The 56,883-nt window shown below is 67.8% G+C and carries 54 protein-coding genes (2 of these 54 running past the window's edge); 19 read left to right on the top strand and 35 right to left on the bottom strand.

All coding sequences use genetic code 11. The features are described 5' to 3' along the window. Positions 1 to 303 carry the 5' portion of a TIGR03086 family metal-binding protein gene (locus tag ACQ260_RS08835; protein WP_432559062.1) on the bottom strand. Its footprint begins 267 nt before the window's first position, so 303 of the gene's 570 nt are visible here — the first part of the coding sequence; it begins with the start codon at positions 301 to 303; the stop codon falls past the left edge of the window. 62 nt (positions 304 to 365) lie between these two features. Here ACQ260_RS08835 and ACQ260_RS08830 point away from each other — a divergent pair, with 62 nt between their 5' ends. Genes ACQ260_RS08830 through ACQ260_RS08820 form a run of 3 tightly spaced genes read left to right on the top strand, consistent with a single transcriptional unit; the run spans position 366 to position 3,390 of the window. Next, positions 366 to 1,613 carry a magnesium transporter MgtE N-terminal domain-containing protein gene (locus ACQ260_RS08830; RefSeq protein ID WP_432559061.1) on the top strand — a complete coding sequence of 416 codons (1,248 nt, stop codon included), beginning with the start codon at positions 366 to 368 and terminating at the stop codon, positions 1,611 to 1,613. Between the two features lie 3 nt (positions 1,614 to 1,616). Further along, positions 1,617 to 2,150 carry a DUF1003 domain-containing protein gene (locus ACQ260_RS08825; RefSeq protein WP_432559060.1) on the top strand — a complete coding sequence of 178 codons (534 nt, stop codon included), beginning with the start codon at positions 1,617 to 1,619 and terminating at the stop codon, positions 2,148 to 2,150. Positions 2,151 to 2,199: 49 nt separating this feature from the next. Beyond that, positions 2,200 to 3,390 carry an Mrp/NBP35 family ATP-binding protein gene (locus ACQ260_RS08820; RefSeq protein ID WP_432559059.1) on the top strand — a complete coding sequence of 397 codons (1,191 nt, stop codon included), beginning with the start codon at positions 2,200 to 2,202 and terminating at the stop codon, positions 3,388 to 3,390. A gap of 6 nt (positions 3,391 to 3,396) precedes the next feature. Here ACQ260_RS08820 and ACQ260_RS08815 read toward each other — a convergent pair whose 3' ends face one another. The 6 genes from ACQ260_RS08815 to ACQ260_RS08790 form a co-directional block, all read right to left on the bottom strand. Continuing rightward, a complete protein-coding gene (locus tag ACQ260_RS08815) occupies positions 3,397 to 3,789 on the bottom strand; it encodes a Sec-independent protein translocase subunit TatB (RefSeq protein ID WP_432559058.1) in 393 nt (130 codons plus the stop codon). Between the two features lie 17 nt (positions 3,790 to 3,806). After that, positions 3,807 to 5,147: a S1C family serine protease gene (locus ACQ260_RS08810; protein ID WP_432559057.1), complete on the bottom strand. Its 1,341-nt coding sequence runs from the start codon at positions 5,145 to 5,147 to the stop codon at positions 3,807 to 3,809. After that, a complete protein-coding gene (locus ACQ260_RS08805) occupies positions 5,144 to 6,595 on the bottom strand; it encodes a zf-HC2 domain-containing protein (RefSeq protein WP_432559056.1) in 1,452 nt (483 codons plus the stop codon). The genes ACQ260_RS08810 and ACQ260_RS08805 overlap by 4 nt, the downstream gene beginning before the upstream one ends. Further along, positions 6,592 to 7,242, bottom strand: a complete 651-nt coding sequence (gene sigE, locus ACQ260_RS08800) for an RNA polymerase sigma factor SigE (RefSeq protein WP_432559055.1) — start codon at positions 7,240 to 7,242, stop codon at positions 6,592 to 6,594. The genes ACQ260_RS08805 and sigE overlap by 4 nt, the downstream gene beginning before the upstream one ends. Positions 7,243 to 7,373: 131 nt before the next feature. Continuing rightward, positions 7,374 to 8,264, bottom strand: coding sequence for a 4-hydroxy-tetrahydrodipicolinate synthase (gene dapA, locus ACQ260_RS08795; RefSeq protein WP_432559054.1), 891 nt, complete (start codon positions 8,262 to 8,264; stop codon positions 7,374 to 7,376). A 65-nt stretch (positions 8,265 to 8,329) separates the two neighbouring features. Continuing rightward, on the bottom strand, positions 8,330 to 8,572 hold the full coding sequence (locus ACQ260_RS08790; RefSeq protein ID WP_432559053.1) for a biotin/lipoyl-binding carrier protein: 243 nt from the start codon (positions 8,570 to 8,572) through the stop codon (positions 8,330 to 8,332). 47 nt (positions 8,573 to 8,619) lie between these two features. Here ACQ260_RS08790 and ACQ260_RS08785 point away from each other — a divergent pair, with 47 nt between their 5' ends. Further along, entirely contained in the window at positions 8,620 to 9,273 is a 654-nt protein-coding gene (locus tag ACQ260_RS08785; protein WP_432559052.1) for an O-methyltransferase, read from the top strand. Between the two features lie 5 nt (positions 9,274 to 9,278). Here ACQ260_RS08785 and glgC read toward each other — a convergent pair whose 3' ends face one another. Beyond that, positions 9,279 to 10,508, bottom strand: coding sequence for a glucose-1-phosphate adenylyltransferase (glgC, locus tag ACQ260_RS08780; protein ID WP_432559051.1), 1,230 nt, complete (start codon positions 10,506 to 10,508; stop codon positions 9,279 to 9,281). Between the two features lie 107 nt (positions 10,509 to 10,615). Between glgC and glgA the strand changes: the two genes are divergently transcribed. Next, the gene (gene glgA / locus ACQ260_RS08775; RefSeq protein ID WP_432559283.1) at positions 10,616 to 11,797 is read left to right on the top strand and encodes a glycogen synthase; all 1,182 of its coding nucleotides are present in this window, start codon (positions 10,616 to 10,618) and stop codon (positions 11,795 to 11,797) included. Positions 11,798 to 11,884: 87 nt separating this feature from the next. On the opposite strand, the gene ACQ260_RS08770 is transcribed toward glgA, so the two are convergent. The 9 genes from ACQ260_RS08770 to ACQ260_RS08730 form a co-directional block, all read right to left on the bottom strand. Continuing rightward, the gene (locus tag ACQ260_RS08770; RefSeq protein WP_425309909.1) at positions 11,885 to 12,052 is read right to left on the bottom strand and encodes a DUF3117 domain-containing protein; all 168 of its coding nucleotides are present in this window, start codon (positions 12,050 to 12,052) and stop codon (positions 11,885 to 11,887) included. Between the two features lie 101 nt (positions 12,053 to 12,153). Then, positions 12,154 to 12,495, bottom strand: coding sequence for a DivIVA domain-containing protein (locus tag ACQ260_RS08765; RefSeq protein ID WP_432559050.1), 342 nt, complete (start codon positions 12,493 to 12,495; stop codon positions 12,154 to 12,156). Between the two features lie 13 nt (positions 12,496 to 12,508). Beyond that, positions 12,509 to 13,279 carry an LOG family protein gene (locus tag ACQ260_RS08760; RefSeq protein WP_432559049.1) on the bottom strand — a complete coding sequence of 257 codons (771 nt, stop codon included), beginning with the start codon at positions 13,277 to 13,279 and terminating at the stop codon, positions 12,509 to 12,511. Next, positions 13,276 to 14,379, bottom strand: a complete 1,104-nt coding sequence (gene dapE, locus ACQ260_RS08755) for a succinyl-diaminopimelate desuccinylase (RefSeq protein WP_432559048.1) — start codon at positions 14,377 to 14,379, stop codon at positions 13,276 to 13,278. Before dapE ends, ACQ260_RS08760 begins: the two co-directional genes overlap by 4 nt. Before the next feature lie 10 nt (positions 14,380 to 14,389). Beyond that, positions 14,390 to 15,565, bottom strand: a complete 1,176-nt coding sequence (locus tag ACQ260_RS08750; RefSeq protein WP_432559047.1) for a flavin reductase family protein — start codon at positions 15,563 to 15,565, stop codon at positions 14,390 to 14,392. 3 nt (positions 15,566 to 15,568) lie between these two features. Next, a complete protein-coding gene (locus tag ACQ260_RS08745; protein ID WP_432559046.1) occupies positions 15,569 to 16,873 on the bottom strand; it encodes a carboxylesterase family protein in 1,305 nt (434 codons plus the stop codon). Position 16,874: 1 nt separating this feature from the next. After that, on the bottom strand, positions 16,875 to 18,107 hold the full coding sequence (locus ACQ260_RS08740; RefSeq protein ID WP_432559045.1) for an acyl-CoA dehydrogenase family protein: 1,233 nt from the start codon (positions 18,105 to 18,107) through the stop codon (positions 16,875 to 16,877). A 36-nt stretch (positions 18,108 to 18,143) separates the two neighbouring features. Continuing rightward, the gene (locus ACQ260_RS08735; RefSeq protein ID WP_432559044.1) at positions 18,144 to 18,554 is read right to left on the bottom strand and encodes a nuclear transport factor 2 family protein; all 411 of its coding nucleotides are present in this window, start codon (positions 18,552 to 18,554) and stop codon (positions 18,144 to 18,146) included. Further along, complete coding sequence (locus ACQ260_RS08730) at positions 18,551 to 19,093, bottom strand: cupin domain-containing protein (RefSeq protein WP_432559043.1); 543 nt, start codon at positions 19,091 to 19,093, stop codon at positions 18,551 to 18,553. Before ACQ260_RS08730 ends, ACQ260_RS08735 begins: the two co-directional genes overlap by 4 nt. A gap of 218 nt (positions 19,094 to 19,311) precedes the next feature. Between ACQ260_RS08730 and ACQ260_RS08725 the strand changes: the two genes are divergently transcribed. The 3 genes from ACQ260_RS08725 to ACQ260_RS08715 all read left to right on the top strand — a co-directional run bounded on the left by ACQ260_RS08725 (position 19,312) and on the right by ACQ260_RS08715 (position 22,246). Then, a complete protein-coding gene (locus tag ACQ260_RS08725) occupies positions 19,312 to 20,361 on the top strand; it encodes a helix-turn-helix transcriptional regulator (protein ID WP_432559042.1) in 1,050 nt (349 codons plus the stop codon). Between the two features lie 80 nt (positions 20,362 to 20,441). Beyond that, positions 20,442 to 21,386 carry a 2,3,4,5-tetrahydropyridine-2,6-dicarboxylate N-succinyltransferase gene (gene dapD / locus ACQ260_RS08720; RefSeq protein ID WP_432559041.1) on the top strand — a complete coding sequence of 315 codons (945 nt, stop codon included), beginning with the start codon at positions 20,442 to 20,444 and terminating at the stop codon, positions 21,384 to 21,386. Between the two features lie 41 nt (positions 21,387 to 21,427). Then, a complete protein-coding gene (locus tag ACQ260_RS08715; protein ID WP_432559040.1) occupies positions 21,428 to 22,246 on the top strand; it encodes a hypothetical protein in 819 nt (272 codons plus the stop codon). A 14-nt stretch (positions 22,247 to 22,260) separates the two neighbouring features. Here ACQ260_RS08715 and dapC read toward each other — a convergent pair whose 3' ends face one another. Next, positions 22,261 to 23,382: a succinyldiaminopimelate transaminase gene (dapC, locus tag ACQ260_RS08710; protein WP_432559039.1), complete on the bottom strand. Its 1,122-nt coding sequence runs from the start codon at positions 23,380 to 23,382 to the stop codon at positions 22,261 to 22,263. Further along, the gene (gene fdxA, locus ACQ260_RS08705) at positions 23,379 to 23,720 is read right to left on the bottom strand and encodes a ferredoxin (RefSeq protein ID WP_432559038.1); all 342 of its coding nucleotides are present in this window, start codon (positions 23,718 to 23,720) and stop codon (positions 23,379 to 23,381) included. Before fdxA ends, dapC begins: the two co-directional genes overlap by 4 nt. 107 nt (positions 23,721 to 23,827) lie before the next feature. Between fdxA and ACQ260_RS08700 the strand changes: the two genes are divergently transcribed. Continuing rightward, the gene (locus ACQ260_RS08700) at positions 23,828 to 24,400 is read left to right on the top strand and encodes a hypothetical protein (RefSeq protein WP_432559037.1); all 573 of its coding nucleotides are present in this window, start codon (positions 23,828 to 23,830) and stop codon (positions 24,398 to 24,400) included. Positions 24,401 to 24,406: 6 nt separating this feature from the next. Here the strand turns inward: ACQ260_RS08700 and ACQ260_RS08695 are convergent, their stop codons facing one another. From ACQ260_RS08695 to pepN, 9 genes are all read right to left on the bottom strand, one after another. Further along, a complete protein-coding gene (locus ACQ260_RS08695) occupies positions 24,407 to 26,242 on the bottom strand; it encodes a VanW family protein (protein ID WP_432559036.1) in 1,836 nt (611 codons plus the stop codon). Between the two features lie 101 nt (positions 26,243 to 26,343). Next, complete coding sequence (locus ACQ260_RS08690; RefSeq protein WP_432559035.1) at positions 26,344 to 26,880, bottom strand: flavin reductase family protein; 537 nt, start codon at positions 26,878 to 26,880, stop codon at positions 26,344 to 26,346. A gap of 19 nt (positions 26,881 to 26,899) precedes the next feature. After that, on the bottom strand, positions 26,900 to 28,546 hold the full coding sequence (locus ACQ260_RS08685) for a peptide ABC transporter substrate-binding protein (protein WP_432559034.1): 1,647 nt from the start codon (positions 28,544 to 28,546) through the stop codon (positions 26,900 to 26,902). 63 nt (positions 28,547 to 28,609) lie between these two features. Continuing rightward, positions 28,610 to 29,683: an ABC transporter ATP-binding protein gene (locus ACQ260_RS08680; protein WP_432559033.1), complete on the bottom strand. Its 1,074-nt coding sequence runs from the start codon at positions 29,681 to 29,683 to the stop codon at positions 28,610 to 28,612. Beyond that, positions 29,673 to 30,725 carry an ABC transporter ATP-binding protein gene (locus ACQ260_RS08675; protein ID WP_432559282.1) on the bottom strand — a complete coding sequence of 351 codons (1,053 nt, stop codon included), beginning with the start codon at positions 30,723 to 30,725 and terminating at the stop codon, positions 29,673 to 29,675. Before ACQ260_RS08675 ends, ACQ260_RS08680 begins: the two co-directional genes overlap by 11 nt. An 18-nt stretch (positions 30,726 to 30,743) precedes the next feature. Then, positions 30,744 to 31,700 carry an ABC transporter permease gene (locus ACQ260_RS08670; protein ID WP_432559032.1) on the bottom strand — a complete coding sequence of 319 codons (957 nt, stop codon included), beginning with the start codon at positions 31,698 to 31,700 and terminating at the stop codon, positions 30,744 to 30,746. Then, positions 31,693 to 32,613, bottom strand: coding sequence for an ABC transporter permease (locus ACQ260_RS08665; RefSeq protein ID WP_432559031.1), 921 nt, complete (start codon positions 32,611 to 32,613; stop codon positions 31,693 to 31,695). Before ACQ260_RS08665 ends, ACQ260_RS08670 begins: the two co-directional genes overlap by 8 nt. Before the next feature lie 79 nt (positions 32,614 to 32,692). Continuing rightward, positions 32,693 to 34,321: a peptide ABC transporter substrate-binding protein gene (locus ACQ260_RS08660; RefSeq protein WP_432559030.1), complete on the bottom strand. Its 1,629-nt coding sequence runs from the start codon at positions 34,319 to 34,321 to the stop codon at positions 32,693 to 32,695. A 160-nt stretch (positions 34,322 to 34,481) separates the two neighbouring features. Then, complete coding sequence (pepN, locus tag ACQ260_RS08655) at positions 34,482 to 36,968, bottom strand: aminopeptidase N (protein ID WP_432559029.1); 2,487 nt, start codon at positions 36,966 to 36,968, stop codon at positions 34,482 to 34,484. Positions 36,969 to 37,038: 70 nt separating this feature from the next. Between pepN and ACQ260_RS08650 the strand changes: the two genes are divergently transcribed. Beyond that, positions 37,039 to 38,031, top strand: coding sequence for an LLM class F420-dependent oxidoreductase (locus ACQ260_RS08650; protein WP_432559028.1), 993 nt, complete (start codon positions 37,039 to 37,041; stop codon positions 38,029 to 38,031). A gap of 12 nt (positions 38,032 to 38,043) precedes the next feature. On the opposite strand, the gene ACQ260_RS08645 is transcribed toward ACQ260_RS08650, so the two are convergent. After that, positions 38,044 to 39,390: an MFS transporter gene (locus tag ACQ260_RS08645; RefSeq protein WP_432559027.1), complete on the bottom strand. Its 1,347-nt coding sequence runs from the start codon at positions 39,388 to 39,390 to the stop codon at positions 38,044 to 38,046. A gap of 143 nt (positions 39,391 to 39,533) precedes the next feature. Between ACQ260_RS08645 and ACQ260_RS08640 the strand changes: the two genes are divergently transcribed. From ACQ260_RS08640 to ACQ260_RS08630, 3 genes are all read left to right on the top strand, one after another. Continuing rightward, positions 39,534 to 40,952, top strand: coding sequence for a hypothetical protein (locus ACQ260_RS08640; protein ID WP_432559026.1), 1,419 nt, complete (start codon positions 39,534 to 39,536; stop codon positions 40,950 to 40,952). Between the two features lie 88 nt (positions 40,953 to 41,040). Then, the gene (locus ACQ260_RS08635; RefSeq protein WP_432559025.1) at positions 41,041 to 43,254 is read left to right on the top strand and encodes an NADP-dependent isocitrate dehydrogenase; all 2,214 of its coding nucleotides are present in this window, start codon (positions 41,041 to 41,043) and stop codon (positions 43,252 to 43,254) included. 107 nt (positions 43,255 to 43,361) lie between these two features. Next, positions 43,362 to 44,717 carry a DUF480 domain-containing protein gene (locus ACQ260_RS08630; protein ID WP_432559024.1) on the top strand — a complete coding sequence of 452 codons (1,356 nt, stop codon included), beginning with the start codon at positions 43,362 to 43,364 and terminating at the stop codon, positions 44,715 to 44,717. On the opposite strand, the gene ACQ260_RS08625 is transcribed toward ACQ260_RS08630, so the two are convergent. Further along, on the bottom strand, positions 44,600 to 45,742 hold the full coding sequence (locus ACQ260_RS08625; RefSeq protein WP_432559023.1) for a S49 family peptidase: 1,143 nt from the start codon (positions 45,740 to 45,742) through the stop codon (positions 44,600 to 44,602). The two genes, ACQ260_RS08630 and ACQ260_RS08625, sit on opposite strands and share 118 nt — an antisense overlap. Before the next feature lie 337 nt (positions 45,743 to 46,079). On the opposite strand from ACQ260_RS08625, the gene ACQ260_RS08620 reads away from it, so the two are divergent. Beyond that, positions 46,080 to 47,357, top strand: a complete 1,278-nt coding sequence (locus ACQ260_RS08620) for a patatin-like phospholipase family protein (RefSeq protein ID WP_432559022.1) — start codon at positions 46,080 to 46,082, stop codon at positions 47,355 to 47,357. Positions 47,358 to 47,390: 33 nt separating this feature from the next. Beyond that, positions 47,391 to 50,108 carry a cation-transporting P-type ATPase gene (locus tag ACQ260_RS08615; protein WP_432559021.1) on the top strand — a complete coding sequence of 906 codons (2,718 nt, stop codon included), beginning with the start codon at positions 47,391 to 47,393 and terminating at the stop codon, positions 50,106 to 50,108. A 6-nt stretch (positions 50,109 to 50,114) separates the two neighbouring features. Here the strand turns inward: ACQ260_RS08615 and ACQ260_RS08610 are convergent, their stop codons facing one another. Both ACQ260_RS08610 and ACQ260_RS08605 read right to left on the bottom strand, forming a co-directional pair. Further along, positions 50,115 to 50,804: a trimeric intracellular cation channel family protein gene (locus ACQ260_RS08610; protein WP_432559020.1), complete on the bottom strand. Its 690-nt coding sequence runs from the start codon at positions 50,802 to 50,804 to the stop codon at positions 50,115 to 50,117. Between the two features lie 15 nt (positions 50,805 to 50,819). Then, the gene (locus tag ACQ260_RS08605; RefSeq protein WP_432559019.1) at positions 50,820 to 51,308 is read right to left on the bottom strand and encodes a MarR family winged helix-turn-helix transcriptional regulator; all 489 of its coding nucleotides are present in this window, start codon (positions 51,306 to 51,308) and stop codon (positions 50,820 to 50,822) included. Between the two features lie 97 nt (positions 51,309 to 51,405). On the opposite strand from ACQ260_RS08605, the gene ACQ260_RS08600 reads away from it, so the two are divergent. Beyond that, positions 51,406 to 51,780, top strand: coding sequence for a hypothetical protein (locus ACQ260_RS08600; RefSeq protein ID WP_432559018.1), 375 nt, complete (start codon positions 51,406 to 51,408; stop codon positions 51,778 to 51,780). Positions 51,781 to 51,799: 19 nt separating this feature from the next. Here ACQ260_RS08600 and ACQ260_RS08595 read toward each other — a convergent pair whose 3' ends face one another. After that, entirely contained in the window at positions 51,800 to 52,423 is a 624-nt protein-coding gene (locus tag ACQ260_RS08595; RefSeq protein ID WP_432559017.1) for a TetR/AcrR family transcriptional regulator, read from the bottom strand. Positions 52,424 to 52,587: 164 nt separating this feature from the next. Here ACQ260_RS08595 and ACQ260_RS08590 point away from each other — a divergent pair, with 164 nt between their 5' ends. Together ACQ260_RS08590 and ACQ260_RS08585 are read left to right on the top strand one after the other, a co-directional pair. Next, entirely contained in the window at positions 52,588 to 53,049 is a 462-nt protein-coding gene (locus tag ACQ260_RS08590) for a hypothetical protein (RefSeq protein WP_432559016.1), read from the top strand. 117 nt (positions 53,050 to 53,166) lie between these two features. Then, positions 53,167 to 54,900 (top strand): aldehyde dehydrogenase family protein, encoded by a 1,734-nt coding sequence (locus tag ACQ260_RS08585; protein ID WP_432559015.1) that lies wholly within the window; start codon positions 53,167 to 53,169, stop codon positions 54,898 to 54,900. A 182-nt stretch (positions 54,901 to 55,082) separates the two neighbouring features. Here ACQ260_RS08585 and ACQ260_RS08580 read toward each other — a convergent pair whose 3' ends face one another. Then, positions 55,083 to 55,538: a DUF1801 domain-containing protein gene (locus ACQ260_RS08580; RefSeq protein ID WP_432559014.1), complete on the bottom strand. Its 456-nt coding sequence runs from the start codon at positions 55,536 to 55,538 to the stop codon at positions 55,083 to 55,085. Positions 55,539 to 55,559: 21 nt separating this feature from the next. Further along, entirely contained in the window at positions 55,560 to 56,636 is a 1,077-nt protein-coding gene (locus ACQ260_RS08575; protein ID WP_432559013.1) for a DNA polymerase IV, read from the bottom strand. A 176-nt stretch (positions 56,637 to 56,812) separates the two neighbouring features. Between ACQ260_RS08575 and ACQ260_RS08570 the strand changes: the two genes are divergently transcribed. Continuing rightward, positions 56,813 to 56,883 carry the start of a winged helix DNA-binding domain-containing protein gene (locus ACQ260_RS08570; protein ID WP_432559012.1) on the top strand. It continues 1,117 nt past the right edge of the window, so 71 of the gene's 1,188 nt are visible here — the first part of the coding sequence; the start codon lies at positions 56,813 to 56,815; its stop codon lies beyond the right edge, outside the window.

Below are 56,883 nucleotides of genomic sequence, written 5' to 3'. Positions count from 1 at the left end.
CCCCATCGGGCCGAGATCGAGCGGATGGCCGGCGGCTTCGGGATCCTCCAGGATCTGCTGGATCACATCGGTCTGAGCGCGGAACGCTTCGGCGCGCTCACCCGTGACCTCGGGAATCTCGACGCCATGCGCCCCGAGCATCTCGCGCGGCCACGTCGTCAGGTGGTCGACGATGTCACCCGCCTGCCATTCCTTGACCGGGGTGGGGGCGGTCCAATCGGTGGTGCCCTCGATGAGAGCGGCGAACTGGGCCGCGACGTGACGGTGGCGCTCCGGAGGAGCTGCTTCGGTGAGCTTGGACATGGCGCCAGTCAAGCATCGAACGAGGACATTTCGCAGGTCGGGTCGCGCGCTACCCTCTTCGCGTGACCCACTCGACCTCGATCTTCATCTCGCGGCTCCGCGGCCTGCCCGTCGTCGAATCCGGCGGCGACCAGATCGGCAAGGTGCGCGATGTCGTGATCCAGGTGCGCACCGAAGGGCGGGCGCCGCGCGCCAAGGGCTTGGTCGTCGAGCTGTTCGCGCGGCAGCGGATCTTCGTCAACACTGCGCGGGTCTATTCGGTCGACGCCATGCAGGTCGTGATCTCGGGAACCATCAACACCCGCCGCTTCAGCCGCCACGATGCGGAGACCCTGGTCATCGACGGGCTCTTCGACCGACGCGTGCGCCGGGCCGGGTCCCCCGACGAGTGGACTGTTTATGACATCTCGATGCGGGAGGTCCGCGCTCGGGAATGGGAGCTGTCCGAGGTGGCTCTGGCGGAGGTCCGCAACCGTGGATTCCGGCGCAAGCCGCACGTCACGATCGTCGATTGGTCCGACGTCGACGTGCTGCGGCCCATCGCCCAGATCCAGGATCACGAACAGGTCCTGGCCGAGTTGGAGGACATGCACGCCGCCGACGTGGCGCGCGAGCTTCATGACATGGATCCCGAACGGCGCGCACGCGTCGTCGATGCCCTCGACGACGCCAAGCTGGCGGACGCGCTCGAGGAACTGCCGGAGGATGAGCAGATCGAGGTCATTTCGGCGATGGAGGTTGAGCGGGCAGCGGACATCCTCGAGGAGATGGACCCCGACGACGCCGCCGACCTGATCGCCGAGCTCGCCGAGGAAAAAGCGGAGGAACTCCTCAGCCGCATGCAACCGGAAGATGCCTCGGACGTGCGGCGGCTGCTGGTCTACGAGGAATACACCGCAGGCGGTCTCATGACGCCGGAGCCGGTGATCATGGCACCGGATGCCCGCGTCGCCGATGCGCTTGCGATGGTGCGGATCCAGGAACTGACCCCGGCGCTGGCTGCCATGGTCCATGTCTGCCGCCCGCCGCTGGAGACCCCGACCGGCCGTTATCTCGGCAGCGTGCATATCCAGCGTCTCCTGCGGGAACCACCGTCGACACTGATCTCCCACCTGATCGACTCCGATCTGGAGCCCTTGCCTCCGGATGCTCCGATCGGGGTGGTGAGCCGACACTTCGCTACCTACAACCTCGTCAACGCGGCCGTCGTCGATTCGGACCAGCATCTGTTGGGTGCGGTGACGGTCGATGACGTGCTCGACCACATGCTGCCCGACGACTGGCGCGGCGAGCAGATGGAAGGACAGTGAGCCATGGCCCCGCCAGACCGTGGCCGGGATCGCCCGGACCGTGAAGACCGCCTGAACACACCCGGCCGCGATCGCAGCCGGATCCCCAAACTGCGGGTGGACGGCGACACCTTCGGCGCATTTGCCGAGGCCTTCGCACGGTTCATGGGCACGGCCCGTTTCCTGATGTACATGACGGTGTTCATCCTCATCTGGATCGTCTGGAACGTGCTCAGCCCGACGAGCCTGCGGTTCGATGAGTACCCGTTCATTTTCTTGACCCTGATCCTGTCGCTGCAGGCGTCCTATGCCGCCCCACTGATCCTGCTGGCCCAGAACCGCCAGGAGGCACGGGACCGGATCAGCGTCGAGGAGGATCGGCGCGTGGCGGCCCAGAGCCGGGCCGACATGGAATTCTTGGCGCGCGAGATCGCGAGCGTACGCATGAACGTCGGCGAGCTCGCCACGCGGGACTTCATCCGCAATGAGCTCCGCAACGAACTCCGCGAGGCGCTGAGCGGTGACGGCGACGAACGCAGCGAGAAGCGCAAGACCTGACTCTGACACCGGACGCGGTGGGGCCGGCGGCTCGCGTACTCTGGCCCACATGCCCGAAATCCAGACCAACAGCCCCGAGCACGCCCTGCTGCCGAAGATCACCGCAGCACTGGCGACGGTGAACGATCCGGAAATTCGCAAGCCGATCACCGATCTCGGCATGGTGGAACGCGTCGACATCGACGAGGCCGGCGCCGTGTTCGTGCGGGTGCTGCTGACGATCTCCGGGTGCCCGCTCAAGGGTCCGATCGAGCGCGACGTCACCGCTGCGGTCGCCGCCGTCCAGGGCGTGACCGACGTCCGGGTCGAGCTCGGGGTCATGACGGATGAACAACGCTCCGAGCTCCGCCGCGGGCTGAACGGTGGCCGCGCCGAGCGCAGCATCCCCTTCGCCCGGCCCGACTCCACGACGCGCGTGATTCTCGTCGCGTCCGGCAAGGGCGGGGTCGGCAAATCCTCGGTGACCGTCAACCTCGCGATGGCGCTCGCCCAGGCCGGCCACAGCGTCGGGGTCCTCGACGCCGACATCTATGGCCATTCGATCCCCGCGATGCTGGGGGTGGCAGATGCACGGCCGACCTCCATCGGTGACGACAACGAGTCGATGATCCTGCCGGTGCCGACCAACGGCATCCAGGTCATGTCGATCGGCATGCTCAAACCCGAGCGGTCCCAGGTGGTCGCCTGGCGCGGTCCCATCCTCGATCGGGCGCTCACCCAGATGCTGGCCGACGTGCACTGGTCGGATCCCGACTTCCTCATCGTCGACATGCCGCCCGGCACCGGCGACGTCCAGATCTCGCTCGGTCAGAAGCTGCCCAACGCCGAGGTCATCGTCGTGACGACGCCCCAGGCCGCGGCCGCGGAGGTGGCCGAGCGTGCCGGCACGATGGCGTCGATGATGAACCAGAAAGTCATCGGTGTGGTCGAGAACATGGCCTATCTCGAGGTCGAGTGCCCACACTGCTCCGAGCACCATCAGGTCGAGGTGTTCGGCTCGGGTGGCGGCGACGAGGTCGCGGAGGTGCTGACCGCGCGGCTCGGTTATGACGTCGAGCTGCTGGGGCGGGTGCCGCTGGATCTCGAGCTCCGCAGCGGTGGAGACGAGGGTGCACCGGTCGTGGTGTCGGCACCGCATCATCCGTCGTCCGTCGTGTTGCGAGAACTCGCCGACAGGATCGGCCAGCGACGCCGATCCTTGGTCGGGCTGCGGCTCGGCCTCACGCCGACGGGGAAATAGAGCCCCTCAGGTCGCTTCCGTGTCGAACGGTGCGCCGGCGCGGGCTGCGCCGGCCGCCGCGACGGGACGCGCTTGATCGAGCGCCTCGATATTGTTCCGCACCTGGGCGAACTCGGCGCGCACCTCGCTCTCGACCTCCTGCAGATCCTTCTTGACGTCGTCGAGAACGGGCTGGATATCGTCGAGGAGATAGGACTTGATGAAGGCCTTGGGGTTGCTCAGGTCCACCTCGGTGCCGAGCTCCCGCGACAGGGACTCCTGGGCGTTGTTGGCGATGCCGCGCAGAAACCGCACGACCCGAGCTGCCTTCCGCGCAAGTTCGGGGAGACGCTCGGGCCCGAAGATGATCACCGCCAACACAGCCAGGACGGCGATTTCGGCAGGCCCGACGTCGAACATGCGCCCAGACTAGCCCGCTAACCAACCTTGCCGTCGAGCGTGACAGTGACCGGACCCCGGTCCCTGATGATCAGGTCGATCCGGTCGCCTGGACGGTGACTCCGGACCCTGACGATCAGGTCGGTCGGGGTGTCGACCGGCTTCTCGCCGACCGCCACGACCACGTCCCCGCTGCGAAGCCCGGCCAGGGCTGCCGGCCCGCCCGGGGTCACGTCGGACAGCCGGACGCCTTCTGAGTTCGGTGCGACCGCGGCGCCGATCACCGGGTACGTCGCCTGTCCGTCCCGAAGAATCTCCTCCGCGATGATCTTGGCCTGGTTGATCGGAATCGCGAAGCCGAGGCCGATGTTGCCGCCGCGGTTGCCCGGGGCGCCGCCCCCCAACGTGAGAATCGCCGAGTTCACGCCGACAACGCGGCCTGCGGAGTCCGCCAGCGGACCGCCGGAGTTGCCGGGATTGATCGACGCATCGGTCTGGATGCCGTTGATATAGGTCCGGACCGTGTCGTCCGACGTCGCGTCGTCACCGACCCCGAACGGGCGGTCGACGGCTGACACGATGCCGGCGGTGATCGAGCCGCCGAGACCGAGCGGAGCGCCGACGGCGAGCACGCCCTGCCCCGGCCGGACCGCCGCAGAGTCGCCGAGTTCGACCGGTTTTCCCTGATGCCGGTCCACCCGGATGACCGCCAGGTCGTAGCTGGGGCTGCGGCCGACGATCTGCGCCTCCACTCGCTGGCCGTCGGCGAACTCGACCATCAACTGAGCTCCGCCGTCGGCCGCACCCGCGATCACGTGGTTGTTGGTGATGATGTGCCCCTCGGCGTCGATCACGAATCCTGATCCGGTGCCACCGGTCGTATCAGACCGGTATGCGATCGTCACCGTGCTCTCCAGCAGGCGCTCCGCCACTTCGACGGTGTCCTCACCCGTGGGCGGGACGACCGCCTGGGTCTCGACCATCGCCGGGGTCTGTTGGGTTGCGACCAGCTGCGCGGCGCCGAATCCCGCGCCGCCGCCAGCGACCAGTGAGAGGACGGTGGCCAGGACGACCGCCGGCCACAGCCGGGCTTTCGGCGGCCGGCTTCCCGCCGGGTCGGGCGTGAGTTCCCGTCGTGGACCGGGCGGCGTGGCGAACGCTCCGGGTGGGTGGTTGATCGGTCCGTACGCCCCAGCGGGCCCGCTCGGGGCGCCGGGTGGGCCACTCCCCCACTGGCCGTCACCTCGCCACTGGCTCTCCGGAGAGCCACCAAGGGGTCGACCGAAGACGGGTGGGGGTGCAGGATGCCCATAACCCTGCGGGCCGGACGGGTCCGGAGGCGGTTGCGGCCGCGCCCAGGGCGATGGTGGCTGAGTCACCCGGTCACCCCCAACAGACGGTGCCAGCCATCCACCACGCGACCTGCACCGGTGCGCAGGGTCGGCGTGTGGTGGGGCAGCTCTGCCAGAGCCTGCTCGGCGAGTTCCGCCGGGCCGTCGGTCGCGATGGTGAAGACGCTGTCGCCGGACTGCCACGAATACATGGTGGTCATGCCCAGATTGCGATAGGCGCGGAGCTCGGGGTCCCAGACGAATCCTGCCGGGGCCGCGGTGAGGACGCCCTTCTGTTCGAAGACGCTCAGGGTGAACACCCCGTCGCCATACATCGAGTGCACCATCGGATCGTGCTTGTCCCGCCGCACCTTGATCAACTCGAGGTCGGCGACCCTTCGGTTGCATTGCCAGCCCTCGCGCTGCAGGGCGTCGACGGTGGTCAGGGCCAGCGTGGCCGTGTGGCCCCGGGGCGCGAGCCTGGGCGGCAGCGACCGCGGCGTCGCGGCCGGCCCCAGCGAGAACGACTGGAAGCCGGCGCTCATCGTGATCTCACCGGTCCGGTCGAACGTCTGCTGCCACAACACCATGCCTGCTTCCTCGTCCAGCCACCAACGCGCGACGAGCCGGTCGTCGCGCCTGGCCTCGACGATCGTTGAACTCCGGCCGGCTACCGCAGGGCCCTTGCCGGTCACCAACTGGTGCAGGGTCGCGACGGAGGCCACGCCGGGAGCCTGACCAGCGGGCAGGATCGCCGAACGATCAGCTCCGGTGCGCTGCGGGAATGTCAGCTGCGTGCCGCGGCCGGGATGCACCGCCACGTCCACGTGAGTCACCCAGAAGCCCGCGAGGTGGCGCACCTGCACCACCTGTCGGCCGGAGAACGGCGTGCGGAAAGGAACCGCATCGGCGCGATCGAGCAGTTCCCGAGCGCCCCGCGTGGTCATGGGACCTCGCGGTCCCGCGGGACCGGTTGGGGTCCATGTTTTCCGGGCGGAATATCCGGTCGCGCGCAGGCCGGTGACAGCCGGGTTCACCAGGGGCCCGGACGCGAGCACTGCGGCGAATTCCTCCCGGGCGATCGGCCCGGGGTCGACCTGGGGTGTGTGCGTCGGCGGCCCTGCCGCCCACCCGGCACCGACCAGACCGGCCAGCAGCAGGCACGTCACGGTGACGGCGCCCACCAAGGCGCGCCTGGTCTGCTGTCGCCGGCTGGGCAGCGCCCCCGGCTCATGGAGATCGAAAGGTCGGGCATAGAGGGGTGCGGCCGCCTCGGTGCCGGCGATGGACACCAGCCGGTCGGTGAGCGCGGTGGGTGCAGCCGGATCCGGGGTTGCCGCCCGCAACCGCGCGCGCACCAAGCGGAGCGATTCTGCTTCCGCCCGGCAGCCGGGACAGTCCACCAGATGCGCCGTCAAACGCTCGGCGTCACGACCACCGAGTGCGCCGTCGACCAACTCTGCGAGCTCTCGGCGCCTGGAGGGACACGGTCTCACCGCACTTCCTCCATCACCGGACCTCGCTCCGCCTCGATGCCGAGATAGCGCTCTCGGCCGGCTGTGGGCTCACGGTGCGCGAGCGCCTCGCGGAGTTGCGCACGGCCTCGGTGGATCCGGCTGCGAACCGTGCCGAGCTTGACGTCCAGCACGGCCGCGACCTCCTCATAGGACAGGCCCTCGATATCGCACAACACGACACACGCCCGGAACTCCGGCGAGAGGGCCGCCAGAGCGGCCGCGACGTCGTGGTCCAGCCCGGCATTCGCGAGGTGGTCACCGGGTGGAGGTTCGGAACCCGGCAGGCGTTCGTCCGCACCTTCTGCCAGTCCGTCGAAGCGGATGCGCTGGCGACGGCGGGCTCCGTCGAGAAAGAGATTGGTGGTGATGCGGTGCAACCAGCCCTCGAACGTGCCAGGCTCGAAGCGGTGCAGCGATCGGAAGACCCGCACGAACACGTCTTGGGTCAGATCCTCTGCGTCGTGGACGTCGCCGGTCAGGCGCAACGCCAGTCGATAAACCCTCGCCGAGTGGTCCCGGACGACCTGTTCCCAGGTCGGCGGCACCCAGGCATCTGGGTCACCGCTCGCATCCGCACCGTGAAGCGTCGCTGGATTGCGCTCCTCACGCCTGCGGCTGATCGGCATCCGGGGCTCCCCTCACGGGACATGCACAATGACTGGTCCTCCAGTCTAGGCGGCGCCGGGCGGCCGCCGGGCCGCTGCAGTCCCTGGAACGTCCCTGAATCGCGCGAACCGGAACCGGACGTGGAGTCGCCTCAGAGCAGGCCGGACCGGCGCAGGCAGGCCGCGAACGCCTCGGTCTGTTCCGGCGTCGCCTCGACCTGGGGTGCGCGCAGACCACCGACCGGGCGACCAAGGAGGGCAAGGCCGGCCTTGACGAGGATGCAACCCTGGGTGGCGAAGACTCCGGTGAACGTGGGCTCGAGACGACGGTGCCACTCCAGCGCTTCATCGACGCGGCCCTCGGCGAACGCGGTCATCATCTGCTTCGCGCCGCGGCCGGAGAAGTGCGTGGACGTGCCCACCAGGCCGACCCCGCCCACGGACATCAACGGGAGCGTGATGGCGTCATCGCCCGAATAATAGGCAAGGTCAGTCTGTGCCATCACCCGCGCCGACTCGATGAGGTTGCCCTTGGCGTCCTTGACGCCGAGGATCCTGGGGTGTTCCGCGAGCCGCAGCAGCGTGTCCGTGGCGATCTCGGTGCCGGCCCGGTGCGGGATGTCATAGAGCAGGTTCGGCAGGTCCGTCGCATCGGCGACGGTCCGGAAGTGCTCGAGCAGCCCGCTCTGCGGGGGCTTCGAATAATAGGGCGTGACGACGAGCAGCCCGTCGGCGCCGGCGGCAGCAGCCTGCTCGGCGAGATGCACGGTGTGCCGGGTGGAGAACGTGCCCACGCCCGCGATGATCTGGGCGCGGCCGCCGACGGCCTCGACAACAGCATGCAGGAGCTCGGTCTTCTCCTCGTCGGTGGTGGTCGGCGCTTCCCCGGTGGTGCCGGAGATCACCAGCGCGTCGTTGTCCATTTCCTCGACGAGATAGGTGGCCAACTCGGCGGCAGCCGGGAGGTCCAGAGCACCGTCGGCAGTGAATGGCGTGACCATGGCGGTCAGCAGGCGGCCGAAGGGCATGGCTGAGGTCGACATGACAGAAAGCGTACGCACGGGGGCGTGTCCAGGGCCAATCCGTGCAGATTGTTCGGTCATGCGTGTCACGCGACCGAAAGAATCACGAGCGGATCGCCGTCATGGACCACATCACCCACCCGGACGACGACCTCCGCGACCGTGCCCGTGACCTCGGCAAGCACGGGAATCTCCATCTTCATCGATTCGAGCAGGCACACCGCGTCCGTCGGAGCGACCCGGTCGCCAACGGCCACGTCCACGCTCATCACCGCCGCCACGAGCTCGGCGTGAACGGTGTGCACGTTGCGGGCAGACGGTGAGCTCATGTGGCCATGCTAGAGCCTGCTCCGGAAGAGGGCGCTAGGCTGACCGCGTGAGCGCACAAGGTCAGGTCAACCCAGTCCCCACCGGCGCGTCGATGGCTTTCGCAGAGGGCTTCCGACCGCAGTCCGAGGCGATCCAGGCGGCGCGCAAGGAGGCCGCCGCGCTGGGCGTCACCCCTGTGAGCCCCGGATCCGCGTCGCTTCTGACGGTCGTCGCCAGGATGATCGAGGCCAAGGCGGTGGTCGAGATCGGCACGGGCGCCGGCGTCTCCGGACTGGCGCTGTTCGAGGGGATGGACAGCACCGGCGTGCTGACCAGTGTCGACACCGAGCACGAGGTGCAGGCCGCCGCCCGACGGGCCTTCCTCGCCTCCCAGATTCCCAACCGTCGGTTCCGGCTCATCGCCGGTCAGGCGCTCGACGTTCTGCCGAAGCTGAGCGACGGCGCCTACGACCTGGTCCTCATCAACGGCGACCAACTGGAGTTCGGGGAATACGTCGCCCAAGCGCTCCGGCTGCTGCGCCACGGCGGCATCATGCTCGTCAACCACGCGCTGTGGTCCAACAAGATCGCCGATCCCGACAACCAGGAGGACGAGACCATCGTCATCCGCGAGTCGCTCTCCGCAATTCAGGAGATCGAGGAGTTCACCGCGGCGCTGTCCCCCATCGGTGACGGCTTGGTGGTCGCGGTCAAGGGCTGATCGCGTCAGCCGCGGGTGACCCGGGTCCCCTTCCCGACCACGGTGATGCCACCGGGCGAGACCGTGAACCCGCGCGCGCGGTCCTCCTCCTTGTCCACGCCGACCTCGCACCCGTCCTCGACGACCACGTTCTTGTCGAGGATCGCATTGCGCACGACCGCATTGCGGCCGATGCGCACGTTGTCCATGACCACCGCGTGTTCGACGTTGGCCCACTTGTCGACCCGGACGTTGGGTGACAGCACGGACGCATCGACGTCACCGCCGGAGATGATGCAGCCGGAGGACACGATGGAATCCTCGGCGTTGCCACGGAGCACGAACTTCGCGCCCGGACGCTGCGCCTGATAGGTCCAGATCGGCCAGTCGTTGTTGTAGAGCGAGAAGTTGGGCACGACCGACACCAGATCCATGTGCGCCTCGTGATAGGCATCGATGGTCCCGACGTCCCGCCAATAGTTGCGGTCCTTCTCGGTCGCACCGGGCACTGTGTTCACGGTGAAGTCGTGCACCTGCGCCTGATTCTGACCGACGAAGCGCGGAATGATGTCCCCGCCCATGTCGTGCCGCGCGGTCGCGTCAGCGGCGTCCGCCTCCAGCGCCTCGACGAGCGCGGAGCGCGTGAAGATGTAGTTGCCCATCGACGCGAACGACTCGTTCGGGCTGTCGGGCAGACCCGGCGGATCTGCCGGCTTCTCGAGGAATTCGCGGATCTTCGAGTCTGCGTCGGCGTCGATGATGCCGAAAGCACTGGCCTCGGCGCGCGGCACCCTGATGCCGGCGACGGTGCAGGCGAGGCCGGACTGGATGTGCTGGTCGAGCATCTGGCTGACATCCATCCGATAGATGTTGTCGGCCCCGAAGACCACGACATAGTCCGGGTCCTCGTCGCGGATCAGGTTCATCGACTGATAGATGGCGTCGGCGGACCCCTGATACCACCTCGGCCCGAGGCGCTGCTGCGCGGGCACGGGGGTCACGTAATTCCCCAACATCGTGGACATGCGCCACGTGACGGAGATGTGGCGGTCGAGGGAGTGCGACTTGTACTGCGTCAGCACCGCAATCTGACGCATATCACTGTTGACCAGGTTGGAAAGCACGAAGTCGATCAGCCGATAGGTGCCTCCGAAGGGGACGGCGGGCTTTGCCCGGTCCATCGTGAGCGGCATCAGCCGCTTGCCTTCTCCACCCGCCAGAACGATTGACAAAACTTTGGGCCGCAACGGTCTCACCTCGTGATCGATGTGCTGGAGACGTTCCCACCTTATCCCTCCGAGCGGCGCCCGGCTGAGGCCCCCGCAAAGGCGGTCGAAGGTTGTGAAACGATCACTCCATGAGCATGCGAATCTCGCTTCTGACCAGGGAATACCCGCCCAGCATCTATGGCGGCGCCGGCGTCCATGTCGCCCAGCTCGTCCCCCAGCTGCGCAAGCTGATCGACGTGGATGTGCAGTGCATGGGTGAGCCCCGCGAGGGAGCGACGGCCCACGCAGAGGACTTTCCGCCCGGCGCGAACGCAGCTCTGCGGGTCTTCGGTGCCGACCTGAGCATGGTCGCGGCGATCCCGGAGGTCGACTTGGTGCATTCGCACACTTGGTACGCGTGTCTGGGCGCCCACCTGACAGGCCTGTTCCAGGACATCCCGAGCGTGGTCACCGCCCACTCCCTCGAGCCCGACCGGCCGTGGAAGGCGGAGCAACTCGGCGGTGGTTATCGCCTCAGTTCCTGGGCGGAGAGGACGGCGTACGAAGGCTCGAGCGCAGTCATCGCCGTGAGCGAGGCCATGCGCCCCGCGATCCTCAACGCCTATCCGGCGCTCGATCCGGAAAAGATCCATGTCGTCAAGAACGGCATCGACACCGATGAGTTCTATCCGGTCGCGGAGAACGACATCCTGACCGAACTCGGCGTCGATCTCGACCGCCCGATCGTGTCGTTCGTGGGCCGGATCACCCGCCAGAAGGGCTTGGTCCACCTGGTCCGCGCGGCCGAACAGTTCGACCCCGACACGCAGCTGGTGCTTCTCGCCGGAGCCCCGGACACACCCGAGATCGCGGCCGAGTTCAATGATGCGTTCGCGCACCTGAAGAAGGCCCGGGGCGGCGTGACGTGGGTGCAGGAGATGCTCCCCCGCGCCAGCGTGCGTCAGGTCCTCTCCCACTCGACGGTCTTCGCCTGCCCATCCATCTATGAGCCCCTCGGCATCGTGAATCTCGAGGCGATGGCCTGCGAGACGGCGGTCGTGGCGTCGGCGGTGGGCGGCATTCCCGAGGTCGTGGTGGATGGAACGACCGGATTGCTGGTGCCCTACGATCCGCAGCGCGCCGATGACCCGGACTTCATCGCGGGCTTCGAGGCGGGTTTCGCCGAGCAGGTCAACGCTCTCACCCGCGATCGCGAGCGCGCCGCGGCGTTCGGCAGGGCCGGACGCCAGCGCTGCATCGACGAGTTCTCGTGGACACGGATCGCCGAGCAGACCGTCGAGGTCTATCGGGCTGCGATCGCGCGGCACGCGGGCTGAGCGGGGCGTACGCCACCCTTGCCCCGACGGCACAGGACGCGGGTCCCGGATTCGGGCCCGCGTCCTTTCTCGTCACGTCGGTTTGGTTCAGCCGACAACTTCCTTGAGCGCCGCAGCAAGCTCTGTGGCCTCGTCCGCATTCATCTCGACGACCAACCGGCCGCCACCTTCCAGGGGGACTCGCATGACAATCCCGCGACCCTCCTTGGTGACCTCCATGGGGCCATCGCCCGTTCGCGGTTTCATTGCTGCCATCGCGTAACCCTCATCTCTCCTCATTCGGACCGCTCACGCGGTCCCCCGTTCGATCCCGGCCGGGCCGGGCGGAACTGTCGCTCAAAGTGAGCCGACGTCCATTATTCCGCATCGCGGGCGCCTCCGCGTGGAGTGCCCTCATCCGACGGCTCCGCGGCTTGTTCCGCTGGCGCCCGGTCAGCGGTGTGCAGCGCCGCGTCGCGGAGCTCGAGCTCTCTGGCCATCCGGGCCATCCACTCGTCGACCTCCGCCATTTCATAGCCCATCGGTGTGACCCCGAACCGGACGTCCTTCAGGTCGTCGGCCGTGACCCGCTCGTCGTCGCCGAGGGGCGGTCGATAGACATCCCGGACGGGATCGGCCTGCTCCCCGAACCGCCCGGCGGCCACGAACGCCGCCAGACCGATCACGGCGACCGCGATGAGCACGATGATGAGTTGCATGATTCCCGATCGTCTATTGCCCGTCCGCGACCGCCGGAGTGGGCCGCTCGGGCGGGGTGTTCGCCTTGACCATGATCTCGACCGTCTGGTCGATGTCGTCGGTGACGACGAGACGTTCGACATCGACGTCATGGATATAGCCGTCGGCCAAGGGCTGGTTGATGATCCAGTCTTTCAGGCCCTGCCAGTACGCAGAACCGAACAGCACGACCGGGAAGTCCACGACCTTGCGGGTCTGCACCAGCGTCAACGCCTCGAACAGCTCGTCGAAGGTGCCGTAACCGCCGGGCAGGACCACGAAGCCCTGCGAATATTTCAGGAACATCGTCTTCCGTGCGAAGAAATAGCGGAAGTTGATGCCGAGCGTCACATAGTCGTTGAGGCCGGTCTCGAAAGGCAGTTCGATGCCGAGTCCCACGGAGACCCCGCCGGCCTCGCACGCGCCCTTGTTCGCCGCCTCCATGATCCCGGGCCCGCCTCCGGTCATGACTGCAAAGTTGGCCTCCGACAGGCGTCGCCCGAGCGTTTCCGCTGCGGCGTACATCGGATGGTCGGCCGACGTGCGCGCGGACCCGAACACGCTGACGGCCGGGCCGAGTTCCGCGAGGGTGCCGAACCCTTCGACGAACTCGGACTGGATCCGCAGGACCCGCCACGGGTCGGTATGGACCCAGTCGCTGGGCCCTCGGGAGGCCAGCAGCCGCTGGTCGGTCGTGGTCGGCAGCACCATGTCACGGGAGCGGACGACAGGTCCGGTGTGGCGCCGTTCGAACTTCCTGCTCATCGCGCCACCTCCCCCGGCTGAAGCCACCGCACGAGCGCGTCGCGGCAGGCATAAACCTGCCAGGCCGGACAACATTCATCGTCCGCGTGGGCCTTGGCGGGGTCGCCGGGCCCGAAGTTCACCGCCGGCACGCCCACCTCGGCGAACCGCGCAACGTCAGTCCAGCCGTGCTTCGGGCGTGCCTCTCCGCCGACAGCGGCGAGAAACTCCGCTGCCGCCGGCAGATCGAGCCCGGGCCTGGCGCCGGCGGCCAGGTCGGTGAGCTCGAGATCGAATCCGGACAGGTAGTCCCGGATCCACGTGACGGCCTCATCGGCGCTCTTGTCCGGCGCGAAGCGATAGTTGATCTCGATCGTGCAGAGGTCCGGGATGACATTCCCGGCAATGCCGCCGCTGATCGACACGGCGTTGAGACCCTCGTGGTATTGCAGTCCGTCGACCCAGGGCTGAGCCGGCTCATAGGTCCGCAGGCGGGTCAGCAACTCGGCGGCGTCGTGGATGGCGTTGTGCCCCATCCAGGTGCGGGCCGAATGTGCGGCACGGCCCCGCAGCGTGGCCCGGACCCGCAGGGTGCCCTGACAGCCGCCCTCGACGACCGCGCCCGTCGGCTCGCACAACACCGCGAAGTCCCCGGCGATCAGGTCGGGCTGCTCGCGGGAAATGCGGAGGAGTCCGTTTCGTTCGGCTTCGACCTCTTCGTTGTCATAGAAGATCCATGTCACGTCGTGGCGCGGCTCGGCCAACGCCGCCGCAACACTCAACTGGACCGCCACGCCGCCCTTCATGTCGCAGGTGCCCCGCCCGATGAGAACCCTGTTGTCACCCTCGCCCTCGATGCGACAGGGCAGGTTCGGTTCGGCGGTGAGCGGCACCGTGTCGGTGTGACCGGCGATCACCACACGAGTGGGGCGACCCAGGTTGGTCCGGGCGATGAGCGCATCGCCATTGCGCAGGACCTCCAGGTGGGGAAACGATCGCAGCGCCGCCTCGATGGCGTCGGTGATCGGACCCTCGTTGCCGGAGACTGATTCGATGTCGACCAGATCGCGCAGGAGGTCGACGACGTCGCCGGTCAGGTCCAGCGTCACGGGTTGAGCCATGCGGCCCACTTTAGCGAGCGAGGCCCGCCTCGATCTCCGCCGCCGTGGCGCGCACCCGCGCAATCCAGATCCGCACCTGCCCGGCATCGGCTTCGCGCGGCAGACCTGTGACCCGCAGCATGAGTGAGCCGGCGCCCCGGGCGTCGCCGATCGGCACGATGATCGAGCTGATGTCATAGCGGCCGCCCTCCTCGAGGGGGCGCATCCCATAGGACTCCGGAGGGGTTGCTGCAGTGATGCGTTGGCGGATCTCACGGATCTCCGCGGGCGTGGGCCGGCGCTCGGCGTAGGTCGTGGTCGCCTCGTGCAGTGACTCGAAAGCCACTTCCTCGTCCGGGCGCGCAAAGCTGAGCAGATAGCCATGCTCCCGGCAGAACTCAAGCCGACGCCGATAGGTCTCCAAGCGAGCCTCGTCCGCACCGGCGGCTTTGCTCAGCCAGTACGCCTGCTCCTCCTCGCCCAGCATCGCCACCCAGGCATCGGCGATGGGCGGAATGATCGGGAGCCTGCGGCCGAGCCCCGCGTTGGGGGTCCCGGTCCGGCCCGCAGCCATCGCGACCGCGGTGAGCTCATCGCGATTGACGACCTTGAGCAGGGTGCAATGGCCGCCGATCTCATCGGCGAGGGATTCCAATTCGGAGCGGGACGCCACGGCCTCGTGGACTCCCGCCTCGATGTCGGCGTCGATGCGTGCGATCAACGACGGAACCACGAACGAGCCATAGCCGCCCTGGAAGAAGAGCAAGGGCGCGACCGGATTGACGACCGCGAGGTCCAGCACCCGGCACAGCGCGATCCAATGGTCACCGGCCTCGATGCTCTGCTCGAGGCGGACATCCAGCCAGGCCAGGCACCCATCGAGGACAGGCGCACCGGACGGAGCCGGTGACCAGCCGACCTCGGCCAGTTTGTCGCTGCGCCGGCTCGCGATCGTGCGGCACAGACCCTCTTGGTCGGCGGTCAGCACGTTGATGCACAGCGCGTCGCACTCGCTCAACCGCGCGAACGTGCTCGACTCCTTCATGGGCAGGAACGACACCAACGGTGGGTCGAGGGACACCGAAGTGAAGGTGCCCACCACCAGGGCCAGCGCCTCACCGTCGGGGGCAATCCCCGTGACGATGGTGACTCCGGTCGGATAGTGGCCCAGGACCGAACGCAACTGCTGCGGGTCGAAGGTCGTCACGGCTCAATCTCCTTTCGCGGCGACCGGGATCGCCTGCACGAATCGGATCGTGTCGGCAAACAGTTGCCCTGCGACGCTCGCGAACCGGTCCGGCTGCTCGCCTGCGAGCATGGGGGCGTCGGCCCACTGCGTCCGGTCGCCGAACTGATAGGGCAGGTCGAGCGTGTGGCCGCTGAGAAAACCCGGCAGCGCGCTCTCGGTGTCGAATTGGGTGACGGTGACCGTCCGGCCGGCCGCTTCTGCAGCACCGGCGAACGCCAGCGGGAAGCGCTCGAAATGCTGCCAGGTGGTCTGGGCAATCAATGCGCGGTAAGGCTCCGGCGACTCCGGAATCCCGGGCGCCCGGTCCTCGGCCGGGAGGCCCGCCCACAGTTCCTTCCACTGGGCCGTGGTGATGTCTCGTTCGGGCGCGCCGAAGAAGAACGCGGCCGTCTCCCCCGCCGTCGTCCGGACCCAGATCCGGTTGGCGTGCGAACGGTTCGCCGCGGGCTCCGCTGCATACAGATCCGCAGGGAGGACAGGGCTGACTGCCGGAAGATAGGCAGATCCCGGGGTGCCGAACGGGAACCGCTGGCTGCGCAGTGCGGCAGCACCCGCTGTGAGGAGGTCGTCGATTGGAGCCCCACGCAGGTCGCCCCCACCGACTCCTTCGGCGGCCCGGGCGCTCATCAAGCGCAGGGTCTCCACCGGCCACGGTCGCCTGGTGGCCATGCTCCACAGCGCGACGCCGTCGAACAGCCCGGCCGCTTCCGGGAGGAGGTTGAGCACATGGCAATACCATCCCCCGGCGGATTGACCGGCGAGCGTGACACGGTCGGGGTCACCCCCGAAGGCGCCGATGTTGCGCTGCACCCAGCGCAGGGCGTGGAGGATGTCGCCGATCGCGAGCGGTGTCGGATCGCTGTCGGCATCCGGCGTCAGGTGTGCCAGGGCGCCGATCCGATAGTTCAGAGTCACCACGACCATGCCGGCCGCGGCGAGGGTCTCCCCCGAATACCACCGTGCGCTGCCCGCCCCCGTGGACCATGCGCCGCCGTGCAGGAACACGAGCACAGGCAGCTGCGCCGCGCCCCGCGGAGCCCACACGTTGAGGAAATAGGCATCCTCGGCGCGCGGGTTGTCCGCGAGCCCGCCGCCCATCGCCGCGTCCAGGCGACCCGGCAGCTGCGGAAAGGCCGGCACGTCGGTCAATCGGTCGACGCCCAGTTCGCCCTCGGCCGCCTCGGCCGGCGCGAAGCGTTCGACATGCCGGGCGAATCGCAGGCCGAGGCGGGCCTCGACCGGCGGGTTCGCGTCGGGGGTCGTCATGTCAGAGCTTGGTGGCGATGTATTCGGTGCCGAGCAGACCACAGCCGTGCACCTCATAGTTCACCGGCGCGGTGATCGTCGCGTGGCGCGTGCCGGTGTTGACGTCACGCCAGAGCTTGCCGAGCGGGCTCCGCTCGGCGAACGCGGCGGTGCCGTGCAGCCACATCAGGTCGTTCATCGCGTCGGTGATCGAGTGGACGGCGTGCCCCAGACCACCGCGATAACGGGCCCGCAGCTCGCGCGGCATGGGCACCGCGCCCCGCGCGTACTGATCAATGGCATCAGCCGATCGCTCGAGCAGCAGCACCGCGCCGTCGATCTTGGCGCTGGCCGCCCCGATGCCATGACGGAAGGCGCCGGACTCGGCCTGGGTGGCATAGGTCGTGAAGGTCACACCGCGACTCGGCGCCTTGGAGCGCACGAAGTCCAGCGCCGCCTGCGTCGCGCCGACCGAGGGGGCCGCGATCGTGGTCGCCATCGACAGATGGGGGGTCTGGTGGCGAGCAAAACCCTCATTCGGGTCCGCTTCGAACTCCGGGCCGAGCATCCGCTCGAAGGGGATCAACTGGTCCTCGGGAATCCAGACATCATCGACCACGATGGTGTTGGAGCCGGTGCCCCGCATGCCAAGGACATACCACGTGTCCTCGACCGAATATTGCTCCCGGGACAGCAGCGCGAAGCCGACGCCGGTCGAGGTCCCGTCGGCTTCCTCGGTGTTGATGATGTTGACGGTCCACTCCGAGTGCATCACATTGGAGCCGAACGGCCACTTGCCCGAGATGCGCCACCCGTCGCCCTCGCGGACGGCTTTGCCGGAGGGGCTGGCGAAGACCGAGGCCATGCCCATCGACGGCGCGGCGTCCCCCCACACCCGGTCGAGAACCGCATCGGAGAAACGGTTGGCCAGCATGACCGAGCCATTGGTGATGACCGTGACCCAGCCGGCTGACGGGCAGTAGTAGCCGAGGGTCCGCGCGACCTCGAACAGCATCCGGGCGCCGCCCTCGAAACCGCCGTACCGCTGCATCGTGGAAATCTGCCAGGCGCCGGTTTCCTTGATGGCCTCGATCGCATGATCGGCCATCACGCGCTTCTCGTCGGCGATGACGGACTGCTCGCGGAGCATCGGGCCGATCTCGTGGATCTTGTCGATGATCTTGGCCGTGATGTCGTTGGCGGGATCGATCCACGTGGTGCTGGGAGTGTTGGCCAGGTCGACGCTGACGGTCATGGTGGTGGTCCTTTCGGGCGGGTTGGCGCAGGTGGCTCAGTCGGGGATGGCGGCGGTGACCTCGGCGAGGTCCATGTATTCGCGGCAGGTCGTGATCAGTCCGTCTTCGACGCGCATGATGCAGGCGATGTCGAGGGCGAACTCGTGTCCGGTGACGGAGGTGGCGCTCTGACTGAACTCGGAGAGCACCTGATCCCCGTCGGCGAAGACGTTGGTCACTTCCATCGTGCGGGTCCCCGGGACGAAGGCGGCCCCGAGCATGGCGATGAGCTCGCCGAAGAAGCCGTCCGGGCCCCGGAAGGTGCGGGCACACGAATGGGTGCGGCCCATCACGCGCCAGTCGAGGTCGGGCGCCAGCAGCGCCTCGGCAGCCGGGCGGTCACCGACGATCTGAGCGGCCCAGAAGTCACGGACCACCTCGGCCGGGTCGGCGTGGGGGGCGGTCATCGAACCGGCTCCGTGCCGTTCGGGATGTCGGTGGGGAGCGTGCCGGGCGGGGCCATGAGCGTGACTCCATGCTTCTTGGCCGCGGCGTGCAGCCGTGCCTCGCGCTCCGGGGTCATCGTGAAGTCCAGGTCGGCGCCCGGGTGGGTCGCCGGCTCGCTGGCCTCGCGGACGAACCCCTCGAACTTGGCCGGACTGGTGAGCACGAAATATTCGGTCTCGATGCCCGCCTCGGAGCGGAACGTGTGGGGCAGGTCCTTGGGGAGGACGATGCAGTCGCCGGGCCCCAGCGTCACCTCTTGGTCGGCGGCCCAGAAGATCATCCGGCCCTTGGTGATGATCATGATCTCGTCTTCGCCCTCGTGCTCGTGCAACGGCGGCTGGGCTCCCGGGATCGCCACGTGGTGATAGAGCATGATCCGGCCATCGGTCATCTCGTCGGTGAGCATGAACTCCACCCGGCCGCCCAGGAACCAGACCGCCTCGCGCTCGTCGGCGCGCGTGTAGCGCAGTCGGTCCTTCGGATTGATCTTGTCGGTCATCACTGCCCTCTCGACATCGTCGTCGGCCGGGGTTCGGGGCCCCGCGACCAGTGGCCAAGACGCTAAACGGACCCACCGACGATGTCTGCAGCGCAGCGTGAAGTCCGCGGGATTCGGCTGGAACACCGCAGGAATCGGACATCTGCTGCGACGAATCGGTTGTCGCGAGGAGAGCTGCCGACCTAGCATCGAAGGTGAGAGACCGTTGGGGGTTTGCAGTGGCGCACAACGAGGAGACCGCCGATTATCTCGCCCTGCGCTCACGTCCGCTGTTCACCGGCGACGACCCCCGCGCCCTGCACAAGGCAATCAGCGACGTCACGGCGAACAAGCATCGGATGCTCATGGACCCCGCGGCCGGGCTGCGCGGTGAGGTCCACGGTCTGCTGCTCGGCCGGATCGGGCTGGTGTCGATCCGCTATTCGACCCCGTTGACCGTCAATTCGCGCGCCACCGGTCGGCGGGTGCTGGCCGTGATCCCCCGAGCACCCATGGAGGTCGCCTCAGGTGGTCGACGGTGGGTCAGCGACCAGCCGTTCGTGATGGGCACCCACCACGGCACCGAGCTGTTGCCGGCCCCCGGCAAGGGCGCCTTGGTCGCTGCCGTCGACGCTGCCGAGTTGGAGCGTTCGATCGAAGTGGCGACGGGACGGCGGCTGCGGGGCCCTCTCCGCCTGACAGCAGAGCAGGGACCGATGTTGCTCGCAGCCCCCAGCATGGTGCGGTCGGCCTATTGGGAGGCCTGTCGCGGCATCGAGCTGTCGGGCTCCGCTGAGTTCGGCCGGCCAATGGCGGACTCACCGCTGCCAGGGCTGCTGGAGCAGCATTTGCTGTCCGCGATCGCCATCGGGGTCTCGCCGTTCTTGGTCGATGCCCTGGCCGATGGTGATGCCGCGGGTCCCGGCTATCTGGCCGCGGCCAAGGAGTTCGTCGACCAGCACCTGGCGACGGACCTGACCGTGGGGCGCATCGCCCGCGCCTGCGGCATCAGCGAGCGACAGCTGCACAGCGCCTTCCGGGACCACTTGGCGATCACACCGGCGCAGTTCATCCGCGAGCGTCGGCTCCGGGCGGCCCACCGGCTGCTCACAGATCCCGCCTTCGCGATGACCGGCACCGTGGGCCAGGCGGCCGCTCGCGTCGGTGTCCAACATCTCGGGCGCTTCGCGGGGATGTACGCCGAGCGCTATGACCAGCCACCCTCGGAGACGCTTGCGCAGACCCGCCGCAGCGGCCATGCCCGTTTGTTGGGTGACCTCAGCGCGTGACGACCGTCCCGAGCAGGGCACGTGCGACCCGACAGTCTCGCCTGACGGGGTGGCGCACGCGGCATCAGTAGGGTGTGCCCATGACTTCGCAGCACGATGACGCGGCCCGGCAGCAGGCCTGGGGCTGGGGATTGGTCTCCACCCATGACAACGGACAGGTCCTGGACACCTGGTTCCCGGCTCCGGCGCTGGGGGCTCCGGACGGAGCTCACGAACCCGCCGAGCTCGGCGCCGCCACCGGCCGTGACGACGCCCGGGGCGTGACCACCTCGGTCCGACTCGTCGAGATCGACCTGACCGCGCCACCGGCCGACGTGTCCGACGCCTATCTCCGGCTGCATCTGCTGAGCCACCGGCTGGTGCTGCCCAACACGATCAACCTCGACGGCCTGTTCGGCGTGCTCACCAACGTGGTCTGGACCTCCGCCGGTCCTTGCGCCATCGAGGGTTTCGAGGCGACCCGCCTGCGCCTGCGGACCCGGCAGGGCCAGGTGACCGTGTTCGGCATCGACAAATTCCCGCGCATGGTCGACTACGTGATCCCGTCGGGCGTGCGCATCGGCGACGCCGACCGCATCCGGCTCGGCGCCCACCTCGCGTCCGGCACGACCGTCATGCACGAGGGTTTCGTGAACTTCAACGCGGGCACGACCGGCACCTCGATGGTCGAGGGGCGAATCTCCCAGGGTGTGGTGGTCGGCAACGGTTCCGACATCGGCGGCGGCGCCTCCACGATGGGCACGCTGTCCGGTGGTGGCACGGAACGGGTGGCCATCGGCGAGCGCTGCCTCGTCGGCGCCAACGCCGGCATCGGCATCGCGCTCGGTGACGACTGCGTCGTCGAGGCAGGCCTCTATGTGACCGCCGGGACGAAGGTCAAGGTCAACGACGAGGTCGTCCGCGCCGCCGAGCTGTCCGGCCAGTCCGGGCTGCTGTTCCGGCGCAACTCCCTGACCGGCGAGGTCGAGGTCCGCGGTCGAGAGGGCCGCACCGTCGAGCTCAACGACGCACTGCACTCCCACTGAGATCCGCAAAGCCCCGCGGGGCGGGCCGTCGCGCCCTCGGCGTGGTCGCCGGGGCGGTGGTCCTGCTGCTCACCGTCGGTGTGATCGGGGTGGCCTGGCTGCGTGAGCAGCGGCAGATTCCGCCGCTGCCGTTCGAAGAACGCTGTGTCGCCACCGCACCCGGCGGGGAGGTCGTGCTCACCCTCGACCAGGCGCACTGGGTAGCGATTGTGGTCGGCGTGGGGGTCGAGCGCGACATCGGCGAGCACGGCGCGACCATCGCGATGGCCACCGTCTATCAGGAGACCGGGATCCGGAACCTCGACTACGGGGACCGTGACTCGGTCGGTCTGTTCCAGCAGCGCCCCTCCCAGGACTGGGGCACGCCGCAGCAGATCATGGATCCGTGGTATTCGAGTGCCCAGTTCTATGACGCTCTTGTCGAGGTGCCGGATTGGGAAAACGGCGATGTCAACGACATGGCCCAAGCCGTTCAGCGCAGCGGCCATCCGGAGGCCTATCGGAAACACGAGTCGAAGGCTCGGGTCCTCGCCCAGGTGTTCACGGGCGCGGTCCCGGCAGGTCTGTCGTGCTTCGACGAGCGGACGCGCCGAGGTGACGTGGAGACGTTCCGAGGCGACGTGCACCGCACGTTCGGCCGGCTGCCGTTGGAGATCGACGGTGCCACACTTCGCGTGCGGGCCACGTCGGCGGAGCATGCCCGAGCAGTTGCCGCCTATGCGGTGGCCAATGCCGGCCGGCTGGGCATCACCGGCGTGCAGAACGGTGGACAGTCCTGGCGCCCCGATCACCGCACGCTCCCGCGATGGACAGCCGGATCCGACACCCCCGAGGACAGCGTGGTGGTGACCTTCCGCTGACCTTCCGGTGCGGCTCAGGTCACGGCGTTCAGACGCTCGACCCCGGCGCGCACCCGCTCATCGGTCGCGGTCATCGCGATGCGGACGAATTCCCCGGAGGCCGGGCCATAGAAGTCGCCAGGAGCGACGAGAATGCCCAGCTCGGCGAGGAATGCAACGGAGTCCCGTCCCGATTCCCCACGCGTCGCCCACAGATACAGCCCCGCCTCGGAGTGGTGGATCGTGAAGCCCACCCGTTCCAGTGCCGGACGCAGGAGAGCCCTGCGGGCCGCATATCGCTCGCGCTGCACCTCCACGTGCTCCTGGTCGGCGAGCAGCGCCGTCATCACGTCCTGCATCGGCCCCGGCATCATGAATCCGGAGTGCTTGCGCACCTCGAGCAACTCGGCCAGGAGCGCCGGGTCGCCTGCGACGAAACCTGCGCGATAGCCGGCCAGATTCGATCGCTTGGACAGGGAGTGGGCGATGAGCAGGTTGTCGTGGGACCCGCCACAGATGTCGGGGTGCAGGATGGACTGCGGATCTGCCTCCCAACCGAATTCCAGATAGCACTCGTCGGCCGCCAGGATCGCGTCGTGGGCGCGCGCCCACTCGACCCACCCGCGCAGCAATTCGGGTGCCGCGACGGCCCCGGTCGGGTTGCTCGGCGAGTTGATCCACGCCATGGTCGCGGGCGGTGCCTGCGTGGGGTCGTCGCAGACGACCACCCGGCAGCGCGCGAGCTCACCGCCGACGGCATACGTCGGATAAGCGACCTCGGGGATCACGAGGGTGTCATCGGGACCGAGGCCCAGTTGATGCGGCAGGTCCGCGACGATCTCCTTGGTGCCGATCGCCGGCACCGCGACGACCGGCCGATCACCGGCCGCGGTCACCCCCGGATCCGCGACGCCGAGGCGCCCGGTGAGATAAGCGGCGATCGCGTCCTGCAGAGCCGGCGTACCCAATGTCGTGGGATAACCCGGCCACTCGGTGGCCGTCGCCAACGCACTCCGGCCGACCTCGGGAACGGGATCGACCGGAGTCCCGACGGACAGGTCCACCATCCCGCCCGGGTGCTCACCGGCGCGCTGCTTGGCGCCGGCGAGCGTGTCCCAGGGAAAGTCCGGAAGGGCGGAGGTGTGCGGCTTTCTCACGCCTCGTCGTGCTCCTGCGGCGGGAGCTCGGCGACGAGCGGATGATCGAACTCGATGGGTCCGTTCTCCTCGGTGTGCTTCTGCGCGCCACCGGGGCTGCCCAGCTTGTCGAAGAACTGCACGTTGACGTCGTAGTAGCTGGCCCACTCCTCGGGGACGTCGTCCTCGTAATAGATGGCCTCCACCGGGCAGACGGGCTCGCACGCACCGCAGTCGACGCACTCGTCGGGATGGATGTAAAGCATCCGAGCGCCCTCATAGATGCAGTCCACGGGGCACTCGTCGACGCAGGCGCGGTCCTTCAGGTCCACGCACGGCTGCGCGATGATATAGGTCACGGTCACTCCCTGAATGATTGGTGCGTCGGAGCCCGGGCAACTGTGTCCCGACGACGCAACCCTCAGACTAATGTCCTGTGACACCCGGAAGAAAAGGGCCCCGGCTGATGAGAACCGATCCGTTACAGAACCTCGACGGACTGCGGGTCGGGGTGCGGGTCTCGCTCCGTGTCGACACCGCCGACGGTGCAGCGGACCGGCTCGGTCTGGTCGTCGCGCTCGATGAGGACGACATCACTGTGGAGGACCGGGCCGGCCGGGTGCACGTGGTGGGGCGGGCGGACGTACGCCTCGCCAAGCTGGTCCCCACCGTCGCCAGGGGGCGCAACCCACGGCACGCGGCACCGGAGGTCCTGCGGGCGATGGCGGCGGACCCGAGGCTGGCGACACCTCCGGAGGCCGACTGCTGGGTGGCGCGGCTGTCCGACCTCGTCGATCATCTCGATGACAGTGGCGTCACGCCACTGCCCGGGACGACAGACACCCGGACCGGTGCCGCGCGAGCCGAGTCACGCGGCTTGGTCAACGGAGAATGGGCGGCGTTCCACCTGGTCGAGGCCGACTCGCTGGAGCCCTTGGCCGCGTGGGCGGCGCGCCGCAACGCACGCAACGCCGTGCTGACCAGTCCCCTGCCCGACCATGTGCTCGAGGCAGTGGGTCTGGCACGCTTGGGGTCATGAACCGGCTCAGCCGGTGCACCGGATCTCGTCGGTGGCGTTGTATTTCCACGACTTGTCCTCACGCTTCACGACCTGCCCGTTCACCTTGAAGAGCCGGTAGTAGCTCGCTGTGAAACCAGGAGAGGCCGACTGCGGGTTGCAGTCCGCGCTGTTGTCGGTGATCGTGCGGCCGTTATAGAAGCTGCTCTTTCGAGGTTCGGGCGACTCGATGTCCCACTTCTTGGTGCCCCAGATCTTCACGGTGATCGACCCTCGGCCACCCGGTGCCGACTTGTTGGTGTAGCTCTGGATATAGATCGCGTTGTCCGTCGTGTTCCGGAACTTCACATCGATGGACCCGGAATAGATCGTGGACTCGCGCCCCGCCGGATAACGGTCGAAATACATCGTGTGGGGCTGGTGCTGCACATCCTCGAGCCCTGCGAACCAGCCGGCGTTGAACACGGTGGTCGCGGACTGGGAGATGCCACCGGCGTTCTCGCGCTTGAGCCTGGCACCGGACACAACCCAGCCGTCGACATAGCCGGCGGCACTCGTGCGCGGGCCGAGAGTCCGGTCGAGAGAGAACACCTCGCCGACGGGGACCGTGGTGCCGTTGATCTTGGTCGCGGCCAGCGTGAGGTTGGTGTTGCGATAGGCAGCGTGGGGATAGTAGGTCGTGAACTCGCCGATGACCTGCTTCGGCTTCTGTGCCTCCGCCATCTCGGTCGTGAACTTGGCCTTGCTCTGAACGAGCTCTGCGGTCACGGCGCGCTCCGGCAGGAGAAGGGCGGGCATCACGACCTTCTCGAAGTTCTCCTTGGTCAGCTCTGCCCCATCGACCGAAGGGATCACCGACGGGCTGCCGCCCTCGAAGGAATAGCGGGCGTTGCGCGCCTGCTTCAGGTCGAGCTTCTTGATGGCCGGCTGGGCATTGTCGAAGAGCTTGGCCGGATCGGCCTTGCCGACCACCTTGCCCTCCTCCACGACGAACGCGGACGCGTTGCCGATCATCGCCGGGGTGATCTCGAAGACACCCTGACCGGTGTCCACCTTGATCGGGCCCTGCAGCGCAGGCTTCGCATAGTCCTCGACGGCCTGATCGATCTTGGCGTCCGTGATGATCGGATCGATGCGGCGCACCTCACCCGTCACTGCGGTGGTGTCGGGGAAGGCCCGCCGCAGGGCTGCGACGAGGTCCTCCTGCTGCAGTTCGACGGCCTGTTCACCGGGGGTGCGCTTGATCTCGGCGTCCTCGAATTCGGCGGTCGCATCGACGGCCACCTTGTTGGTCTCGCTGGCGATCGCGCCAACGGCCTCGGTCAGCTTGTTGTCGTCCACCTGCACGACCGGATCGATCGGCCCGCCGCCCGTCAACACCCGCCAGATGTGAGCGGGCGCGAGGCTCTTGCCGACCCCGCCCGCCTGGACCGTGGCGGGGATGTCGACGGTCAACCCGGAGTCCGTCGGCCGCAACTCGTGGGTGGCGTCCTCGATCGTGACCGTGATGGGTTCGGCGACGCGCGGAGCGTACTCCGCACCAAGCTTCGCCTCGGCCTCTGCCGTGCTGAGCCCGCCGATCTCGACCCCGGCCACCGACGCGTTGCGCGGCAGGCGGTCGCCGGCGAGCACATAGCCCGCGGCATACGCACCACCCAGGAGGACCACGAGCAGCAGACCCACCAGCAGGACGACTCTCCCGGCGCGCCCACGGCGCTCGGTCGGCTGGGCCTCACTCTCCGGCTCGATGGTCGCCGGACGCTCCGTGAGGGATTCCGCGCGCGTGGCATCGGCGGCCGCAGGCTGGGCCGGCTCGGGAGCCGCAGGCTGGGCGGGCTGGGGAACTGTCGGCTCGTCGCTCAAGGCTGGCACCCTCGATGAAGATTGAATGGACGCAGAAACTCCTGAGATAGTACGTGAGATCAGCCACCGGCACCTGTCGTCAGGTCGTGCAGCGGAACGCTTCAGAGGTGCGTGCGCAGATCCAGGAAGCCACCCCGGAAATAGGTCAGCGGGGTGGCCATCTCCTCGCCCCGGACCTCGGCCCCCAGGACAGCCCCCAACACGATCGTGTGATCGCCTGCGGGCATCGCTTCGACGGTCCGGCACTCGAGCCAGGCCAGCGCCCCCTCGACCAGCGGCGCCCCGGTGTGCGTCGAGATGCGATAGGGCACTGTCTCGAACTGCCGGTCGCGATCGCGGGCCGAGTTGGCGAAGTGTCGGGCGATCTCACCCTGTCCTGTTGCCAGCACCGACACGGCCCAGGTCTCGACCGCGAGGAAGTTCTCGTGGAAGCGCCCTTTCTGGGAGGCCGACACCATCACCAGCGGCGGGTCCAGTGAGATCGATGTGAACGAGTTGCAGGTCATCGCATAGTGCACGCCGGCGCGGGTGCAACTGATGATCGTCACCCCGGTGGCGAAGTTCGCCATGGCCCGCCGCAGCCCCTGAGCCGCGGCATCGCGCTCGACCAGGTCATCCCTCAGGTCGTCCGATCCCATCACGCACCACCTGCACCCGTCATGTCCGCCGGACCGCCAGGAGATCGAGCGTGCCCGAGGGTGTCAGGCGCACGCCCGTGATCCGATTGGAATAGCCATAGGGCGTCGAGGCGAACCAGAGCGGCACCGAGGGCGGGTCATCCTGCAGCAGCAGTTCGGCCTCTCTGTACGCCGCATTGGCGCTGGTCTGACTCGTCGCTTCGAGCGCGGCTTCGAGCCGGGCATCGAAGGCCGCGTTGGCGTAACCGACGAGGTTGAGCCGCGAGTCGCTGCGGAACTGGCGCAGGGACGCCTCCGCGGACGGATAGATCGCCGTCCAGCCCTGCCGCACGGCGCCGGTCAGTTCCTTCTTCTGTGCGGCCTGGAGGACCGCCTCCTGGCTGGGCAGCAGGTTGACTTGGCAATCGAGATCAAGCGCGTTCTTCAACTGATTGCACAGCGCGTCCGCCCACTGCTTGTGGCCGCCGTCCGCGTTCACGGTGACGACGAATTCACCCGCATATCCCCCGCCCTCACGGAACAGCGTCCGTGCCCGGCTGAGGTCATAGGTGCAGAGCTCGCCGCAGGCGTCAGCCCGATAGCCCGGCACCGCGGGCGAGACCCAGCTGGTCGCCCGAACCCGCGTACCCGCGAAGACCTGGCGGGCCAGCGCCTCCCGGTCGATCGCCATCGAGATCGCCTGGCGCACGCGCGGATCGGCAAGCAACGGGTCGGTGGCGACGAAGTTGAGCTCCTGCAGCGTTTGGGTGTCGCGGAAGCCGGACCGGCCGCCCAGATCCTCCTGCCAGACGTCGTCGACCAACACGTCGGTCGGGATGACGTCGGTGAAGTCCAGGTTGTTGGCGACGACGTCGTTGTAGGCCCGGAAGACGTCGAGATCGCGCGCGGGGTCGTCGTACTTCTTCAACCGCACCGTCGCGACCTTCGGCGCCGGATCGCCCGTGTAGCCGTCGAAGGCCGCGAGGGTGATCTCGGTGTTGGTGTTCGTGTCCACCCGGAACGGCCCGGTCCCGACCGGCAGCCGGCCGAAGGCGTCCTTCCCCTCGTCCTCGGCGAAGAACGCGTCGGGCAGCGGGCTGAAGACCGGATGCCCGAGTCGGGCCTGGAGGTCCACGATCGGACGGACGGTGGTGATCGTGAACGTGTAGTCATCGACGACCGACAGGCCGGACAGTCGCGTCGGCCGATCGTCCTTCGAACAGGGCCCAGTGACCGGACAGTTCATCTCGGACCCGCCCTCGATGAGGGTGAACCAGGTCTGGGCGGGCATGTTGTTGGGACCGTACGCCGCCCAATTCCACGCGGACACGAAGTTGCGGGCGCGCACCTCGGTGCCGTCATGGAAGTGCCGGTCGCGAGCGAGGCGCACCGTGAAGTGCTGTGAGTCCTGCGTCTCGATCGCGGTGGCGAGGTCCAGCACCGGCTGCCCGTCTGCGGGATTGGGTCGCACGAGCCGGCCGTTGATGGCGTCCACCACCTCGAGCCCGCACGGGCCCAACGTCGCCGCGGGCAGCAAGGGCCGCTCGGGCGTGCAGCCCCGGATCAGGATCTCACCCTGCGGCGCTGCGGGCTGGGGAACGAGCGGGGGCACCGGCGGGACGTCGGTCTTGGTGCACCCGCCCAGCAGCAGAGCCAGCACGGCCATCCCTGCGAGCACACGCCTCATCCGCTCCCCCTTCGGTCGGCGGCCATCCTATGCGTTGCGGGCGACCCGACGACCTGCGGTGCGTCAGCCGAGCACCTGGCGCGGCTCCGCGAAATGGCAGGCGGACGTGTGCTCGCTGACCCCGTCCGGACGCTCGACGAGCAGCGGCTCCTCCGTCTTGCAGATGTCCTGAGCCTTCCAGCAGCGTGTGTGGAAGCGGCAACCCTTCGGCGGGTTGGCGGGGCTCGGAACGTCACCCGTGAGGACGATCTGGTCGCGCTTGTCGCGCAGCGTCGGGTCAGGCACGGGGACGGCCGAGAGCAGCGCCTGCGTGTACGGGTGCGTCGGGTGCGAATAGATCTGGTCCTCGTCGCCGAGTTCGACGAGCTTGCCGAGATACATCACCCCCACCCGGTCGGAGATGTGGCGGACGACGGACAGGTCGTGCGCGATGAAGACGTACGCGAGGCCCAGCTCGTTCTGCAGTTCCTCGAGCAGGTTCACCACCTGCGCCTGCACCGACACATCGAGCGCGGACACCGGTTCGTCGCAGATCAGCACCTTCGGGTTCAGAGCGATCCCGCGGGCGATGCCGATGCGCTGACGCTGGCCGCCGGAGAACTGGTGCGGATAGCGATTGATGTGTTCGGGGTTCAACCCGACGAGGTCGAGGAGTTCCTGCACCCGCTTGCGGCGGCCGGCCTTCGGCACGGCATCGGGATGGATGTCGAACGGTTCGCCAATGATGTCGCCGACGGTCATGCGGGGGTTCAGCGAGGTGTACGGGTCCTGGAAGACGATCTGAATGTCCCGACGGAGCTTGCGCATGGCGTTGCCCCGCTGGGAGTACATGTCCACACCGTTGAAGGTCGTCCGCCCGGAGGTCGGGTCCTCCAGCCGCATGAGGAGGCGGCCCAGCGTGGACTTGCCGCAGCCGGACTCCCCCACGATGCCGAGGGTCTCGCCCTTGAAGAGCTCGAACGACACGCCGTCCACGGCCTTCACGTGACCGACCGTGCGGCGCAGGACGCCCTTCTTGATCGGATAGTGCTTGACGAGGTCCTCCGCCTTGAGGATGACCTCCCTGTTGCGTACGCCGGTCCCGGCGGCACTCGAGCCGGTCGCTCGGGAGTCGGTCGGCGGGGTCTCAGAGCTCATCGTTCAACACCTCTTTCGCGAAGTGACACGCGCTCGTGCGCCCACCGAGATCGAGCAGCGGCGGGGGCGGATCCTGGCGGCAGATGTCCTGGGCGTACTTGCAGCGGGGATGGAAGGCGCAGCCCTTGGGGATCCGCGTCAGGTTCGGCGGCAGGCCTCCGATCGCCGAGAGCGTCTGGCCCTTCTGGTCCAGGCGGGGGATCGAGTCGAGCAAGCCCTCGGTGTAGGGGTGGGCCGGGTTGGCGTACAGATTGAACACGTCGGCGCCTTCGACGAGGCGGCCTGCGTACATCACTGCGATCCGGTCCGCGACATCGGCGACGACACCCAAGTCATGCGTGATGAGGATGAGCCCCATCTTGCGCTCCTCCTGCAGATCGGCGAGGAGCTCCATGATCTGAGCCTGCACGGTGACATCGAGCGCGGTGGTCGGTTCGTCAGCGATCAGGACGGCCGGGTCGAGCGCGATCGCCATCGCGATCATGATGCGCTGGCGCATGCCGCCGGAGAACTGGTGCGGGTAAGCCTTCACTCGTTCCCGGGCCGCCGGGATCTTCACGCGCTCCATGAGGCGCACAGCCTCGTCGAGCGCGTCGGACTTGCTCAGCCCGCGGTGCACCCGGAACATCTCCGCGATCTGCCAGCCGACGGGGAACACCGGATTGAGCGCGGACAGGGCGTCCTGGAAGATCATCGCGATCTCAGCGCCACGGGTCTTCTCACGCAGCTTGCGGGGCATCTTCAGCAGATCGTCACCGCAGTATTTGACCTTGCCGCCGGTCACGAATCCCGGCGGGGTGTCGAGAATGCCGAGGATGGCCTGGGCGGTGACGGACTTGCCGGAGCCGGACTCGCCGAGGATCGCCAGAGTCTCGCCCTCATCGAGGGTGAAGGACACCCCGTTGATGGCTTTCGCGACTCCGTCCCGCGTGCGGAACTCGACGTGCAGGTCCTCCACGTCGAGCAGCCGTCCGTTCGTCGGGGTCCAGCGACGCTCGTGCTCGTGACGGCTGCCAGGCTTCCCGTTGCTCAGTTCTTCCACTTGGGTCACGTCGGCTCCTCAGCGGGACTTGGGGTCGAAGGCGTCGCGGACGGCATCACCGAGCATGATGAAGGCCAGCACGGTCACGGACAGGAACAGGCTGGGGAACAGCAGCATGTGGGGAGCGGCCCGGAGCATGCCGAGGGCAGAAGCGTCCGAGATCATGACACCCCAGGACACGGTCGGCGGCTGGAGGCCGATGCCCAGGAAGGACAGGGTCGCCTCGACGGCGATGAAGACGCCGAGGTCGATCGTCCCGACGACGATCACGGGCGCGAACGCGTTGGGCAGCACGTGCCCGCTGATGATCCGGCCGGGGCTGGCGCCGAGCGCCCGCGCCGCCTGGACATAGTCCTGTGGCTTCACCTGCAGCACCGACGCTCGCATGATGCGGGCGATGCGGGGCCAGCCGAGGATGCCCAGAGCGATGACGACCTTGCCCACGACCAGCAGATAAGGCGTCGTGTAGTCCGACGGGAAGGTGTAGAGGATCAGGATGCCGCCCAGCAGCAGCGGGATGGCGAAGAAGATGTCGCCGATGCGGGACAGGATGGCGTCGACGACCTTGCCATAGAACCCGGCGAAGATGCCGACAATCCCGCCGATCAGCAGCACGGCCACGGTGGCGAGAGTGCCGACGAGGATCGATGCGCGGGCGCCATAGATCGTGCGGGAATAGACGTCGAAGCCCTGGCCGTCGCGACCGAACCACGCGGTCGGGCCAGGCGCCTCGCGGATCCTGGACTGATCGGCGACGTAGGGGTCGGGACTCGGCGACCAGAACGTGAACAGCTGCGGCGCGATCGCCATCGTCACCATGATCACGATGAGGACCGAGGAGATCCAGAAGATCGGCTGCCGGCGCAGTTTCTCCCAGGCGTCCGAACCGAGCGAGCGGGCCTTCTCCGACGTCGGCTCGCCGCCGGTGGGGACGGTGCCCTCGGGGGCGACGTCGGACACAGAGCGTTCAGTCATGGGAGATCCTCGGGTCGAGCACGCCGTAGAGGAGGTCGACGAGCAGGCTCATGAACAGATAGACCAGCACCAGGAGCGTGACGGTGGCGACGATCGCCCCACCGTCCTTGGTGTTGATGGAATGCCAGATATAACCGCCGATGCCCTGGACGTTGAAGATGCGCTCCGTCACGATCGCGCCACCCATCAGCGCGCCGAGATCGAAGCCGATAAAGGTGACGACCGGAATCATCGAGTTGCGCAGGGTGTGCAGGCCGACCGTGCGGCGCCAGGTCAGGCCCTTGGCCTTGGCGGTGCGGACATAGTCGGCGCCCAGGTTCTCGACCAGCGAGTTCCGGGTGAGCCTGGCTATGTAGGCCATGGAGAGAGTGCCCAACACTATGCCGGGCAATATGAGCTGCTCCCAGGTGCCGGCTGTTGCCGTTGGTGGGAACCAGGCGAGGCGTACGCCGAAGACCAGCTGGGCGACCGAGCCGAGCACGAAGCTCGGAATCGAGATGATGGCCAGGGTGCTGATGAAGACCAGGCTGTCGAGGAAGCCGCCCTTCCGCAGACCCGCGAGCACGCCGGCGGCGATGCCGATCACGGCTTCGACGACCAACGCGATGAGCGCGAGCTTCAGCGTGATGGGCCAGCGGGTCAGGAGCTCGTCGCCGATCGACACTCCGTTGAAGCTGGTCCCCAGATCACCGCTGAAGATCTTGCCCATATAGAGGAAGTACTGCACCAGGAGAGGCTTGTCGAGGTTGTATTCCTCGTTGAACCGGGCGACGTAGGCGTCCGGACACGGTCGCTCGCCGCAGCGACCGACCGTGGGATCCCCGAGGGAATAGACCATGGCATAGATCAGGAACGTCGTCCCCAACAACACCGGGATCATCTGCAACAGCCGGCGGGCGATATAGGTCGCCATTCAGATTCCTCTCCCCCGGGTCAGGCTGACCGGCCCGCCCCACACGGGACGGGCCGGTCATGCGTGAACCAATCAGACGTCAGTTCTTGGCCTTGATCGCGCTGAAGTCCAGCACGCCGAAGGCATTGATCTTGACGTCGGTGACGTTGTCGGACCAGCCCACCGTAGTGGTCGGGTACCAGAGCGGCGTCGTCGGGAGGTCCTGGCCGAGCATCTGCTCCGCCTCCTGATAGAGCTTGTTCGCTTCGTCCTCGCTGTCCGCGGCGGCAGCCTCGGCGAGCTTGGCGTTGAAGTCGGGGTTGTCATACTTCGACCAGTTCGAGTCCGCGCCGGTGGCGTAGATCGGACCGAGGAAGTTCTCGATGGACGGGTAGTCCATCTGCCAACCGGTGCGGAACATACCCTTCAGCTCGCCCGCGTCGATCTGCTTGTTGAACGTGGCGAAGTCCGGGGTCAGCTGGACGATGCACTCGGCGCCGACCGCGTTCTTGATCGAGTTGCAGACGGCCTCGGCCCACTCGCGGTGCGCGCCGTCGCCGTTCACGGTCAGGGTCAGGGGACCGTCGTAGCCGCCGGACTCCTCATAGAGGGCCTTGGCCTTCTCTGCGTCGAAGGTGCAGTATTCACCGCAGGCGGAGTCGGTGGCGCCGTCGACGACCGACGGAGCCCAGCCCTTGGCCGGGATGACCGAGCCGTGCATGATGTCCTTCGCGATCAGATCGCGGTTGATGGCCATCGACAGGGCCTGGCGCAACTGCAGGTTCTCCTTGAGCTGCTCGTCGTTCGGGGAGAACACGATGCCCGCGAAGCGCCCCGAGGCCCGGTTGAGGTTGCGGTCGGTCAGGTCGGACTTGTAGGCCTCGCCGATCATCTGATCGGACGGGATCTCATTGGTGTAGTCGAGGTTGTTCGCGACGACGTCGGTATAGGCCGCTGCGGGCTCGGTGTAGACGCGGAACGTGAGCTTGTCGACGTTGGCCGCGTACTCACCCGAATAGTCCGCGAACTTCGTGAGGACGGTGTTCTGGGTGTCCTTGGACTCGATCTGGAACGGGCCCGCGCCGATCGGCTTGTCCTCGAACGCCTTCGGGTCCGCGAAGAACGAGTCGGGCATGGGCGCGAACGCCGAATAGCCCAGGCGCACCGGCAGGTTGGAGACCTTCTCGGTGGTCTTGATGGTGAAGGTGTAGTCGTCCACGACAGCCAGGCCGCTCATGGTCTCACCGGTCGCACCCTCGGCGGAGATCTCCTCCGCGCCCTCGATGGCCGACATGAAGTAGGAGCCCGCCTGGCCGTTCTTGGCGGCCGCGGTGTAGTTCCAGGCGTCAACGAAGTTCTTCGCCTTGACCTCGGTGCCGTCGTGGAACTTGTAGCCCTGCTTGAGCTTCACGGTGAAGTTCTGGTTGTCGTCGGACTCGATCGACTCGGCGATGTCCATCTCCGGGTCGGCGGTCTCGGTGTTGTAGTGGACCAGCTTGGCCGTGAACGCATCGACGATGTCGCCACCACAGGTCTCACTGGTGTTGCCCGGAACCAAGGGGTTCTCCGGGGTGCAGCCCTTGATGACGACTTCGCCGCCGCCACTTTCGCCGGCCTGACCACCGGCCTGGTTGCCCTGGGTGCCGCCACCCCCACCACACGCGCTCAGTGCCAACATTGCAATGCCGGCAGTGGCGGTGGCAATCATCAAGCGAGAGCGTCCTCGCATCGGTCCTCCTCGACGGATGGATGCGCCCGGCTCGGGCGCACAATATTGCCTCCGTTCTAAGACATCTGACCCCCGCTGACAACCTTTGGAACGAAGCGCAACCGATTTGTGACCTGCGAGTAACAAACCGCTGGTCAGGCGTGCTGGTGCGCGGCCGGCCTCACCCGCGGTCGCCGCAGGCGTGTCGCGGGCCGTGGCCGAACTTCTCGACCGACTCGACGGCCCGCCGCAGCAGATCCGTCGCCTCGAGCAGGGGACGCCGCACACCGGGCGCGAGATCTCCGCTGGCGAGGAGTTCTTCCGCCAGTTCGAGGGTGGTGCGGCTGTTGGCTGCCGCAGGGAATGCCCGCAGCACGACCTGGCCGAGCGCCCAGCCGCTGCGGAACGCCGCCGTCGCATTGATCTCCCGGAAGAAGCGCTGCACGAACTCCTCGGTGAGCTCGCTCTGTTCCGGAAGGAAGAAGCCCTCGGCGATCGCGTACACCTCATAAGCGCTCAGATCGCTCGGATTCATCAGTTGCTGAAAGGCCTCCGCCTTGGCCTCCGGGTCGGGCAATGCGGCGAGGGCCCGCACCCGATGGATGCGACCGGCGGTGGAGCGGTCCAGCTCGTACGCCTGATCGATGAGTGCCCGGTTCCCGTTGATGCTGGCGAGCCGGGTGGTTGCGCGCCAGCGGAGTTCGGCGTCGAGTTCCCGACCGGCGGGCAGGCTGGTTCCGTCGAGCCAGCCCTGCAGGGCGTCCTGATCATCGGTGCAGCCCATCAGCGCCCGCCAGGCCGAGAGCTGAAGATCGGAGCCGGCCTGGGCGGCGGCCAGGATCGTCAGCGCCGCATCGGCCAGGTGACATAGTCGCCGCTGCCGATCCGCCGGCAGCGCATAAGGCCCCGCCAACGCAGCCTGGCCCCAGTCGAGCAGTGCCCGGGCAATCAGGTCCTCTGGTTCGGACGGCAATTGGTCGCACAGCGTCGCCAGGGCGATCTCTGGATCCAGCTCGGCCGAACGCACCTGATCCCGGACACTGTTCCACAGCACCACCCGGGTCAGCGGGTCGGCGAGCTTCGAGATCCCGGGCCACTGCTCGACCGGCCGGTCGGCGCGGATGCGGGCCCACGTCTCATCCGCGGCATCAGGCACGAGCAGAGCCGCCGGGGGCAGCCCGTCGAGCGCCCACTCCCCCACGGCCGGGACCGTGCCCGTGCGGCGTTCCAGCTCCACGCCGTCCCGCGCGTACGCCGCCAACCGGACCGCATGCACCCGGTCACCGCCCGCAGCACCCGGGATGCGCCGCACCCGCGCCCCCTCCGCCAGCGACTCCACGGTGATGGTGTCCATGCCCGCGGTCTGCAGCCATGCCTCCGACCAAGGCCCCAGGTCACCTGCCCCGGCACGTTCGAGTGCGGCCCTCAGGTCGCTGAACTCGGCGTTGCCGAACCGGTGTCGATCGAAATAGTCGCGGAGTCCAGCGTTGAACACATCGGGGCCGATATTCGCGACGAGTTGTTTGAGCACGCCGGCGCCCTTGGCGTACGAGATGCCGTCGAACTGCGCCAACGCCTCCTCGGTGTCCTGGGCACCGTTGCCGGCGATCGGATGCGTGGTCGGCCCCTGATCGGCGATCGCGCCCCAGTCCTTGCGGTTCAAGGCGAAGTCGACCCACAGCGGATAGGGGGTGTGCTCGGCGCAGACGGCATGGGCCACGAATTCCGCAAAGGACTCGTTCAGCCACAGGTCGTCCCACCAACGCATGGTCACCAGATCGCCGAACCACTGGTGCGCCAGCTCGTGCACGACCGTCCCGGCACGGGCCGCACGCTCGGCGCGGGTGGCGGCGCCGCGGAAGAGGTACGCATCCCGAAACGTCACGCACCCCGGGTTCTCCATCGCGCCCGCATTGAAGTCGGGCACGAACACCTGGTGATAGTCGCCGAACGCATATCGCAGGCCGAACATCTCGTGGAACGCGTCGAACGCCTGCTTGGTCACAGCCAACACGTCATCGGCCTCCGCAGCGAGCTCTGCGGCGAGAGAAGCCCGGGCGTGCACGCCCAAGTGGATCCCATCGTGCTCATCGAAGGTGGACGCATAGGGACCGGCGACCACCGTCACGAAATACGACGCCAGCGGCGGCGTCTCGACGCTCTCCCACTCTCCGGGCTCGACCTCGGTGAACCGGCCGTTGCCGAGCACGGTCCAGTCCAGCGGGGTGTGCACGCGCATGACGTAGGGAGCCTTGAGGTCCGGCTGATCGAAAGAGGCGAACCACCGTGGACCCGCGTCGAGGAACGACATCGCATAGAGATAGGCCCGCTCGTCAGCGGGGTCGACGTGGCGGTGGAGGCCCTCCCCGTCATTCGAATAGGCCATCTCCCCGCTGAGGACGAGAACGTTGTCGGCGGCGGGCAGGATTGGCAGCCGACCGTCGACCAGGAGGTCCGGGTCCAGCGGGGCGCCGTTGAGTTCGGCCCGCAGCAGACGAGTCGGATGAAAGTCGACGAACGTCTGTTCACCGGGCAAGGCATCGGTGAACTCGATCGTCGTGGTCGACGTGAACGAGTCGGTGGTTCGGACGTCGAGATCCACGGAAACCCGACGGACGCGGAGGCGGTGAAACCGTGCACTCGCCTCAGCCCGAGTGAGCGGCGGCATGCCTGAACGCTAGTGCAACCCGACGCCCCCAGCAGCAAGGGCTGTCGGACGCGCTCTTTAGAGTGGGGGCATGCGCTTCGGACTCTTCATTCCCCAGGGCTGGCGATTCGACCTCGTCGGCGTCCGACCGGCCGATCAGTGGCCCACGATGAAGGCCCTGGCCCAGCGACTCGACCGCGGCTCCGCCTGGTCGTCGTTGTGGGTGTATGACCATTTTCACACCACGCCGAAGCCGAGCGAGGAGGCCACCCACGAGGCTTGGACGCTGATGGCGGGTCTCGGTGCGGTGACCGAACGCATTCGACTCGGCCAGATGTGCACCTGCATGGCCTATCGCCCGCCGGCCTATTTGGCCAAGGTCGCGGCCACCACCGATCACATCAGCGGCGGGCGGCTGGAGATGGGGATCGGTGGGGGGTGGTATGAGCATGAGTGGCGCGCCTACGGCTATGGCTTCCCCCGGCCCGGCGTCCGTCTGGGAATGCTCGACGAAGGCGTGCAGATCTTCAAGCGAGCCTGGGAGACGGGGTCGGTGACCTTCGACGGCAAGCACTATCAGGTGGACGGCGCCCTCGTGCATCCCCGGCCCCTGCAGGAGCCCCGCATTCCGCTGTGGATCGCCGGCGGCGGCGAGAAGGTGACGCTGAGGATCGCAGCGAAGCACGCGGATTACACCAATTTCGACGGCACGCCCGAGGGCTTCACCCGCAAGTCGGAGATCCTCCGGGAGCACTGCCGCGAGGTCGGCACCGATTTCGACCGAATCGTGCGTTCGGCGAACTACAACACGTTCATCGGCCGTGACGACAAGGAAGTGGCTGACCGCCGTGCGGCATACATCGATCGGGTGCGACCGCACCTCAGCGAGTCCCAGCTCAAGGGCCAACTCGGCTCGTTCGACGGTCTGCCCGGGACGGGCACCCCGGAGCAGATCGTCGAAAACCTGCGGGCGCTGAAGAAGTTGGGGATGACGTACGCGATCATCTACATGCCCGACCTCGCCTACGACACCTCCGGTCTTGAGCTCTTCGAGCAGGAGGTCATCCCGGCGCTCGCGGACTGACAGCCGCGACGGTCATTCCGCGAGCGCGGTGTTCCGTTGCTCCGGCAACGTGAACGCGGCAACCGCACCGATCGCGAACGCGACCGCGAAGGTCGTGAACACGAGCCAGTTCGAACCGCCGCCCCAGGCGATGAGGACGGGCACGAGCAGCGGGGCAACGATGGAAGCAATGCGACCGAACGCCGCTGCTGCCCCGGTCCCCTTGCCGCGGGCTGCCGTCGGATAGAGCTCCGGACCGATCGCATAGAGGGCGCCCCACGCACCGAGGTTGAAGAACGACAGCGCACAGCCGGCGGCGATGATCTGTCCGGGCGTGCCCGCCATGCCCAGCAGCCCCGCGGCGACAGCGGACCCGACCAGGAACGAGGCCAGCGTGGGGCGGCGACCCCACTTCTCAATGAGATAGGCCGCTGCCGCATAGCCCGGCAACTGCGCGAGCGTGATGATCAGGGTGTATTCGAAAGACTTCACCAGGGTGAATCCCTGCCGGTGCAGCAGTGACGGGAGCCAGATGAACGCTCCGTAATAGGACAGGTTGATGCAGAACCAGACCACCCAGAGCGCAGCGGTGCGCGCCCGCAGCCCGCGGGACCAGATGGAGGGCGGCGCCTGCTCGACGTTCGGTGCGCTGTCGGGCGACGGGACCGGGGCGATGCCCGAGGGTTCCTCGAACTTGCGCACGGCGGCTTCCGCCTCGACCTCCCTGTCCTTGCTCTCCAGGAACCGCACCGATTCCGGGAGCCCGAACCGCACGACCAGTGCGTACAGCGTCGGGACAATGCCGACCGCGAGGGCCCAACGCCAGCCATTGTCGAGGTTCGGAATCATCAGATAACCGATGAGGGCCGCCATGATCCAGCCGAGCGCCCAGAAAGCCTCGAGCGCCACGACCACGCGGCCGCGGATGCGGCGTGGGGCGTATTCGCTGACAAGCGTCGACGCGACCGGAAGCTCCGCCCCCAGACCGATGCCGACGACGAAGCGCAGCGCCATCAACATCGCGACCCCGGTGGCGAGGGCGGACGCGCCGGTGGCGAGGCCGTAGATCAGGAGCGTGAGCGCAAAGACCTGGCGTCGACCGATCTTGTCGGCGAGCAGGCCACCGAGCCCCGCGCCCAGGGCCATCCCGACGAACCCGATCGAGCCGATCCAACCCTGGGCGGTCGTGCTCAGATGCCATTCGGCGGCGAGCGCTGCCATGACGAACGAGATGAGGCCCACGTCCATCGCGTCCAATGCCCAGCCGATCCCCGAGCCGACCAGCAGCCGACCGTGCTGGCGATTGAACGGCAGGCGATCCAACCGCTCGGCGCGCGTGAGTCGGCTGTCGCGTTGATCGATGACGGGGTCCGTGGTCATGGGCAGCAGTGTGCAGCACGCGTCGGACAACTCTGTGCCTGACCACCCCGGTGAGTGCCGCGATTCGGGAACGGGATTGGTGGCGCCGTGATCGAATGGTTACAGTTGGACCCGTCTTTCTTTAGATTTTCTCAGGAGTCTCGATGGGTCCCTCACCTAGGCGCGCGGCAGCCCCCGAGCCGCGGTCGCAGGGCCCCGCCTCGTGGTGGGACGAAGCCGCCGATTGGTTCCCCGACGAGACGCAGGATGAGCCTCGCGGACGACGCGTCGCTGAGGATTTCGACCTCGACGGCCCCGAGCAGCCAATTGAGGTTGAGGATGCAAGCGATGACACCGAACCGACGCCCGCGCGCTCGTTGGGTTTCCTCGCCGAAGACGAGACTCATGACCTCGACGACACCGCCACGGACGACCTCCACGACACCGGTGCGCACCACCTCGACGACACCGGTGCGCACCACCTCGACGACACGACCGCGGACGACTTCGGCCCGGACCCCGTCCCGGCCCGCGCCTGGGTCGACGATGAACCCGAAGAGGACGCTGTTCCGGCCCGAGCCTGGGTCGAGGACGATGACGCGGACCGCGCACCGGCCGGGGAGCCGGAGGACACATCCGTGGCGGACGTCCTGCCCCTGCCCGCCCGGCCGCGTCGTGCACGGCTGGGTTTCCTGGTGGGCGGGATCACGATCGCGCTGGCCAGTGGGAGCGTCCTGATCCCTGGCGCGATGTCCGGCATCGCGTCGGCCATGCCCGCCCTGACCGCCGAGGTCCTCAAGTCGCAGCAGCCCGCCTCCCCCGCGCCCGTGAACGACCTGGATCCGGCGCGAGCCCCGGATCGATCCACCCGGGAAGCCGCCGTCCCCAGGCCGGCGCTGGGCAACCTCAGCGAGATCTCCGTCGTGGCCGGCATCCCGGAGCCGTGCTCGATCGACGTCCGGATCACCGACGACCTGACCGCGGCCGAGATCACGGAGCGCGCCGAACGCCAGTGGGGTTTCACGCTGTCCGGGCCCCAGTGGCGCGATGAGCAATACCGTCCGGTGGTCAAGCTCTTCACCGAGACCGTCGACGCCGTCGACTGCACGGGTTATGTGGACCGCGTGAAGGCCGGCAACGGTGGTGATCTGGAGATCAGTTCGCTGCCGACGCGGTCCTGGGCGTGGGGCGACTATGGGCTGACCCGCCCGAAGGTGCTCACCCTGGATTTCGAGAAATTCCGCCAGGGGTACGCAGACGGCGATCGCGGCCGCCTCGTTCGATTGGTCATCCATGAGATGGCCCATTCCCTGAACGCCGACCGGTTCAGCGAGCCGGACTACTGGCAGGCGTACAACCGCGTGTGGTCCGCCGAGGGGCCGGTCAGCGCCTACGGCTCGAACGCGACCGAGAGCTTCGCCGACGCGGTCGGCTATTACGTGGCCCGCTGTGCGGCCGACAATCCTTACGACTCGACCGAGCATGCTGCGTACTACGACTACGTGCAGACCCACATCTTCGACGGCCGGCAGTTCGGCGGGGCCGTGGGCACTCCGCAGGACTGCGCGATCGAGGGTCGCTGACCTCTTCACTAGTTCCGACGCCTGTCGGGGGCGTTCGCTAGGCTCCCTTGGAGACGAGCCCCGCCCGTGCGGGACAGAGGAGGACTGGATGCCCAAGATCATCTACACGCTCACCGACGAAGCACCCCTGCTGGCCACCTACTCCTTCAAGCCCATCGTCGATGCTTTCGCCTCCACCGCAGGAATCGACGTCGAAGTCCGTGACATTTCGCTGGCCGGCCGCATCCTGGCTGCCTTCAGTGATCGGCTGCCCGAGGATCAGCGAGTCGATGACGCCTTGGCCGAGCTGGGCGAGCTCACCCAGTCCCCCGAGGCCAACATCATCAAGCTGCCCAACATCTCGGCATCGGTGCCGCAGCTCAAGGCGGCGATCACAGAGTTGCAGGCGCAGGGCTACGACCTCCCGGATTATCCGGACGCTCCGGAATCAGACGAGGACAAGGACGTCCGCGCTCGCTATGAAGCGGTCAAGGGTTCCGCGGTGAACCCGGTGCTGCGCGAGGGGAACTCCGACCGTCGCGCCCCGGCCGCAGTCAAGCGCTATGCCCAGGCCCACCCGCACTGGATGGGTGAGTGGGACCCGGAGTCGCGCACCAACGTCGCCCACATGAAGGACGACGACTTTCACGGCAACGAGCAGACCATCGTCATGACCCAGGACGACGACCTCACGGTGCAGCTCGTCTCTCCCCTCGGCAAGGTCCAGGTGCTCAAGGAATCGCTCCCGGTCAAGGCGGGCGATGTGGTCGACTCGACGTTCATGTCGGTGAGCTCGCTGAAGGCGTTTCTCCGCCGCCAGATCCGCCGCGCGCGACAGGAGGACGTGCTGTTCTCCGTCCACCTCAAGGCGACGATGATGAAGGTCTCGGACCCCATCATGTTCGGGCACGTCATCCGGGTCTTCTTCGCCGACGTCTACCGGGAATACGGCGACGTCATGGATGCTGCCGGACTCAACCCCAACAACGGTCTCGCCAGCATCTTCGAGGGCCTCGAAAAGTTGGAGGAGGGCGCCCAGATCCGCGCCGCCTTCGAGGACGTGATGGCCAAGGGGCCGCGCCTTGCGATGGTGAACTCGGACAAGGGCATCACCAACTTCCACGTGCCGAGCGACGTGATCGTCGACGCGTCGATGCCTGCGATGATCCGCAACTCCGGCCACATGTGGGGCCCGAGCGGCGAAGAGGACGACACCCTCGCGGTGTTGCCGGACTCCTCCTATGGCGAGGTCTATCAAGCGGTCATCGAGGACTGCCGGGAGAACGGCGCGTTCGACCCCCGCACCATGGGCTCGGTGGCCAATGTGGGCCTGATGGCGCAGAAGGCCGAGGAATACGGCTCCCACGACAAGACGTTCGAGATCCCCTTCCACGGCACCATTCAGGTCCTCAACTCCGCCGGCGACGTCCTGATGGACGATCTCGTGGACCCCGGTGACATCTGGCGAGCCTGCACCACGACCGATGCCGCGATCCGCGACTGGGTCAAGCTGGCAGTGACCCGGGCGCGCGCCACCGGCGATTCGACAGTGTTCTGGCTCGACCGCTCCCGCGCCCACGACCGGACCCTCAAGCGGATCGTCAAGCGCTATCTGGCCGAGCACGACACCGAAGGCCTGCGGATCCTGTTCATGCACCCGGCCGATGCCTGCGAACACGCGTTGTTCCGGATGCGCAAGGGCCTCAACACGATCTCGGTGACGGGCAACGTGCTCCGGGACTACAACACCGACCTCTTCCCCATCCTTGAGCTCGGCACGTCGGCCAAGATGCTGTCGGTCGTGCCGCTGATGGCCGGTGGCGGTCTGTTCGAGACCGGCGCGGGCGGGTCTGCACCGAAGCACGTGCAGCAGCTGGTCAACGAGAACTATCTGCGCTGGGACTCGCTCGGCGAGTTCCTCGCCCTTGCCGAGAGCCTTCGCCAGTTGGCTGAGCACCACGACAACCAAGGCGCGGCTGTCCTCGGCGACGCGCTCGACAAGGCAACCGAGAAGTTGCTGCTGGAGAACAAGTCCCCTGCCCGCAAGCTGGGCCAGATCGACAACCGCGGCAGCCACTTCTGGCTCGCCCTCTATTGGGCGAAGGAAATGGCGCGCCAGGACACCGATCCGGCGCTCGCCGAGGCCTTCCGCTCCATTGCGGCGGAGCTCGAGGACAACGCCCAGCAAATCAACGAGGAGCTCGTTGCGGTCCAGGGCGAACCCGCCGACATCGGCGGCTACTACCGCCCGGACCACGACAAGACAATGGCGATCATGCGTCCCTCGCAGACGTTCAACGACATCATCGCCAAGCTCGGCTGATCCGGAATAGGCCAGAGAATTCCGGTGTTGTTCCCGGCACGGGGCCCCATCCGCGATCCGGGTGGGGTCCCGCACCACGTCCGGTCCCGGACGATAGATTCTGATGCGTGCCCGACCACCAGACCACGGGTCGCCCACTGCCGGAACTGAGCCCGATCGACCAGCGCATCCTCGGCGCGCTCATGGAGAAGCAGCGCACGGTCCCCGCCAGCTACCCCCTCAGCCTCAACGCGCTGCGGACCGCATGCAACCAGACGAGCAGCCGGGACCCCGTCTCCGACTACGACGACAAGACCCTCGAGGATCAGCTTCGGGAACTCAAGACCCGCGACCTCGTGAGAGTCGTCTGGGCTGGGAAGGGCTCCCGGACCCTCAAATACCACCAGTTGCTCGCTGATCGCCTCGGGCTGTCCGACGACGAGGCCGCTCTCATCACCGTCCTCCTGCTGCGCGGCCCGCAGGCGCCGGGCGAGCTGAAGTCCAGGGCCGAACGGCTGCACGGCTTCGCGGACCGACAGGACGTCGAGGACTGCCTCGCCCGCCTGAGCGAACGGGCCACTCCCCTCGTGCGCCAACTCGAGCGCCGGGCAGGCCAGCACGATCATCGGTGGATCCACCTGCTCGGACCGGTTGCGGGCGAGCCGGAGCCCACTGTGCCGGCACCCGCGGTCGACCGGGACACGGTCCTCACCGACGGCGTTGCCGCCCGGGACGAGCGGGTGATCGCGGCCTATGACGCCACTGCTGGGGCGTACGCACGGGAGTTCGGCGATGAGCTCGCCCACAAACCGTTCGATGCCTGGTTCCTCGAGCGCGTCGCGGCGTTGGCCGACGGCCCCGTCGCGGATGTGGGGTGCGGTCCGGGTCAAACGACCCGCTGGCTCGCGGACGCGGGCGCGGACGTCACCGGTTTCGACATCTCCCCCGGGATGATCGAGGTGGCTCGCGCCGAGCACCCGGGGCTTTCCTTCCTGGCCGGCGACCTGACCAAACTGCTCCGCCCGCAGGCTGCTGCCGCCTGGGGCGCTGTCACGGGGTGGTATGCCCTCGACCACTTCGCCGGGTCGGAACTCCCGGGAGCACTCGCCGCGCTCGCGCGAGTGCTCGCTCCCGGGGCTGGCTGGCCCTCGCCCTGCATGTCGGCAACGAGGTCTTCCACGTGGGCGAGTTCCTCGGTGCAGAGGTCAACCTGGACTTCGTCCTGCACGATCCGGACGAGGTTCTCCGGGCGCTCGGTGCTGCAGGACTGGACCCGGTCGAACGCTATGTCCGTGGGCCGCTGGCGGAGTCGGGCGAGGCGCAGACGGACCGCCTGTACGTCCTCGCCCGCAAGCCCGACTGAGCGTCAGCCGCAGATGCGGCCCAGATCGCCGTGGTACGCAAGCGCCGCCGGACCCCGGCCGCACATCGCCGCTGAGGTCACCGGCCGCACCCCCGACTGGACCTCGACCGGCAGCGCCTGACCGGGAACGCGATTCTCGGCGCCCAGCAGTGCCTGCAGCATCGTCGGCGCCGCCGGGGCGACGATCTTGGTGTCGGCTGGGTCGACGCCTGCCTCGGTGGCGAAGTGGCGATAGGCCTCGTCGGCGCCCATCGTCCCGTCGATCAGCCCGTGCTCCTCGGCGAGCTTGTTGTCGAAGAGGTTGGCTCCGAGCTCGTCCCGGATGGTCGCCGCGGGGATGTCGCGGAGCGTGGCGACGTGCTCGACGAACCGGTCGTATTCGTTGCTCGCCAACTGCTGGAGATGCGCGAGTTCCTCGGGCGTGGCGTCCCGGTAAGGATTGCCGAGGTCCTTGCTGCGGCCCTCGGTGATGTAGATCTCCTCGATGCCACCGGTGGTCGTGACCCCGCCCTGCAGCAAGCCCCCGTCGACCGCGACGACGTCGCGGTAGCGCGCGAACTGGGCCATGATCACGCCGATGCTGCCCGTCGTCGAGCCGTGGTCGGCCCGGATGTCGTCGGCACCGGCCATCGCGTACACCCCACCGGAGGCGGACATGCCCTGCACGTGCGCGAAGACCTTCTTCCCGGTGCGCTGCTGATAACGCGCCACCGCGTCCGCGATGGCCTTCGACCCCGTGATCGTGCCGCCCGGGGTGTTGAGGCGCAGCACGAGCCCGTCCGCATCCTCGGCGTCGATGTCGTCGATCATCCGCGCGACCTCATAGCCATACGTGCCCGCCGCGAGCAGACCGCCGCCGCTCCCGTCGGTGAGGATCGAGCCCGTGACATCCACCGCCCGCAGCGTGTGGGTCGCAGTGGGCGACCCCCACACGGTCGACGTGTTCGCCGGAGCGGCACCACCGCCCGCAGCGGCGGCAGCGGCGCCAACCGCCATCACGCCGAGGGCGCTGAGCAAGGACAGCACGGTGCCGATCACCGCGAGCGCAACCCCCAGCCCGGCACCGGCCCCCGCGCCCAGACCGAAGCCTCGCCGGAACGGCCCGGGCTCACGCACCGGGACGGCGACGGTGTGGCCGGCGGGCATCGAGGCCTGCGGGGGCCCCTGCTGCCCCACCGTGGCCGGTGGCGGTTGCAGCTCGCCCTGAGCCGGGGATGGTGCCCCTTCGCCGCCGGTGGGTGCCGCGTGACTCCCACCCGGCTCGGAGCCGATCGGTCGGTGCTGCTCGTCGGGCGGAGAACCCTGCGTACCCCCCGGAGAAGATCCGGGCTGGGAGGCTGACGGGTTCGATGGACCGGGGGGCGGGGGCTGGTTCGTCATCTCATTCCTCACACGGGACTAGCCCGAGCCTAGGCGATCCGGCACAGTGCCCACCGAATCCACCGTGGGACAAGGGGTGGAACGGTCTCAGTACATTGGTCTTGTGACCGAATCCCCCGAACGCCGCCGGGTGGCGATCGCATGCCAGGGCGGCGGCAGCCATACAGCGTTCACGGCCGGCGTGTTGAGCAGGTGCTTCGAGTCCGACGTGCTCGCCGACTACGAGATCGTGGGGCTGAGCGGGTCCTCGGGAGCAGCCGTGTGCGCCCTCGTCGCCTGGTCGACGCTGGTGCGCGACATCCCCGAACAGGCGACGGCCCTCCTCAAGCGCTTCTGGTCGGCGACCTCGACGTCGATGCCCGTCGAACGGGCGCTCAACACGATGATGCTGTGGGGGTCCCGGGTCGCCGAACAGTTCGGCGCGGCCAGCATCAGCCCCTATGACTCGTTCCTTTCCGCCTGGAGCACCGAGCACCTGCGGTCGATGGTCCGTTCGGTGATCGACTTCGACGGGCTGTCCGAGCTCGCCACCCAGCCGGGCGCGCCCCTGCTGCTCCTGGGTGCCGTCGACATGGTGTCGGGCGAGTCGAGCACGTTCAACAGCCGCTCCGGCGAGATCAACGTCGACGCCGTGCTCCAGGCCGCCGCGATCCCCAGCCTGATGCGAGCGGCCACCCAGCGCACCGCCTATGTGGACGGCCTGGTCGCGCAGAACCCGCCCGTGCGGAGCCTGCTCGATGCCATTCCGGACGAGATCTGGGTCATCCAGGTCAACCCCACCTCGATCGACTATGAGCCCAGCAGCGTCGCGGAGATCACCACGCGCCGCAGCGAGCTCGCCAGCAACCTCGCGCTGTTGCAGGAAATCAGCTCCATCGAGATCTTCGACGAACTCATCGCGCGCGGTGAACTGAAGTCCGAGCGCGTCCGTCCGGTCACGATCCGACTGCTCGAGATGCAACGCCCGCCGAGTTCCGTGCGCTGGAGCCACAACTCCAAACTCGACCGCGACCCGCGCTTCATCCGTGAGCTCATCGAGCTGGGCCGGGAACAGGCGGAGGACTTCCTCGCTGCCACCCGCTTCGAGGCGGCGTGGCAGGCGCGGGACGCGGACCAGATGCTCGAGCACGTCGCACACGACTGCACCGTGTCGGTCGACCTGCCCGGCTGGCAGCAGAAGCAGACCCGGGACGCGGATGTCGTGGAACGGTTCTTCACGGTTGAGCTGCCCTCACGGGTGACGATCGACCTCACCCGCAAACGGAGCTATCGCCGCTCCGTCATCTGGGACGTGCGCGTCCCGGGACCCGATGCCTTTGGTCGTGGCACCGCTGAGGTCACGATCCAGGACGGGCTCATCATCGACTTCAAACTGCGCTGATGCGCTGAAATCGACCCCGACTCGAGAGGACACATGTCAACAGAGGTCGCAGGCCAGAGCCACGAACTCCCAGTCCACGCACAGGACGTCGAGGAGGTGGTGGCGGCTGCGCCCGGTGGTCGGGACGGTCTCACGGCCGTGACGGCTGCCGAGTCGCTCGAACGGCACGGCCCCAACGCCCTCCCTGCCGCTGAACGCGAAACGGCCCTTCGCCGGCTGCTGCGGCAGTTCCACGATCCGATGATCTATGTGCTGCTCGTTGCCGCCGTTTTCACCGGCGTGCTGGGCCAGGTGTTCGACACGATCGTCATCCTCGCTGTCGTGCTGATCAATGCCATCGTCGGTTTCGTCCAGGAGGGTCGTGCCGCCGACGCGCTGGAGAGCATCCGGGGGATGTTGCGGTTGGAGGCGAAGGTACGCCGGGACGGCGCCTGGACCGTCATTCCCGCCGAGGAGGTCGTGCCCGGAGATCTGGTGCGGCTCGCCGCGGGCGATCGGATTCCGGCGGACCTGCGGATCGTCGACGCCACCAACCTGCGCATCGAGGAGTCGGCTCTGACGGGCGAGTCGGTGCCGTCGGAGAAGGCTCCGGCCCAAGTGGCCGCCGATGCGGCGCTGGGTGATCGGAGCTCGATGGCGTACGCGGGCACCACCGCCGCCAGCGGCAGCGGTCGGGGCATCGTCACCGGCACTGGCACGGACACGGAGATCGGCCGCATCACCTCGATGCTGGCCGACGTCGAGTCGATGGAGACGCCCCTCACGAGGGCGATGACGAAGTTCTCCAAGATGCTGGCGGTGATCGCCGTCGGCATGGCGATCGCCATGGCCGTCATCGCCGGTCTCGTCCACCGCTATCCATGGGCCGAACTGGTCATGGCGTCCATCAGCTTCGCGGTCGCGGCCATCCCCGAGGGCCTCCCCGCAGTGCTCACGATCACCTTGGCGCTCGGCGTCCAGCGAATGGCCAATCGCAACGCGATCACGCGCCGGATGGGCTCGGTGGAGACCCTGGGGTCGGTGACCACGATCTGCTCGGACAAGACGGGCACGCTGACGCGCAACGAAATGACGGTCCGGACGGTCGTGACCCCCGCCGACACCTATCTGGTCACCGGCACGGGCTATGACCCCGTGAACGGAGGCGTCACCCACACCGACGGGACGCCCGCCACGCTGACTCACCACCACGATCTGTTCGCCATGGCGGAGGTCGCGGAGCGTGCCAACGACGCGACCCTTCAGCAGCGCGACGACCACTGGGCCGTGGCCGGCGACCCGACGGACGGCGGCGTACGCACCTTCGCGCTCAAGGCGGGTGCCTCGGGCGCGGACCAGAACCGCTTGGCGGTGGTGCCCTTCGACTCGGCGCACAAATACATGGCCACCCTCGACCAGCATGTGCACAACTCGGGCGAGCTCGTCATCCATCTCAAGGGCGCCCCCGACCGGCTGCTGGACCGCTGCGACCGTCAGGGCACCGGCCTGAGCACGACCGAGCCTCTGGACCGAGCGCGCTGGGAGGAAGAAATGCACCGGCTCGGCGGGCAAGGTCTGCGCGTGCTCGCCGCGGCCGCCCGTCGGGCCGAACCCGGCCGGACCACCCTCGACCAAGCGGACGTGGATGCGGGTGGGTTCGTGTTCCTCGGGTTGTACGGAATCATCGATCCACCCCGCCAGGAAGCCACCGAGGCCATCGCGACCGTGCACCGCGCCGGGATCGACGTAAAGATGATCACCGGCGACCACGCCGACACCGCCCGCGCGATCGCACGCGAGATGGGCATCGGTGACCGCGTGATCACCGGACCGGAACTGGAACGGGCGAGCGACGAGGAACTGCGCAGCATCGTGCGCGACCACGACATCTATGCCCGCACGAGCCCCGAGCACAAACTCCGCCTTGTCACCGCTCTGCAGGCCAATGGCCACGTCGTCGCGATGACCGGCGATGGGGTGAACGACGCGCCGTCACTCAAGCGGTCCGACGTGGGTGTGGCGATGGGCATCAAGGGCACCGAAGCCACCAAGGACGCCGCGGATGTCGTCCTCGCCGATGACAACTTCGCCTCCATCGCCGCCGCGGTGGAGATGGGCCGCACGATCTATGACAACCTCAAGAAGGCGATCGTGTTCATGCTGCCCACGAACGGCGGGCAGGGGTTGGTGATCCTCACCGCGATGCTCGTGGGCATGACGCTGCCGATCACGCCGTTGCAGGTGCTGTGGGTCAACCTCATCACCGCGATCACGCTGTGTCTGGCGCTGGCCTTCGAGCCGCCCGAGCCGGGGATCATGGCTCGGCGTCCGCGGGATCCACGGGAATCACTGCTGAACGCGGAGGCGATTCTGCGGATCGCCTATGTCTCAGTGCTCATCGGCGGCCTGGCAATCGGGGCTTTCCTGTTGGCCCAGGACCGGGGTCTCGGGCTGGCAGAGTCGCGCACGATCGCGGTCAACACCCTGGTGGTCGGGCAGATCTTCTATCTCCTCGCGGCCCGATTCAGTCGGGCTCGGTCGCTGCGCAAGGAACTGCTCACCACCAACCCGATCTCCTGGGTCTGCATCGGGATCATGATCGCGCTTCAGTTGGCGTTCGTGCACCTCCCCTTCATGCAGATCGCGTTCGGCACCACGGACGTCGGCCTGGCCGATTGGGTCTTCCCGGCGCTGGCAGGCGTGCTGGTCTTCGCACTCGTGGAGATCGACAAGGCCATCCGCCGGGCACTCGAGGCGCGCGCGGCTCGCTGAGACAACTCAGAACAGGCGGCCCTTGGGCGGGCGGGCGCGGCTGCGGAAGAGCTTGCGCACGCGCGGTCTGGGGACGGTCCACTGGGCCGCCGCCGGCAGGGTCCACTGACGCCAGCGCGCCAGCAGGCCGAGCACGCCGCCGGTCAGGATTGCCAGTCCCATGCCCAGGGCATATTGGTCGACGGACCTCAGGAGCACCATCTCCGCGCTCGCAATGGCCGAGACCGTCGCATAGAGAGGGCCGTTGAACACCGATGGCACCTGGTTGACGAGGATGTCCCGCAACATGCCACCGCCGACCGCCGTGATCACGCCGAGGAAGATCGCCGGGAGCCAGGCCAGGCCAGCCCCAAGTGCTTTCGCGGCACCGGTGGCCGACCAGCAGCCCATGGCGAGCGCGTCCCCGACCAGGAGCGCGCGTCGGGCCCAGCCGCGCCCGAAGTCAAGGACGAAGGCGACCCCGGCACCGACCAGGGCCGAGCTGAGATAGAGCGGATCGGTGAGTGCCACCGGGAAACCGACGCCGAGAAGGACATCGCGCAGCATGCCACCACCGAGGCCGGAGCAGATGGCCAGGATCACGAAGCCGATCGCATCGAAGCCCTTCGTGCGCGCCACTGCACCACCGAGGACGGCATTCGCGAACACACCGAAGACATCGACCAAGCGAAACAGCAGGTCGGTGTCGAAGTTCATGGCACCCTCCGGCGATCAGACAATGGGAGTCCCGTTGACATGGACGGGGTCGATCGCCCGGAGAATACGATCGCTGATCTCGTGGAGTTGGGCGACTTGGTCCGGGGAGAGGGCATCGAACACCAACTCGCGGACATCCTCGACGTGCGGCGGAGCAAGCTCCTCGAGCGCCGCCATCCCTTCGTCGGTCAGGTGAGCCAACGTATATCGGCCGTCCGTCGGGTCCGGGAATCTGCGCACCCAATCCCTCTTCTCCAACCGACCAACCATCTGCGACAACCGCGACAGGGACGCCTGGGCGAACTCCGCGAGCGCGCTCATCCGCAGCGTGCGGTCGGGGGCATCGGACAGGCCGGCGAGCACGTGATAGTCGACGAGACCGATGCCGGCAGCCTTCTTCAGGCGCTGATCGAGCGCTGAGGGAAGTTGGATGGTCACACCGACCAGGGCAAGCCAGGCAGCTCGCTCGTCGGCGCTCAGCCAGCGCGGTGCCGAAGTGTCCACTCGGTCAGCGTACTTCCTTGAACGTTGAAGTGAAAAGGATCGTTCCGCCGGTACGCTCGGCTCGCCCTCGAAAATCCTCGTCCTCTGGAGGCCAGTTGTGCGCACCACCCTCGTGGTCGATGCCGCCAATGTGATCGGGTCGCGACCGGACGGCTGGTGGAAGGACCGCGCGGGAGCTGCCGGGCGTTTGCACGCTGCTCTCGTGGCCGCCGGAGCGCAGTGGGATCACGTGATCCTGGTGCTCGAGGGGCGTGCCCGAGCCGGGGTGCCCGAAGGCAGCACGGGCCACGTGACCACCGTCCACGCGGCCGCATCGGGCGACGACGAACTCGTCGCTCAGTGCCAAGCCAGCACCGAAGCCGGCGACGAGGTCACCCTCGCGACCGCCGACCGGGGGCTCTTGGCGCGCGTCGATCGATTGGGTCCCGGCGTGCTCGGCCCGCGTACGCTCCGGGACGCGCTCGGCCATTGACCACCGACGAACCATCGACTCACGGCAGCAGCAGGCGCCTCAGCGCGTCATGCATCCATGCCTTGATCTGGTCGCCGCTCCACCCGCAGCGGACGCTGAACGAGAGATAGGACTCCGGGCCGAACACGGTGAGCACGACATCGGTCGCCGTCGCCACGGTGAGGCCGGGCCGCAGCCCGTGCAACCGGTCGAGGTCGGCGACGAACCTCGCGAAGTCGGCGCGCCGCCAATCCTCGTGGAAGCGATAGACCTCCTCCACCTCGGGATCGGTGAGGCCGCCGATGCGCGCGACATCCATCAGCGGCGAGACCTGGTGCATGATCTGGTGTCCGATCTCGACGACCGAATCGAGCAGCGCCGCCGCGTCTTCGGCGGCGGCCATGCCCTGCTCCCACTCCGCCTGCCCGACGGGGGCGGCCTCCCGGACGCTCGTGGTCAGCAGTTGACTCATCAGCTTGGGCTTCGTGCCGAAGAAATAGGAGACCGTCTGCACGGCCAGCCCGGCACGTCTCGCGATGTCACTCATCGTTGCGCCGTGATAGCCGGAGTCGATGAACGCGTCCCGCGCGGCAGCCAGCACTTTGTGTCGCGAGGCATCCGCTTGTTCTCGGCGGGAGATCTTGCGGGGCTTGACGGGACTCATGACCCGGAGTCTACTTATGCTAGTCACTAGTGACACTCACTAGTCATGACTCTTGGGCAATCCCACATGGGGGCGAACGGGCCTCGCGAACCCGCCCCGCTCTCCCTCGGGGTCAACGATGACCCGGCTCAACACGCGCTCACACACCATCAACGGAGACAACCATGCGCACTGCCTTCAAAGCCCTCGCCTATGTCATCTGCGGCTTGGTCGGCCTGCAGGCCGCCTCACATGCCTGGTCGTCCGCAGGCGTCGCCAAATATCTCGGCGAAGGCGGCACGATCGACATGGCCGCCGAAGGGGCTCCACCGTTCCCCGAGGCAGCCGGCTTCATGATCCATGCGATGACGGGGATGTTCGTCATCCCGCTGCTCGCCCTCATCCTGCTCGGAGTGTCGCTCGCGGCGAAGATTCCCGGCGCAGCCAAGCTGGCCGGGATCGTACTGATCCTGACCGTGCTCCAGGTCCTGCTGGGCATGTTCGGGCACGGCATGACCACCCTCGCCTTCCTGCACGGGTTGAACGCGCTGGCCCTGTTCGCGGCCGCCCTGCTGGCGGGCCGACTGGCCGGACGCCGACGAGCGACGAGCGACGCGCGGGTCGCCGCACCGGCCGGGATTGCTTGATCCCGTCATGGGTGGAGCCGGTCGTCGGGGGTGGCTCCACCCAACCCGCCCGACAGAATTGAGCGCCCTCAATTCTGTGGCCTCGTGAATCCAGGATCCCACTGGTCACGGTGGAGCATGCCCCTTCCCCCCACGGGCCCTTCAGCAGACGAACGCCACCCCCTGTCCGACGCCATCGATCAGGCCGTCCGCCGCCTCGCCGATGGCGCGGGGCGGTGGGTCGACCGCTCCTTGGCCAGCCGAGCCGCCCTCATCCGGGCGACCCACGCGACGATCGCAGAATCCGCCGAGGCGTGGACCGCGGCCGCCGTCACGGCCAAGGGCGATCCCGGCGCGCAGGTGGAGGCCGAGGAATGGCTGTCCGGGCCGTACGCGGCACTCGGCGGGTTCCTGGGCATCGCGGAAAGTCTCGAGTTGCTCGCGGCAGGACGGTCCCCCGCCGCCGGGCTCCGCGTCGGAACGGCACCCGGTGGCCGGGTGACGCTGCGCGTCCTGCCGGGCAACGCCCGTGACTGGACTCTGTTGAACGGGTTCACCGCAGACGTGTGGCTGCGTCCCGGAGTGAGCCTCGACCAGGCACAGAAGACGGCCGGGCTCGAGGCACGACAGCCGTGCGGCCATGGCGGCGTGGCCACGGTGCTGGGCGCGGGGAATGTGACCTCGATCGGGCCGCTCGACGTGCTCAATCAGCTCGTCGCCCACAACCGTGCGAGCGTGCTGAAGGTCAACCCGGTCCTCGGGGGGATGCTGCCGGTCTATCGCCAGGCACTCGCTCCGCTGATCGATGCCGACCTGTTGTGGCTCATCGCCGGCGGTGCCGAGGTGGGCGACATGCTCGTCCATCACCCTGGGATCTCGCATGTCCACCTGACCGGAAACCGCCGGACCCACGATGCGATCGTCTGGGGCGTCGACGAGGAGGCCGAGCGCCGCCGGGCCGCCAACCAGCCCGCGATCACGACCTCAGTGAGCAGCGAACTCGGGTGCGTGTCGCCCTGCATCGTCGTCCCCGGTGAATGGAGTCGCGCCGATCTCCGCTATCAAGCGGAGCAGGTCGTCAGCCAGCGCCTCCACAATGCCGGCCACAACTGCATTGCGACGCAGGTTCTGATCACCAGCAGCGACTGGCCGCAGCGCGCGGACTTCCTCACCGAGATCCGCAAGGTGCTGCACCGGCTGCCGCACCGATCGCCTTGGTATCCCGGCTCCGCCCAAGCCATGGCCCAGCTCTCCGAGACCCACCTGCAGGCCGAACTCCACGACGGCTGCTATCTGGTGGATCTGCCCGCGCGACACTCCGATGACCTGTTCGAGAAGGAGTTTTTCGGTCCGGCGCTCGCGCACACGACCCTGCCGGGCACGGGCTCTGCGTACCTCCGCGAAGCCACCAATTTCGCCAACGACCGCCTCGACGGCACGCTCGGGGCAGCGATCATCGTCGCGCCGGAAACGCGGCGGGCGATGGGGCCGGCGTTCGATGAGACGATCGCGCAGCTGCGCTATGGCGCGATCGGGATCAATGTCTGGACGGGTTTCATCTTCGCGTTGCAGTCGGCGCCGTGGGGTGCGTACCCCGGCCACAGCCTCGACGACCCCGGCAGCGGTATGGGTGTGGTGCACAACTCGTTCCTGCTCGCGGGAACCGAGCGTGTGGTGGCAGAGGGCCCGTTCCGCCCGTTCCCGCAGTCATTGGCTCTGCTCCGCCACGGCCGGCTCGCGCTGTTTCCGAAGCCGCAGTGGTTCGTCACGTCCAGGAGTGCGGTGGAGACGGGACGGCGGATGGTGGAGTACGCGAAAAACCCCGCTTGGTCACGGCTGCTCCGAGTGCTGCCCGCAGCGTTCCGCTCCTGACCGGCCCATCGGGGCGCTGCCGGACGCTGGCTCAGGTCGACTCCTCCGCGCATCGGGCGTCGCCTGCCGCTTGGCAGCGTCGCCTGCCACCTTGCAACGTCGCCTGCCACTTGGCAACGTCGCCTGCCACCTTGCAACATGACCGCGGCTTTCCGACGTGCATGCGTGTATCGGAGTCACGGTCAGGATGCAGAGTCGCGGTCAGGATGCAGAGTCCGGGAGCGGTTGGCCGCCACTTGGTGCCGATAGGACCGCGTGATCAACTCCCGCAAAACGTCGGGGTCGGCATCAGCGAGCTTGGTGAGGTACAGACAAGAAACGCCGGTCTTGTGCTTGCCCAGCTTGTCGAGCAGGTCACGGTGGCGGTCGAACCCCTCGGCGATATAGACGGTGACGGCCGTCTTGCGCGGACTGAACCCGATCGCGCCGGTATCTCCCTCGCGACCGGAAGCGAGGCGATAGCGCACGTGGCCGAACCCGATGATGCTAGGCCCCCACATCTTCGGCGGCTCACCGGCGATCTGCTCCATCATCTCGATCAGCACCGCCGCCTCCCCGCGCCGCCGCTCGCTCAACGTCGCAAGGAACTCGGCGACCGGCACCGCGGTCGGCTGCGTCTTGTTCTCTGCCGGGGTCATCGTCTTTCCTTCTCTCTGCCGTCAGGGTCCGCCGCGCCGACCATGCGTGCGGGGCGAGTCATAGCCGCCTTTCGGCGGGACCATCGCCGCCCGAATCCCCAAGAGCCGAATCGGGCGTGGGTCCTCGAGCTTCGCGAGCAGCGCGCCGGCCGTTGCGGCGATCACGGCGGGATCGTACGTCGGCTCGGCAAGCTTGCGCACGCGGGTGAACGTGAAGAACGGCCGGAAGCGCACCTTCAGATGGACCCGCGTGCACGGCCGTCCCTCGGCGTGCAGGTCGGCGACGACGGCTTCGGCGAGGGTTCGCAGGGCCGCGTCGATCTCGGCCTCGTCTGTGAGGTCGGTCTGATAGGTGGTTTCGTGCCCATGGGCGCGGGCGACCCACGGGGTGTCGTCGACCTTGCGCCGGTTCTCCCCGCGCCCGAGCCGACCGAGGTGCGGCCCCGTGGCGGGCCCGAACGCTGCGCCCAAATGGACGTCGGTGGCGGCCGCCAGGTCCTGCACGGTCACGATCCCGATGCCCGCCAACCGCTCGGCAGTTCGCTTGCCGATGCCCCACAATGCCTCGACCGACCGCTCCCCCATGACCTCGAACCAGTTGTCGGCCGTCAGCCTGAACGTGCCCTGCGGCTTGCCGAACTCGGTCGCGATCTTGGCCCGGACGAGCGTGTCCCCGATGCCGATCGAGCAGTGCAGCCTGGTCTCCGCGAGCACCACTGCCTGCAGCCCGTGGGCGGTCTGCTGTGGATCCTCGGTGTCGACCCCGACGAACCATTCGTCCCAGCCGAGCGGTTCGACCACCGCACCCGGGAATCCGCGCAACGCGGCCAGCACCGCCGCTGACGCCGCCTCATAGGCCGGGTGGTCAACCGGCAGGAACACCGCGTCCGGGCACTTGCGGACGGCAAGCTTCAACGGCATGCCCGACCGGATGCCGAACTCCCTTGCCTCATAGGACGCGGTCGACACGACCGCTCGTTCGGTGGGGTCACCACGACCCCCGACCACCACGGGCCGACCGACGAGCTCGGGTCGGCGCAGCAGCTCGACAGCCGCCAGGAACTGGTCCATGTCGACGTGGAAGATCCACGGTGTCATGGGCCTATCCTGCCCGCCCACCACCCGGACCGTGCAGGTAGAAGGTCGTCGGTCAAACACCGCATTGCGCGAGGGGTTCATCGCCATAGTTGTCACGGACCACCGTGTGGCTGCGGTTTGTGACCACACCGGCGCCCGGCCGACAAGCCGGTTCGCAACCTGGCAGGATCGCGCCCATGCGGTTCAGTGATGAGGCACGGCGGAGCCGCCTCGCCCGTCGACACGCTCTGCACCCCGAAGCCCGGCT

Source organism: Ammonicoccus luteus (assembly GCF_050880385.1).
In the GTDB taxonomy this organism is placed as follows: Bacteria; Actinomycetota; Actinomycetes; order Propionibacteriales; family Propionibacteriaceae; genus Enemella.
This window is presented reverse-complemented; position numbering and strand designations above follow the sequence as displayed.

Bases quoted from the DNA above. Each gene is read 5' to 3' on its own strand.
- ACQ260_RS08585 (WP_432559015.1), top strand. From the start codon at position 53,167: ATGCCCCTTCCCCCCACGGGCCCTTCAGCAGACGAACGCCACCCCCTG.
- ACQ260_RS08790 (WP_432559053.1), bottom strand. From the start codon at position 8,572: ATGAGCTCACCGTCTGCCCGCAACGTGCACACCGTTCACGCCGAGCTC.
- ACQ260_RS08760 (WP_432559049.1), bottom strand. From the start codon at position 13,279: ATGAGCAGGAAGTTCGAACGGCGCCACACCGGACCTGTCGTCCGCTCC.
- pepN (WP_432559029.1), bottom strand. From the start codon at position 36,968: ATGCCGCCGCTCACTCGGGCTGAGGCGAGTGCACGGTTTCACCGCCTC.
- ACQ260_RS08590 (WP_432559016.1), top strand. From the start codon at position 52,588: ATGCGCACTGCCTTCAAAGCCCTCGCCTATGTCATCTGCGGCTTGGTC.
- ACQ260_RS08680 (WP_432559033.1), bottom strand. From the start codon at position 29,683: ATGAGCTCTGAGACCCCGCCGACCGACTCCCGAGCGACCGGCTCGAGT.
- ACQ260_RS08635 (WP_432559025.1), top strand. From the start codon at position 41,041: ATGCCCAAGATCATCTACACGCTCACCGACGAAGCACCCCTGCTGGCC.
- dapE (WP_432559048.1), bottom strand. From the start codon at position 14,379: ATGGCTCAACCCGTGACGCTGGACCTGACCGGCGACGTCGTCGACCTC.
- dapD (WP_432559041.1), top strand. From the start codon at position 20,442: ATGACTTCGCAGCACGATGACGCGGCCCGGCAGCAGGCCTGGGGCTGG.
- ACQ260_RS08745 (WP_432559046.1), bottom strand. From the start codon at position 16,873: ATGACGACCCCCGACGCGAACCCGCCGGTCGAGGCCCGCCTCGGCCTG.
- ACQ260_RS08650 (WP_432559028.1), top strand. From the start codon at position 37,039: ATGCGCTTCGGACTCTTCATTCCCCAGGGCTGGCGATTCGACCTCGTC.
- ACQ260_RS08625 (WP_432559023.1), bottom strand. From the start codon at position 45,742: ATGCCCGCCGGCCACACCGTCGCCGTCCCGGTGCGTGAGCCCGGGCCG.
- ACQ260_RS08815 (WP_432559058.1), bottom strand. From the start codon at position 3,789: ATGTTCGACGTCGGGCCTGCCGAAATCGCCGTCCTGGCTGTGTTGGCG.
- ACQ260_RS08700 (WP_432559037.1), top strand. From the start codon at position 23,828: ATGAGAACCGATCCGTTACAGAACCTCGACGGACTGCGGGTCGGGGTG.
- ACQ260_RS08735 (WP_432559044.1), bottom strand. From the start codon at position 18,554: ATGACCGCCCCCCACGCCGACCCGGCCGAGGTGGTCCGTGACTTCTGG.
- ACQ260_RS08740 (WP_432559045.1), bottom strand. From the start codon at position 18,107: ATGACCGTCAGCGTCGACCTGGCCAACACTCCCAGCACCACGTGGATC.
- ACQ260_RS08770 (WP_425309909.1), bottom strand. From the start codon at position 12,052: ATGGCAGCAATGAAACCGCGAACGGGCGATGGCCCCATGGAGGTCACC.
- ACQ260_RS08765 (WP_432559050.1), bottom strand. From the start codon at position 12,495: ATGCAACTCATCATCGTGCTCATCGCGGTCGCCGTGATCGGTCTGGCG.
- ACQ260_RS08615 (WP_432559021.1), top strand. From the start codon at position 47,391: ATGTCAACAGAGGTCGCAGGCCAGAGCCACGAACTCCCAGTCCACGCA.
- ACQ260_RS08670 (WP_432559032.1), bottom strand. From the start codon at position 31,700: ATGACTGAACGCTCTGTGTCCGACGTCGCCCCCGAGGGCACCGTCCCC.
- ACQ260_RS08595 (WP_432559017.1), bottom strand. From the start codon at position 52,423: ATGAGTCCCGTCAAGCCCCGCAAGATCTCCCGCCGAGAACAAGCGGAT.
- ACQ260_RS08665 (WP_432559031.1), bottom strand. From the start codon at position 32,613: ATGGCGACCTATATCGCCCGCCGGCTGTTGCAGATGATCCCGGTGTTG.
- ACQ260_RS08660 (WP_432559030.1), bottom strand. From the start codon at position 34,321: ATGCGAGGACGCTCTCGCTTGATGATTGCCACCGCCACTGCCGGCATT.
- glgA (WP_432559283.1), top strand. From the start codon at position 10,616: ATGCGAATCTCGCTTCTGACCAGGGAATACCCGCCCAGCATCTATGGC.
- ACQ260_RS08640 (WP_432559026.1), top strand. From the start codon at position 39,534: ATGGGTCCCTCACCTAGGCGCGCGGCAGCCCCCGAGCCGCGGTCGCAG.
- dapA (WP_432559054.1), bottom strand. From the start codon at position 8,264: ATGTCGACCTCAGCCATGCCCTTCGGCCGCCTGCTGACCGCCATGGTC.
- ACQ260_RS08580 (WP_432559014.1), bottom strand. From the start codon at position 55,538: ATGACCCCGGCAGAGAACAAGACGCAGCCGACCGCGGTGCCGGTCGCC.
- ACQ260_RS08575 (WP_432559013.1), bottom strand. From the start codon at position 56,636: ATGACACCGTGGATCTTCCACGTCGACATGGACCAGTTCCTGGCGGCT.
- ACQ260_RS08825 (WP_432559060.1), top strand. From the start codon at position 1,617: ATGGCCCCGCCAGACCGTGGCCGGGATCGCCCGGACCGTGAAGACCGC.
- ACQ260_RS08685 (WP_432559034.1), bottom strand. From the start codon at position 28,546: ATGAGGCGTGTGCTCGCAGGGATGGCCGTGCTGGCTCTGCTGCTGGGC.
- ACQ260_RS08645 (WP_432559027.1), bottom strand. From the start codon at position 39,390: ATGACCACGGACCCCGTCATCGATCAACGCGACAGCCGACTCACGCGC.
- ACQ260_RS08820 (WP_432559059.1), top strand. From the start codon at position 2,200: ATGCCCGAAATCCAGACCAACAGCCCCGAGCACGCCCTGCTGCCGAAG.
- sigE (WP_432559055.1), bottom strand. From the start codon at position 7,242: ATGCCGATCAGCCGCAGGCGTGAGGAGCGCAATCCAGCGACGCTTCAC.
- ACQ260_RS08610 (WP_432559020.1), bottom strand. From the start codon at position 50,804: ATGAACTTCGACACCGACCTGCTGTTTCGCTTGGTCGATGTCTTCGGT.
- ACQ260_RS08730 (WP_432559043.1), bottom strand. From the start codon at position 19,093: ATGACCGACAAGATCAATCCGAAGGACCGACTGCGCTACACGCGCGCC.
- ACQ260_RS08690 (WP_432559035.1), bottom strand. From the start codon at position 26,880: ATGGGATCGGACGACCTGAGGGATGACCTGGTCGAGCGCGATGCCGCG.